Source organism: Archangium sp., from assembly GCF_057119385.1.
The window spans coordinates 1-57671 of record NZ_DBNGVP010000102.1; the positions used below are offsets into that span (position 1 = coordinate 1).

Below are 57671 nucleotides of genomic sequence, written 5' to 3' on the forward strand. Positions count from 1 at the left end.
GCGCCGACACGAGGGTGAGCGCCTCCATGGACTCCTTCAACAGCAGCGCCGCCTCGAGGACCTTCACCCCCTTGTTCATGGTCTCGAGGAGCTCGGCGAGCTCGCGCGTGAGGTGGCCCACCAGGGCAGGCATGTCCCGCGCCGCTGCCTCCACCTGCTCCGGCTCCAACGAGGAGAGCGCCGTCATGGCGGGCTCCAGCATCTTCTGCCAGCCATCCATCCTCATGAAGAGCACCTCCACGCTGTTGAGGCGCCGGGAGAGTGCCGCATCGGTGAGGGTGAGGAAGTCGACCCATACGGCCAGCAGCAGGGAGCCCATCATCGCGGCCTCCAGCCGTGGGCCCGCCATGCGCAGCAGGGCGAGCTGCATGTCCGGGTCCTCCACCTGCGACGCCTCGGCGGCGAGCTTCGTGGCGGCGGCGAGCTCGGCGTCAATCCACCGCAGCTGAGCTTCGCCATGGTCGACGTAGCGGACGAAGATGCCGTTGCCCACGCGGGCAATGCCCGAGTAGCTGGCCTCGAGTCTGGAGAGCTCGCCGGAGAGGCGGCGGGTGGAGCCGGATACCTCGCCCACGCCCTTGCGAAAGGCCAGGTGGGCAGCGAGGGCGCTCCGCCACCCAGTCGCGTCGGAGTTGCCAGGGCCCACCGCCGTCACGGCTTCCCGGGGGCCCCGGCGACGGTGCAGCCGCTCAGGTGTCTCGGAAGCAGGAGAGGGTGGCGCCCCTCCGGCCACTGCGGTCCCGGTGGCGCCGTGCGGGGTGTAGTGCAGGCTCCGCCCCCGCACTGGCGGTGACGTCAGCGACACACAGGCGTTGGACAGCAGGGCCAGGACGAGCAGCAGTCCCGTCCCCCTCGCCCCTGACGAGTCAGCGCGCATGATCCACCTCCAGCCCATGGAAGCCGAAGGAGGCGTGAAGTTCAACGCGGTTTAGAGGAGCGAGCCTACGCGGAGAGCGCTTCCTCGTCCCCGTGGATGAGCCAGCGCCGCGCCGACTGGTCGTCCGTGAAGCGGCGGAGGATCTTGTCCGTCCCGCTCTCGCGCGCCACCCGGGCGGATGCGCCCGTCCAGGACGAGCTCGATGATGGCGTGCTGTTGGTCGACGTCGATCCGATACACGGCCACTCTCCTCGAGCCTAACATTCGTCTCCCGGGAGGTGGGATCTCCCCCCATGCCGGGGAGTCAGCTTCTCTCCAGCAAGGAGAGCAACAGCTCCAACCCTCGCGCCGCCGCCGCCCGGCGGATCTCCTTCCGGTCCCCCGTGAAGACGTGGCGCTCACCCACGTGCGTCCCATCCCGCCGGGCCACCGCGAGGTGGACGAGCCCCACGGGCTTCGCCTCCGTGCCTCCCGAGGGACCGGCGATCCCCGTCTCCGCGAGCGCCAGCGTGGCATGCGAGCGGACCAGCGCCCCCTGTGCAAGCGCCAGGGCCACCTGCTCGCTGACCGCTCCGTGAGCCACCATCAGCTCCACCGGCACGCCGAGCAGCTCCGTCTTCGCCTCGTTCGAGTAGGGCACGAAGCCGCGCTCCACCACGGCCGATGCCCCGGCGATGTCCGTGAGGCTCGCGCACACGAGTCCTCCCGTACTCGCCTCGGCCAGCACCAGCCGCTCACCCGCGCGCCGGCAGGCCTCCAACACCCGCCGCGCCCGCTCCTCCAACGAGGACTCCTCCATGGCTCAGCAGCTCGCTTCCGTCGTGGCGCACAGGACCGTCACCAGCGTCTCCTCCTTGTAGCCCACGCCCACATACCTGTCCTCCCGGGTCTGTACGAGCCCCCGGGTTTCCCGCTTCTTGAAAGGGAATTGAATTCAAGGGATCCGAGCGGGATGGGGGGGCGGGCCGGGAGATGTGACGGAGGTGCGCTAGCGGCGCCGGCGCCCGCCGCCCCCACCGCCGAAGGCGATGAGCAGCACGCCACCCACCACGCCCGCGGCGCCCAGGACCAGGTCCCGCTGGGTGCGCTCGCTGTAGCGGCCGGTGAACGTCTCCACGGCGCGCTCCGACAGCGAGCCGGTGGCACGGTAGGCGGTCACCAGGAAGACGGTACCGGCGACGACGAGCATGAATCCCACGATTCGGGCGATCCCCACGGCGTTTCCCCTCGAAAGTGTTGAGTCACGCAGGTTAGTGCGGAACGGGCTCCCCGGGGGTAGCTTCCGCGCCCATGGCGACCTCCCTCCTCGAGCTCTTCCTCTCCCGCGCCCGTCAGGCTCCCGAGCGGCCCGTCCTGGACTTCGAGCAGCGGCGCTTCACCGCCGGCCCGCTCGCCGGCCAGGTCACCGCCTTCGCCAGCGCCCTCCAGCGCCGGGGGCTGAAGTCCGGCGAGCGCGTGGCCCTCTTCCTGGAGAACAGCCCCGCCTTCGTCATCGCCTACCTGGGCACCCAAGCCGCCGGGGGCGTCGTCGTCCTCGTCAACACGCAGTACCGGCAGGTGGAGCTGGGCCACATCCTCTCCGACTCCGGCGCGCGCGCCTGTGTCACCGGGGCCGCCGGGGCCGCCGAGCTCGCCCCACTCAAGGCGCAGCTGCCCGCGCTGGAGTGGCTCGTCACCGAGCAGCAACCCGACGGGCCGCCGGGCGCGCCCGGGCCCTGGCCCACGGTGGACTTCGACGCGCTGCTCGCCGAGGGAGATGCCCACGCCTCGCTGCCCCTGCCCCGGGGCGAGCAGCTCGCCGTGCTCGGCTACACCTCCGGCACCACCGGCCGCTCCAAGGGCGCCATGCTGCTGCACCGCAACCTGCTCGCCAACGTGCGCGCCGTCGCCGAGGCCTGGCGCTGGACGGAGCACGACAGGCTCCTGCTCACCCTCCCGCTCTTCCACACCCACGGCCTCATGGTGGGCCTGCACGGCACGCTCTACTCCGGTGGCAGCGTGGACCTGCGCCGCCGCTTCGCCGCCCCCGAGGTCCTCTCCGCCCTCCAGGAGGACAGCTCCCTCACGATGTTCTTCGGCGTGCCCACCATGTACGGCCGGCTCGTCGAGGAGGCCCGCCGCACCGGGCTGCGTCCCCGTCCCCTCCGGCTGCTCGTCTCCGGCTCCGCGCCGCTCAGCCCCCAGCTCTTCCACGACGTGGAGGAGACGTTCGGCCAGCGCATCCTCGAGCGCTACGGCATGACGGAGACCCTCATGAACACCACCAACCCCTACGAGGGCGAGCGCCGCCCCGGCACCGTGGGCATGCCCTACCCCGGCCAGGAGGCGCGCGTGGTGGACGTGCGTACCCGCCAGCCGCTCCCGGACGGCGAGACGGGCGAAATCGAGGTGCGCGGCCCCCACGTCTTCGCCGGCTACTGGCAGCGCCCGGACGCCACCGCCGAGTCCTTCGACGCCGAGGGCTGGTTCCGTACCGGCGACCTCGGCCTGCGGGACAGGGACGGCTACTTCCAGATTACGGGCCGCGCGCGCGAGCTCATCATCAGCGGCGGCTTCAACGTGTACCCGCGCGAGGTGGAGGAGGTGCTCGCCACGCACCCGGGCGTCGCCGAGGTGGCGGTGCTCGGCCTGCCGGACCCGGACTTCGGCGAGCAGGTGGTGGCCGTCGTCGTCCCGCGCTCGCCCGCGCCCACGGCCCAGGCGCTGGCCGACTACTGCAAGGACCGGCTCGCCAGCTTCAAGAAGCCCCGCCGCGTCGACTTCGTGGACGCCCTGCCCCGCAACGCGCTCGGCAAGGTGCAGAAGCACCTGCTGCGCGAGCGCCTCCAGACACACGCCGCGCCCTCGAGCGTTCAGAAGCCAACAGAGCCGTGAGCGTTCGGACACAGGCAGACACTCGCAGCGGAATTCTCCTCGGGACGTAAGCGGGGTCAGTAGTGTCCACTGGGCGAGAGGAGATGGGGAGCGTGAGCGAAGCCGAGCAGCCCGAGGAGTCCACGCGGCGGGTGTCCACCGGGTCCCCCGGTCTGGACGCCTTGCTCAGGGGTGGGTGGCTCCACGGGGGCACCTATATGGTCACCGGCGCGCCCGGCACGGGGAAGACCATCCTGGGCAACCAGCTCTGCTTCTCGCACGTGGCCAACGGCGGGCGGGCGGTGTTCGTCACCATGCTGTCCGAGTCCCACGGGCGGATGACGACGCACCTGCGCCGCATGCACTTCTTCCGGCGGGACGTCATCGGCCAGGCGCTGCACTACGTGAGCGGCTACGCCACGCTCAAGGCCGAGGGCCTGGAGGGACTGGCGAAGCTGCTGTACCGCGCGGTGCGCGAGCACGAGGCCACGGTGCTGGTGGTGGACGGGCTGCTGGCGGCGCAGGAGAGCGCCGGCTCGGTGCTGGCCTTCCGCGAGTTCCTCCACGGGCTGGGCGTGCACAACGCGCTGGCCGGCTGCACCACGCTGGTGCTCACCAACCGGCAGGAGAACGCGGCGGACCCGCAGTTCGCCATGGTGGATGGGGTGGTGGTGCTCGAGCTGCAGCAGCGGGGACTGCGGGCGGTGCGCACCGTGGAGGTGACGAAGCTGCGCGGCGAGTCCCAGCTGCTCGGCCGGCACACCTTCGACATCACCGAGCAGGGGCTGAGCGTCTACCCGCGCCTGGAGAGCCTGCACCGCGAGCCACCCCAGGAGGAGCTGGAGTTGGAGCGGCGGCAGGGCTTCGGTCTGCCTCACCTGGACGAGATGATGCAGGGCGGGGTGCGGCCCCACTCGTCCACGCTGTTGCTCGGCTCGCCGGGCAGCGGCAAGACGCTGCTGGGGCTGCACTTCCTGGAGAGCGGCGCGCGCCAGGGCGAGCCCGGCCTCTACTTCGGCTTCATGGAGACGCCCCCCCGGCTGCTGGCGAAGGCCGACGGCGTGGGCCTGCGGCTGCGGCCCTGGGTGGACTCGGGCCGGCTGGTGGTGGAGACACGGGCGGCGGTGGAGACGCTCCCGGACGCGCTGGCGCACGAGCTGCTGGACCTGGTGGAGCGCCACGGCATCCAGCGGCTGGTGCTCGACGGCCTGGAGCCCCTGATGCAGGAGCCGCTGGAGCCCAGCCGGGCCCCGGGCTTCCTCACCGCGCTGCTCAACGTGCTGCGCTCCCGGGGCGTCACCTCGGTGATGACCCAGCAGACCCAGGTGCTCTTCGGCCCCCGGCTGGAAGCAAGGCTGGAGGGCGTGGAAGCCATCGTCGACAACATCGTCTTCCTCCGGTATGTGGAGTTCCGCGCCCAGCTGTACCGGATGCTGTCCATCCTCAAGATGCGCGAGAGCGACTATCAGCCCTCGCTGCGTGAATTCTCCATCTCGACTCGGGGCATCGACGTGGCCGAGACCTTCGAGAGCGCCGAGGCCATCCTCACCGGACTGGCCCGGCCGCTGAATGTGAAGACGAAGCGCTCCCGTCTCAAGAAGGCGGTCCGGCGCCAGCCCTCCCGGAAGCGGAGCCGCGCATGAGCAAGCTCCTCATCGTGGATGACGAGGTGGCCATCCTGGAGGCCCTCACGGACATTCTCTCCGTGGAGGGGTACGAGGTGTCCACCGCCGCCAACGGGGCCGAGGGACTCGACCACGTGCGCAAGGACCGCCCGGACCTCATCCTGCTGGATTTGATGATGCCGGTGATGGACGGGCAGGAGATGCTGCGCCGGCTCAAGGAGGACCCGGAGCTGCGCACCACCCCCGTGGTGGTGATGAGCGCCGGGCGCGTCTCCAAGTCGGAGCTGCAGGGCAGCCGCTTCCTCGCCAAGCCCTTCGAGCTCGATGACCTGCTGGACACCGTGGCCGCCGAGCTGAACAAGGCGCACTGAGGCGCACTCCCTCTCCCCCCGGGCGGGGTGGGGGTCTACACCCCGGGCACCCTCAGGTCCCGCTCCCGCCCGTGGCCGCGCGGAACAGGTGCGTGCGGTAGTGCGTCAGCTCGGCGATGCTCGCGCGCAGGTCCGCCAGCGCCGTGTGCCCCGACGACGTCTTCTTGAGCGGCACCATGTCCGGGAACCACGCGTTGCCCAGCACCTTGATGCTCGTCACGTCCACCTGCCGGTAGTGCAGGTAGCGGTCCAGCATCGGCATGTACTTCGCCAGGAAGCGCCGGTCCGTGTGGATGGAGTTGCCACACAGGATGCCCTCGTTCATCCCACAGTGCTTCATCACCAGCTCGGTGATTTCCCGCTCGGCCACGCGCAGCGACGTCGAGGACTCGCGCACCTTCTTGAGCAGCCCGTTGCGCGTGTGCATCTCCTTCACCACCGGCTCCATCCGGCCCAGCGCCTCGTCCGGCTGCCAGATGACCCGCTCCATCTCCGCCTTCGGCACCAGGTCCGGCCCCGTGATGATGACCCCGATCTCGATGATGACCGATTCATCGGGGTCCAGTCCGGTCATCTCCAGATCGAGCCAGACGAAACACGGGGGCGAGGTCGGTGCGGGCATGGGACGCGCAGTCTACCCCGGGTTTCCAGAACGGGGACGGATACCCGCACCTTCAGGGTCTCGCCTCGACCTCCAGCGTCCCGCCCAGGAAGCGCGTGAACCAGCCCGCCGCCAGCTCCGCCACCCGCTCCAGCGCTCCTCGCTCCTCGAACAGGTGCGTCGCCCCCGGAATCACCTCCAGCGCCTTCGGCGCAATCATCTGCTCCAGCGCCCGCTCGTTCAGGTCCAGCACGATGTCATCCGCCCCTCCCACGATGAGCAGCGTCGGCGCCCTCACCCGCTGCAGCGCGCCCCCCGCCAGGTCCGCCCTCCCTCCCCGCGACACCACCGCGCCGATCGCCTCCGGCTTCTCCGCCGCCGCCACCAGCGCCGCCGCCGCCCCCGTGCTCGAGCCGAAGTAGCCCACCCTCAGCCGGCTCAACTCCGGATTCGCGAACACCCAGTCCGTCACCTGCCCCAACCGCCTCGCCAGGAAGTCGATGTCGAAGCGCAATTCCCCCGTCACCTCGTCCTCCGCTTCCTCGTCCTCCGTCAGCAGGTCGAACAGCAGCGTCCCCAACCCCGCCGTCCTCAGCGTGTACGCCACGTACCGGTTGCGCGGGCTGTGCCGGCTGCTCCCACTGCCGTGCGCGAAGATGACCAGCCCCCGCGCCCCATCCGGCACCGCGAGCGTCCCCCCGAGCCGCGCTCCTCCCGCCACCACCTCGACTTCCCGTTCCACCGCCATGTCGCTCCTCCTCTGAAGCTCACACCCACCACGCATCCCCGGCGTTCATCGCCGACTCGGGCCCCTGCTCCCTCCGCATCCGCGCCAGCACCGCCTGCACCTCCTCGTCCGTCGTCTGCCGGAAGTCGTCGTAGAACTCGCCCACCGAGCTCATGAACTCGGCCGGGTGCACGCACACCACCTCGTCCGCCTCCGCGCTCAGCGCGTCCAGCGACTCCACCGCTCCCACCGGTACCGCGAGGATGATTCTGCGCGGACGCCGCGTCCTCAGCGCCCGGAGGGCCGCTCGCACCGTGCCGCCCGTGGCCACGCCATCGTCCACCAGGATGACCGTGCGGCCCTCGAGCACGGGCGCCGGCCGCACGCCCCGGAACCGGGCAATACGGGCCGCCACCTCCCGCGCCTCCCGCTCGGCCGTCTGCATCACCTCCGTCTCGGAGAAGCCCAGCGAGCGCATCATCTCCCGGTCCAGGAAGAGCGCCCCGCCCTCGGCCACCGCCCCCAGGCCCAGCTCCGGCTGCCCCGGCGCCCCCACCTTGCGCACCACCCATACGTCCAGCGGCGCCCCGAGCGCCCGGGCCACCTCGTTCGCCACCGGAATCCCGCCGCGCGGCAGGCCGAGCACCAGGGGCGACTCGGCCGCGTATCCCGTCAACAGGGCCGCCAGCTGCCGGCCCGCGTCCGTCCTGTCTCGAAAGCGCATGGCTCCTCCCGGGGGCGAGGGTCTCCCCTCTAGGAGAAGCACGGCGCGCGCCATTGGCTCCCGGCACGCCTCCGAGGGCCGGGACGCCCTCTCGGCACGGGTGCGCGAATCCCGCGACCCGGGAGGCCCGGAATGAGGGATGATGCGCCCCACCCGCCCCGGCCAGTCCGGCCCCGCGGGATGCGGAGGGGACCATGGACCTGACCGTCTTCAGCGGCACCGCGAACCGCCCCCTGGGCGAGGCCCTCGCCTGGGCACTCGGCAGCCCCCTCGGCGGCTGCAAGCTCGAGCGCTTCCCGGATGGCGAGCAGCATGTGGAGCTCGGCGAGGACGTGCGCGGGCGCAACGTGTGCATCATCCAGCCCACCGCGCCGCCGGTGGGGGAGAACCTGCTGGAGCTGCTGCTGATGGCGGACGCGTGCTGGCGCGCGGGCGCGGCGCGCATCATGGCGGTACTGCCCTACTTCGGCTACGCGCGGCAGGACCGGCGCACCAACCCCGGCGAGGCGCTCGGCGGCAAGCTGGTGGCGGACCTGCTGGTGCGCGGGCACTTCGACCGGCTGATGGCGGTGAACCTGCACACGGCCTCGCTGGAGGGGTGCTTCACCGTGCCGCTGGAGCACCTCAACGCGGGCACGCTGCTGGCCGAGGCCGTGCGGCCCTACGCGGGCCCGGGCGCGGTGGTGGTGTCCCCGGACCTGGGCGCGGTGAAGCTGGCCGAGCGGTATGCGCGGCAGCTCGGACTGCCCATGGCCATCGTGCACAAGAGCCGGACGAGTGGCTCCGAGGTGAACGTCCGGGGACTGGTGGGCGAGGTGCGCGGACTGCGGCCCATCATCGTGGATGACCTCATCTCCACCGCGGGCACCATCGCGGCGACGGCGGAAGCGGTGCTCGAGGCGGGCAGCGCCGACGACATCACCGTGGTGGCCACACACGCGCTGCTGGTGGGCCCCGCGGTGGAGCGGCTGAGCAAGGTGCCCATCCGCCGCCTCCTCTCCACCGACAGCCTGGTGCCGCCCAAGGGGCTGCCCTTCCAGCACGAGGTGGTGAGCCTCGCCCCGCTGCTCGCCGACGCCATCTGCCGCGTCACGGCCCACGTGCGCCCGCGCTGAGAGAGACCTCCCGGGCGCGCGAGTCAGCAACTGGTCCGATGGTCGGACCAGTTGGCGCCGCTCGCCGCCGGAGGGTGCTCAGGCGCGCAGCACATCTCCCGGTAGAGCGGGTTGGAGAACTCCTGGCCCCCCGCTCGCGCCATGCGCACCAGCCCCAGGTCCTGGACGAAGCGCAGATCATCCTCGGGCACATTACCCAGGGCGAGACCCGCGAGAATCAGATCAAGGATGCAACGCACACGCGGCTTTCGCAGGTGCTGAGCGAGGTGATGAAGGTGGGTGCCCTGGCACTGGAGGAGAATGTTCTTGGCAGCGTCCACATCAGTGGCTGTGAGCGCTTGACTCCGGTCGGGTACCAACTGCTCCACCACAGGGCGTTGACCAGCCAGGGCTGGCCTTGCGTCCAATAGAACGCCCGGTCGATGGCCTCTGGGAGGAACATCTGCCCGGTGTCATCTGTGTGTTGCTGGTACAACTCGGCGACCTCGTCGCGCGTGAAGTTGCGCAGGGTGAGCGACTCCGCCGTGATGTTGAAGAAGCTGGCGGCGCTCATACGGTCTTGAGCCCCGGAGGTCACCTTGTAGTCACGCATCTCATGAAGGCCGCACAAGACAACAGAGGAGGGGAAGGCCACGGGGCGGTCAGGAAAGCCAGCGCGCAACTGGCGCAGCACGCTCAAGAGGCTCAGGCCGCTCAGGGCATCGATTTCGTCGAAGAAGAGCACCAGAGGCCGGGGGCAGGTACGCGCCCAGCTGGAAAGAGCCGAGTCCAGGAGCGTGCTCTCGGGTGCCTTGGGAAAGGGCGGCGGACACAATTCCGCAGGCAGATGGAGTCTGGCTCCGTGGTGTATGCGCGAGAGGATGGCCCGCTGGACCTCGGCGAAATCGTCCCCGGCCACCGCACCCTCATTGAAGGAGACGTAAAGCGCGGCGTAGCAGTTAGAGGCAGTAAGCTCTGCCGCCAACGCCCGCAGCACCGTCGTTTTGCCCACCAACCTCGGGGAATGGAGGACCCAGAAGCACTGCTGCTCGATGAGCCGGTGCACCTCGGGCAAACGCCGCAGTGGCGGCAGCAGGTAATGGGTGGCCGCATGGCACGGGCCATCGGTGTTGAAACAGCGAGGCATGCAGGCACGGTAGCAGGAGCAAGAACATGTTGGGCCATGCACGCCAGAGCAACTCGCTGGCTCCACAGGCCCATTGCCTACGAGCGTTCATCCCGTGGGCTTGACCTTGTTTTCCGAGCCCTACAACGATAGCAGAGTCTTGAACACGACGACGCAAAGACGAGGGACACAGTGGCGCCACCTTTTGAGGGGAACACCCGACAGTTACTGGACACGGTGACGCACCACTTTCTTGAGACCGGCGAACAGATCTCTGGGAAGCGGCTCCGCAAAGCACACCGCATGGAACGTGAACCGTTCAATGCAGCGATGGCGGCGCTTGTTCCGATTTATGTGGAGCAGGTTAATTCGCAGCACAATGACCTGTACTCGCCCACGCTCCGCGGCATGCTTGAGTCCAGCTCTGCGGTCCGCTCGATGCGGCTTGTTGAATCCGTGCTCAAGCGTCTGCGACACGAGTTTGAAGAGGACCCAGACGTACGTTGGTTTACGTGGGCAAAGATGCGGGAAAGTGACGCAACTCTCACAAACGCTGATTACCAAGCGGTCTTGTCACTCCTTAGCTGTGCTCGTCTGAGCAACGGAATTAATTCAGATGCCCCATCTAGGGCTTTCAGATGCCACGTACCCAACGACATCGAAGACCTTGTCAAACTCGACACCGCAAGGTTGCTCGCTTCTCGTATCCAAGAGTTAGAGCGCAAACATCTAAGCGATGTACCAAATCTGCCGCTCCCCACGGTGTTATTGCGCAATGACATCCCGGAAAAGGACAAGCCAGCAGCCCCGCACTCGGGCCTTCTCGAATCCGCTCCACAACCTCTCGACGATGACGACACCAGCACACTCGACCTCATCGAGCCCTTCGACCCAGCGAAGATCCGCATCGAAACGAAGGTGATGACCGTCGATCTACTGCTCAAGCGTTTGAAGGAGCAGGAAATCGACCTCATGCCCGACTTTCAGCGAGAGGGAGGTCTGTGGAAGGAACGAGAGCAGAGCCGCCTTATCGAGTCGCTACTCGTGCGCATTCCGATTCCAGCATTCTACATGGATGCCACCAATGAAGAGCGGTGGCTCGTCGTTGACGGCCTGCAACGGTTGACGGTTTTCAAGCGGTTCATCTTGGATGGCACGCTAGAGCTTTCCCAGCTCGAGTTCCTCCGCCAGTTTGAAGGCATGAAGTTCCAGCAGCTCCCCCGCCCAATGCAGCGGCGCATCGAGGAGACCCAGGTCACGGTGTCCCTCATCCAGCCTGGAACGCCGGAAGACGTGCGCTACTACCTCTTCAAGCGCATCAACACCGGCGGGCTCCCGCTCACCCCGCAGGAAATTCGGCATGCCTTGAACCAAGGGCCTGCCTCAAAGCTCCTCGCTGAACTCGCCCGCGAGGAGGTGTTCATCCAAGCCACCGGAGGCAGCCTGCGCGCACAACGGATGGCAGACCGCGAGTGCATACTCCGTTTCTTCGCCTTCCGCCTGACGAGCATTGAGCACTACCGCAGCCAGGATCTCGATGGCTTCCTGAACGATGCCATGCGGCAGATGAACAAGATGGAGTCCGCCAGCCTTGAGGAGCTCTCACGTTCCTTCCTGCGAGCAATGAAGGCTGCGCACGAAATCCTTGGTCGTTACGCCTTCAGGAAACGGACGCAGGCAAACGACCGGATGAACCCGATCAACAAGGCGCTTTTCGAAACCTGGTCGGTGAACCTCTCCCTCCACTCCGACGACGAACTCGCTCGCTTGACCGAAAGACGCGAGCAAGTGAACCAGGCTTCGATGAAGCTCCTCTCGGAGGATTCGGAGTTCGCCCTATCGGTGACACAGGCCACGGGCGACGCCAAGCGCGTGCGCATCCGGTTCGAGCGTGTTGCCGAGTTGCTGCGAGGTGTACTGAAATGATCACCGGAATTACCCTGACGAACCTGAAGTGCTTCGCGCAGCAGAACGTTCCACTGGGAGCGCTGACCTTGTTGACTGGAATCAACGGGACAGGGAAATCTACAGTCATCCAGTCGTTACTGCTGCTCCGGCAATCGTGGCTCCGCGAGCTCCTGCCAAAAGGTGCTCTGGCGCTCAACGGCGAACTTGTAGAGATGGGAACGGGGCGAGATGCCCTCTACGAGGGCGCCGCCAAGGACGAAATCGGCATCGGCCTGCAGTGGGATGACAGCAAGGCGAAGTGGTTTTTCAATGTGAGCCCGGAACTCGACGTGCTCACCATGAAATCCGACCCAATCCCAGAACAGGCGTACCAACAGAGCCCATTTCGGGATGGGTTCCAGTACCTCACCGCGGAGCGAATCGGTCCTCGAGTCGCCTTTCCAACCTCCACCCATGCGGTCCGCGAGCAGCGGCAGCTCGGGCGAAGCGGCGAGTACGCAGCCCACTATCTAGCCATCTTCGGCACGGAGAAAGTCCAGCTTCCCGCGCTCATTCGCGAGGACGCTGCCTCCTCGTCGCTCCTCAACCAGGTGGAGGCATGGCTGAGCGTGGTCAGTCCCGGCACCCAGCTCCGGATCCAGGAGTTTGCAAACCTCAATCTGGCCGAACTCCGCTATGCCTTCTCCGGTGGCGACGTCGCCAGCCGCAGCTATCGGTCAACGAATGTCGGCTTTGGTCTCACTTATGCACTGCCAATCCTCGTGGCGGTGCTCGGAGCCAGACCGGGGTCACTCGTCATCATCGAGAACCCCGAAGCGCATCTGCACCCGCGCGGACAGGAAGCACTGGGTGAGTTCCTCGTGCGTGCGGCGAAAGAGGGTGTGCAGGTTGTAGTGGAGACCCACAGCGACCACGTGCTGAATGGAGTACGACTCGCGATAGCGAAAAAGCTCATCCAGCCAGAGTTGGTACGAACCCACTTCTTCCATCGTCGTGCCGGAGAAGGCGCACGAGGAATGGTGTCGCCGCAGATAGACGCAGATGGACGGCTATCCGACTGGCCTCGCGACTTCTTCGACCAATGGGATCGGAGCCTGGAGGAACTGCTCAGTATCAATGAGGCTACTCGATGAGCAGGGAACTCTTCTTCAACGAGCTGTCCGCTACGCCCGTCGCCAATCGCCATGCTGCACGGGAGATGATGAAGGCGCTCGTCGACACGATACAGGCCTCGTGGCGCGCTGGCGGGAAGAACTTCCGTGCCGAACGGGAACTTGGACTGCTAGAGATCAGCGAAGGATATTCGGTGCGCGATTGGCGCAACGATGATGACGTCCCGCGTGAACTCCGGAGTGCATGGCGCAGCATACAGACCAAATCACCCTTGGTGCGACCAGACACGGCTCCAGAGGAACGGAGTCGACTGCTGGGCGGAGAATGCACGTTCGAGGGGACCTCCGCATACGGACTCGCAGCGGCAGTGCAACTCGGAGGACTGGCGATCAGCATGCCCAGCCACGAGAAATGGCAGCGTGCACTCCTGAAGGCCACACTGACAGAGCTGAGCGAAGACGATGTCACCCCAACTGAAGTGGAGATCCGGCACGCAGCAGTGGAAGCCCACGTCGCAGCGCACCGCGAGTGGCTGAAACCACCGCTGAATGAACCAACCGACGCGAGAGACCTGTGGAAGAGACGTGCTGAACTCTACCCAGCGCTTGAGTTCTGCGCACACGTGGAGAATGCACTCGAAGCGTTCGGCTCAGGAACGGATCTCTTCAAGCAGGTCAAAGCGCGGCTGCGCGACTTGCAAGACTTCTTTTCGGCGTGGGATGGCAAGGTATTCGACCCGGACAAAGTCCCGTTCAAAGTCACGCCGGACAGCCCGACGCAACTGAGGGAGTATCCAGGCGAGCGGACATTCCTGTGTCCAGACGGCGTCACGCGTCTTTTTCGGTGGAAAACGAAGCTGCCGGATGGACACCGGCTCTATTTCGACCCTCAGGAATCAACGTGCAAGGCAATCATCGGCGACGTGGGACCGCACAAGCACTGAAGTAGTCAGTGAGAAGCAACTCAATCCCGCCCCGAGCGCACTTCCACAACTCGCTGATTGGCCTCACTCCTGCGCCTCCGCCTGTTTCGCCTCGCGACGGCTTCTTTCAAATTTGGAGTCGGTCCAGGCGGTTTCTCCAAAATCTTCTGCACGTGCTCGAAGTCCGCATCCGACAGAACGATGCGTTCACGCTGAGCGAGCCATTCCACGTACTCTTCTGAATCAGTCGCTCCGGGCTGAATCATGCTCTTCTCCCAAGAGCCGAAAGTGGTCTCGATAGGACCCTCTCGGGTGCGCTCTCCTGAAACTCGTCCAACTGTTGAACAAGTTCAAGCACCGGCCCGCTCCGTCCGGCGCCGCTGCACCAGTGTCTCGAACACGAGATACGAGAGCAGCACCAGCCCCGCGAACACCCCCGTCGTCCCCACCAGCCACCGGTACTCCAGCGGCTCGCTCACGTGCCCCAGCACCGCCTCCAGCAACGAGCCGGGCCGGTTCAGCACGTTCCAGCTGTTCCACCGCTCGAAGCGCCCCAGGTAGATGCCGTAGCCGCACAACACCGACACCGCCAGCACCCCTCCCCACGCCGCCACCCGCCCCCACCGCTCCTCCAACAGCCGCTTCCACACCTCCAGCGACAACAACCCCAACAGCCACCCCGTCGCCGCGAAGCTCGCCAGCATCGCCGCGTCGAACCACAGCGGCACCCCAGGCCTCGGCTTCAGGTGGATGAAGTCCGTCAGCAGGTACGGCGCGTTCGGAAACGCCAGCAGCCACGCCCCTCCCAGGGGCAACAGGTTCCACGCCCTCGCCTCACCCCGCGCCTGCAGCAGCCTCGCCAGCAGCGCGATCCCGTACGGCACCCACGCCAGGAACAGGTTCCACACCAGGAAGATGAAGCTCCTCCTCCCACTCCACTCCAGCCGCAGGCAGAGCATCACCACCGCCACCGCGCTGCTCCACAGCACCGGCGGCAATCCGTGGTGACGCAGGAGGGACAGCACTCGGGCACGTGAGGTCATCATGATTCACCGGGGTGTGGCCCCGAGGCCACGGTCAGTTCCGCCCCTCCGCGTCCCCCGCTGACACGAAGGCACGGCAACCGTGGCCACTCGGAGACAGCGCGACACGTGGGCGGGGCGGGAAGGCATCCACCCGGGGGACAGAGCAAGCCCCGGGCCATTCCCCCGGCCTCCGGTTAATCTCCCCTCCCATGTCCGACACGCTGCTCACCCACCTCGAAGCCGGAGTCCTCTCCCTCACCTTCAACCGGCCCCAGAAGAAGAACGCCTTCACCGGCGAGATGTACGACGCGGCCGCCCGCGCCCTCGTCGAGGCCGACGCCAATGACGCCGTGCGCGTGGTGGTCCTCACCGGCTCGGGCGGCACCTTCACCGCGGGCAATGACTTGAAGGACTTCCTCGAGCACCCGCCCACCGGCGAGAGCAGCCCCGTCTTCCGCTTCCTGGCCGCCCTGGCCCACCTCTCGCGCCCCGTGGTGGCCGGCGTGGATGGCGTGGCCGTGGGCATCGGCACCACCCTGCTGCTGCACTGTGACTACGTCGCCGCCTCCGAGCGCGCCGTCTTCAGCATGCCCTTCGTCAACCTCGGCCTCAGCCCCGAGGGCGCCTCCAGCGTGCTGCTGCCCCGCGTGGCCGGCATGGCGCTCGCCTCCGAGCTGCTCATGTTCGGCGACCCCTTCGACGCGCCCACCGCCCTGCGCGCCGGCATCATCAACCAGGTGGTGCCCGAGGCCAGCCTCGCCGAGGTGGTCCAGAAGCGCGCCGCCGCGCTCGCCGCCAAGCCCCTCGAGTCCCTGCGCCTCACCAAACGCCTGCTGCGCGAGCCCCTGCGCGCCACCGTGGACGACGCCCTCTCGCGCGAGGGCGCACTCTTCATCCAACGGCTCGGCTCCGCCGAGGCCCGCGAGGCCTTCAACGCCTTCCTGTCCAAGAAGAAGTAGCGGACGCAGTCGCTCCGCAGGGGCCTACGCCGCCCCCTCCAGCAGCGGCGCCTCGCCCCGCAGCCGCTCGGCCGTCAGCTTCAGCCTCCGCACCACCCGCCCCATGTCCGCCGGCGACACCGGCGGCCACACCCGCGGTGGAGTCCTCGGCAGGCTGGGTCGCTGCGGACCCTCCCCGGACGTCGTCTCCTCCGAGGGCGACGACTGGGGAACCACCAGGGGAGACAGGCCGTCGTCCGTCGCGTGCGCCATCGTCGCCTCCAAGGGGGGGAGACCTCCACTCCGGGAACCGCCACTCCGGGTGAAGAGGCTAGGCACCCCCTCTGGGAGCGTCAAGGCAGCCGGGCTCTGGCGGGAGAATCTGTTTTCCAGCCAAAGCCCGGAAAGCCCTGAGTGTCCTGGGGACGACAGGACTCAGCGGCCGGGGCGCGTCGGCACCTTCTTCGGCGAGGCGAGGAAGGACTCGACGCTGGAGCCCTGCGCCGCCTTGAAGGCGATGCACAGGTCCATGCGCTCCAACGCCTGAGCCAGCGAGCGGGTTCCACCCGGGGCGCGCTCCATGCGCTCGGTGAAGAAGGCGGCGGCCTCCTGGCGGTGCACCGGGTCGCAGTAGGCGGCCACCGTCCACACCAGCGCCCCCAGCCGCTCCTCCGGCAGCCGCGCGGCGAGCGCGTCGTAGTTCTCCTTCACGAAGGCGTAGGCCACGTCCCGCGAGCGCAGGTCCTGGCCCGCGGCGAAGAGCAGCCGCGCCACCTCGCGCATGTCCACCGAGCTGTCCAGCAGCAGCTTCAGGTTCTCCTCCACCAGCGCCGGCTCGCGGAAGCCCGAGAGCGCGCTCACCAGGTGCTCGCGCTTGCGGCGATCCTTCTCCGAGCGCATGGCCGTCATCAGCCTGCCATGCAGCGCCGCGTCCCCGTGCGCCGAGGCGATGCCCAGCGCCGTGCGCAGCAGCTCCGGAGACACCGCCTTGCCGTCCGTCAGCCACTGCTGCGTCAGCTGCTTCGCCTCGGCCACCAGCTTCGGGTCCCCGCCCTGCTCGCCGGCAATCTCGAGCAGCAGGGGCCGCAGGAGCCGCGTGTCCTCGTCCTCGTTGGCGCGCGGGGTGAAGCCGAGCGCCCGGGCCCGCGCCCCATACGTGTCGCGCAGGAAGCGCTCCCGGTCCGCCTGGCGCGCGTCGGACAGCAGCGAGGGCCGGAGCATGCCCAGCAGCTCCAGCGACGCCTGGAACACCTGGCGGTCCCGCTCCCCGGCCAGCCCCGGCAGCAGGCCGAGCGCGTCCGCGGCCGGCATCGCCCCGGCGTTCACCAGCGCCTGCACGTCACCCAGGAGGGCCACGCGCTCGGCGCGCGAGAGGTGGCGGCTCTCGGTGGAGAGCAGCCGGCCCAGCATCTGCGTGTCCAGGGCGGAGCGGTAGTAGCCCGCGCCGTCCGCGTTGGGCATCACCCAGGTGGGGCACGTCTTCGCCTCGGGCAGGGGCAGCTCGGCGGACTCGCCCTGGAGCACCGTGCAGGCGCGGCCGGACCCCTTGCCCGAGCCGTAGCGCACGCACAGGGGCACCTTCCACTCCTGCTTCGCGTCCCCCGCGGAGCCCAGCGGCAGGAAGCGGCTCTGCGACAGCCGCACCACCGGCACCTTGCCCGAGCAGTCCAGCCGCGTGGTGACGAGCGGCGCGCCGCCCTGGTCCAGGAAGGAGCCGAGCACACCGGACACGTCCTGGCCCGCCTCGGCCGAGAGCGCGTCGAGGAAGTCCTTCGCGGTGGCGTTGCCGTGGGCATGGGCCCGCATGTGGCGCTGCACCCCGCGCTGGAAGACGTCCCGGCCCAGCCACCCCTCCACCATGGTCAGCACCGCCGCGCCCTTGCCGTAGGTGATGCCGTCGAAGGCGCCGAGGATGTCATCCGGCCGCTGGATGGGCTGGCGGATGCGGCGCGCCGTCACCAGGCTGTCCGTGCCCAACGCGTAGGAGCGGCCCCGCACCCGCTCGACGGGGGCGTCCCACGTGGGCTGGGCGGACTCGACCATGCGCGGCGTCGCCCAGGTGGCGAAGGACTCGTTGAGCCACAGGTCATCCCACCACGCCATCGTCACCAGGTCGCCGAACCACTGGTGCGCCAGCTCGTGCATCTGCGTGTTGTAGAAGCCGCGCTGCCGGCCCACCGAGTCCTCGCCCGGTCTGGCGAGCACGGACCCCGAGTTGAACGTCACCAGGCCCGGGTGCTCCATGGCCCCGCCGAACAGCGGCACCGCCAGCACGTCCAGCTTCTCGTACGGGAAGGGCATGCCGAAGTAGTCCTCCAGCCGGGCGAGAATCTCCGGCGTCACCTTCGCGGCATAGGTGCCCTCCACGCTGCGGCCCCTGGGCGTGACGATGCGGGTGCGCACCCCCTTCTGCCCCGAGGGCGCCGCCTCGAGGAAGTCGAACGGGCCCACGCCAAAGGCGATGAGGTAGCTGGGCAGCGGCTGCGTCCGCGCGAAGCGGAAGGTGGTGCCCCCCGAGGCGCGCGGCTCCTCGTTCACCAGCGGCGTGTTGGTGACGGCCACGTTGCCCGCGGGCACGTGGAAGGTGAGCTGCCAGGGCACCTTGAAGCCCGGCTCGTCGAAGCACGGGAAGACGCGCCGCGCCCCCACGGGCTCGAACTGGGTGTAGGCGTACCACGCGCCATCGTCCTTCGCGCGGAAGGCGCCCGTCGTCTCGCGCTCGGAGAGCTGGCCCTCGTAGGCGATGCGCAGGTGCGCGGCGCCGGGCTTCAGCGGGCGCGCCGGGACGAAGCCGAGGAAGTCCTCCTTGCCCTTCACCCGCGTGAGGACCTCGGAGACGCCGTCCACGGTGAGCGTGGCCTCGCGCACGGTGAGGTAGCGGCCGTGGAGCCAGAGGGCGTCCGTGGCCTCCTTCACCTCCAGGTCCATGTCCACCACGCCCTGGAAGACGGGGGCCGCGGGGTCCACGGTGAGCTCCACCGTGTAGCCGGTGGGGCGCACCTGGGTGGGCAGGCGCAGGGCGGGCGAGACCGGCTCGGGCCGGTTCGTGGCCACCACCTGCGCCGCGGGGCTCGACGAGGCGGGAGGGCTGGCCTCCGGCGTGGGAACGGGCTGACGGGCACCACAGGCCGTCAGGGCGGCCAGGAGGGCGAACGAAGCGCGTCGGGAGAGTCTGGGCATGGCGCACGGTCTAGCCCAGGACGGGCAGGCGGGGTAGCGACGGGCAGTGGGAGCCCCCTTGCCTGCCACCCCACTTCCAGGTGGAGTGCGCCGCCGTGTCCGCCCCCGCTCCGTCCCCCGACTCCCCCCGCCTCCCCCTCCCGCTCCCGCCCGCACGGCTCGTCCAGGTGCTCGGCGAGCGCCCGTCTCCCGTGGTGGGGTGGCTCGCCAACCGGGTGATGGACGCGGTGTGCGCGCTGCCCGCCTCCTGGAAGGATGGGCTCGCCCGCTTCGTCGGCTGGCTGGCGTTCACCCTCGGCATCCGCCTGCGCGTGGCCCTGGAGAACCTCACGCACGCCTACCCGGAGATGAGTGACGCGGAGCGGCGCCGGATTGCCCTCGGGGCCTACATCACCATGGCCCGCGTGGTGCTCGAGTCCATCGACGAGAAGGACCACGTGGACCCCCACTGGGAGATTCCCGAGGTGAAGGGCGAGGCCTGGGAGGCGCTCAAGGCCAACATCGCCAGGGGCCAGGGCGCGCTGCTGGTGACGGCGCACTTCGGCAACTGGGAGCGCGCGGGGAAGATGTTGCTGCGGCGCGGGATTCCGCTCAACGCCCTGGTGCGGCCCCTGAAGGGCGCGCTCAACATGCGCATCGTGGACAACCGCATCGCCGCGGGCGCGGGGCTCATCTACCCCAAGGGCGCCATCGCCGAGGCGTCGGAGGCGGTGAAGCTGGGCGAGACGGTGCTGATGCTGCTGGACCAGTCGCTGCCGGCGAAGGCGGCGGTGTTCGTGCCCTTCTTCGGCCGGCCCGCGTCCACCACGCCGGCCATGGCGGTGGTGGCCCGGCGCACGGGCGCGCCCGTGTTCGTGGTGATGGGGATTCGCGACGAGAGCGGGCAGAAGCTGCGGCTGGAAGTGGAGGGGCCGATTCCGGTCCCCGAGGGCCTGGGCGAGCAGGACGCCACCACGGCGCACACGGCGGCGGTGACGGCGGTGCTGGAGAAGTACGTGCGGCGCTACCCGGACCAGTGGCTGTGGCTGCACCGGCGCTGGAAGGTGCAGCCGCCGTCGCCGGAAGCCCCGGCCGCCCTCCCGGGTTGACTCCACGAGGACGATGGCGCGGACCCTCTTCATCGGAGACGTGCACGGCTGCGCGGAGGAGCTCGACGCGCTGCTGCACGCGTGCGGCCACCGGCGGGGAGACCGGGTGGTGCTGGTGGGGGACCTGGTGGCGAAGGGCCCGGACTCGGCGGGCGTGGTGCGCCGGGCGAGGGAGCGTGGGTTTCTCGCGGTACGGGGCAACCACGACGAGCACGTGCTGCGCTGGCGCGCGGGGAAGATGCCCGAGGGCAAGAAGCTCAAGCGTGAGCACAGGCAGGTGCTGGACACGCTGGAGGACGCGGACTGGGCGTACCTCGAGTCGCTGCCCGTGCACCGCCACTTCCCCGAGCTGAACGTGCGCGTGGTGCACGGGGGCCTGGTGCCCGGCGTGCCGCTGGAGGCGCAGAAGCCGGAGCTGATGCTCAACCTGCGCAGCATCACGCCGGAGGGAGAGCCCTCGAAGAAGATGGACGCCGGAGTTCCCTGGGCGAGCCTGTGGAAGGGGCCCGAGCTCGTCATCTTCGGCCACGACGCGCTGCGAGGCGTGCAGCGCCACCCGTATGCCATTGGCCTGGACTCGGGCTGCGTGTACGGCCACGAGCTCACCGCCTACGTGCTGCCCGAGGCCCGCTTCTACTCGGTGAAGGCGAAGCGGACGTACATGGACCTCGACGGGCCTGCGTGAACCATCAGCCCTCGGGCGGACGGACCACCAGCACGGGCCGGCCGGCGCGCGACATGACTTCCTTGGCCACCGAGCCCATCAGCGTCTTCTTCAGCCCCCCACGGCCGTGGGTGCCCACACAGATGACATCCGCGGACAGGCGCTCGGCGGCCTTGAGCAGCGCCGTCGCCACGTCCTGGCCCGACAGCACCTCCACCTGCACCTTGCGCCCCTGCGAATCCGCGTCCCGCGGCAGCAACTGATGCAGCCGCTGCCTCAAATCCCGCTCCTGCTCGATCGCCTGCTGCGGGTTGTCCGCCACCGTCACCACGTGCACCGTGCCCCCGTTGGGCAACAGCGAGAAGGCATACGGAATGGCCCGGTTCGCCGCGTCCGAGAAGTCCGTGGCCACCAGCACCGAGCCCAGCGCCGGAATGGGCACCGCCGAGCCCCTCGCCGACACCTCCACCGGCACGCTCGTCACCGACATCTTCGCCAGCCGCAGCGCGTGGTGCGACACGCTCCACAGCTTGCCCAGCGCGCGCCGCTGGTGCGTGCCCACCACCAGCAGGTCCACCTGCTCCTCCGCCGCCAACGCCACCAGGTGGTCCGCGATACGCCCCACCCCCGGCTCCAGCCGCAGCCGCGCCGGTGCCTGCCCCATCGCCTCCAGCGGCGACACCAACGAGCGCACCTCCTGCTCCAGCGCGCGCTTCAACTCGGGCGTCACGTCCTGAAAGGACTGCGGCTGCGCCAGCCCCATCCGCTGGTACTCCTCGTGCGGCCAGTAGATGCGCCCGGCCACCACCTCCACCGGGCCGTACTTCCGCAGCCCCTGCAGCCAGTCCCGCGCCGCCTCGAAGGGCAGCGAGCGGTCCACCCCCAACATCACCTTCAGCGGGCGCGACCCCTTCACCCATGCCTCGAAGGGCTCCGCCTCGCGCACCACCAGCAGCGGCACCGGCAGCGCCGTGGCCAGCCGGTCCACCGTGCCCCCCACCCCCAGGAAGGGCGAGGCGCTCGTCGGCCCCGCCGTCACCACCAGCCCCGCTCCCTTCTCCTGGGCGAAGCGCGCCAGCTCCTCGGCCGGCTCGCCCGTCAGCAACTGGTGGCTCACCCGCGCCCCCAGCTTCTCCAACCGCTTCACCTCGTCCAGCAGCGCCGACGTCGCCGTGTCCCGCAGCGTCTGCCCGAAGGCCCTCGCCAGGTCGCCCGGCAGCACGTGCACCAGGAAGAGGGGCTCGTCCATCTTCCGCGCGAGCTCCGCCGCGGCCGTGGCCGCTCGCTGCGCGGCGTCCGAGAAATGGGTGGCACAAAGGATGGTCATGGCTGCTCCCGCACAGGCCCGAGGGCCCGGGTCTCAATGAGTCGATTCACGTCCCGTGCCGGGCACTCTAGCCACCCGCGCCTCCCGGGAGCGGGACAATTCGCTCCCCCTGGCCCCTGTAAATGCTGCGCACCCGGTGGACCCCACCGCAAAGCCTGCGTGCCCGCCCTCGGAGCGCACGGGCGGACGGCGTTGGCACCCGGCTCGCACTACCTTCACCAGAGAGCCCTGGAGGTCCCCATGTTCCGCTGCGCGTCCTGTGGTGCCTTCAACCGAGTGCGAGAGCCCCGCCCCCCCGGCGAGCCCACGTGCGGCCGGTGTCAGCGTCCGCTCGACCTGTCGGGCCAGCCCCAGGAGGTGGATGGGGAGGCCCTGTGGCGCGCCGTGCGGGCCTCGCCCGTGCCCGTGCTGCTGGACTTGTGGGCCCCCTGGTGTGGACCGTGCCGCACCGCCGCCCCCATCCTCGACGCCGTGGGCCGCGCCCAGGCGGGCCGCCTGCTCGTCCTCAAGCTGAACACCGAGGAGCAACCCCAGGCCGCCAGTCAGCTCGGCGTGCGGGGCATTCCCACCTTCGTCGTCTTCTCCGGTGGCCGCGAGGTGGCCCGCCGCAGTGGCCTCATGCCTCGGCCCGAGCTGGAACGGTGGGCTTTGGCCTCGGCCCAGGGCGGAGGTCCGTGGGCCTCCGCGTGAGCAACCCGGGGCCCGTGGCACCCTCACCCCGGGGGGCTTGCCCCCCCTTTGAACGACGGGGGGCTCCTCTCCCGGAGGGCGAGGGGCAAGGGGCTCGGGCGGGAAGCCATGAGGCGGAGAGCTGAGGCGGAAAGCTGAGGAGGAGCGGCGATGAGGATGCGATTCCGGGACCGGGAAGAGGCGGGGCGGCAGCTGGCCGGGCGGTTGAGGGGCCTGCTCGATGAGACCCCGGTGGTGCTGGCGCTGCCGCGCGGCGGAGTGCCCGTGGGCTACGAGGTCGCCACGGCGCTGGGGGCCCCGCTGGAGGTGCTGGTGGTGCGCAAGCTGGGAGTGCCCTGGCGGCCGGAGCTGGGAATGGGGGCCATCGCCGAGGGCGGCGCGCTGTACGTGAACGCCGAGGTGCTGGCGTACGCGGACCTGACGAACGCGGACGTGCTCGAGGTGGCGAGGCAGGAGTCGCGCGAGCTGGCGCGGCGGGTGCGGCTGTACCGGGGCGAGCGGCCCCTGCCAGACGTGAGGGGACGCACGGTGCTGCTGGTGGACGACGGCCTGGCCACGGGAGGCACGGCGCGAGCGGCGGCGCGAGCGGTGCGCGCGCTGGGGCCCCGGCGGCTGGTGCTGGCGGTCCCGGTGGCGGTGGCGGAGACGGCGGAGGCGCTGCGCCACGAGGAGGTGGACGAGGTGGTGACGGTGCAGGAGCCACCCAGGCTGGGCGCGGTGGGCGTCTGGTACGAGGACTTCCACCAGGTGGACGACGAGGAGGTGCTCGTCCTCCTCAGACAGGCGCACCACGCTGGAGCCTCGCCGTCCCCCTGAGCCTCCGTTCCCTCAGCGTCCGGCGAAGGTGCCGCCGTCCACGTTGAGCGCGTGGCCCGTGACGAAGGACGCCGCGTCGGAGCACAGCCACACCACCGCCTCGGCCACCTCGTGCGGCTGGCCCACGCGGCCGATGGGATGCGTGGCGGCGAGCCTCTCACCCAGCTCGGGATGATCGCGGAAGATGTTCTCCACCAGCACGGTGCCGCGGATGACGGCCGGACACACGGCGTTCACGCGGATGTTCTGCTGCGCGTACTCGAGCGCCGCCGTCTTCGTGAGGCCGAGCACCCCGTGCTTGCTGGCCGTGTACGAGCCGAGTCCCTTGGTTCCAATCAGCCCGGCCATGGAGGACATGTTGACGATGGAGCCGCCGCCCTGCGCGAGCATCTGCCGCACCTGGTACTTCATGCACAGCCACACGGCCCGGAGGTTGGTGTCCAGGACGGCGTCCCACTCCTCCTCGTCATACTCGTGGAGGGCCTTGGGCGCGGTGGTGGTGCCCGCGTTGTTGAAGGCCACATCCAACCGGCCGTAGTGCTCGACGGTGCCGCGCACGAGCGACTCGACCTCCGAGGCCTTCGTCACGTCCGTGCGCAGCGCGATGGCCTCGCCGCCCTGCTGGCGGATGAGCTCCACCGTCTCCGCGTTGCCCTCCTGGCCCCGGCTCGCGATGACGAGCTTCGCACCGGCCCGCGCCATGGCGATGGCCGTGGCGCGGCCAATGCCCGAGCTCGCGCCCGTCACCAGCGCGACCTTTCCTTCCAGCTGCTTCATCTGTCACTCCTTGAAGATGGCGACCGCGGCGACCCCGTCCGGACCCATGTAGCCGCGGTACATGCCCGACGAGTTGAAGGGCATCGCCACGTTACCCTGCGCGTCCATGGCGATCACCCCGCCCTCCCCCCCGGCCTTCACCAGCACCTCCATCACCACCTGGTTGGCGGACTCGAGCAGCGGTAGGTCCAGGTACTCCATGCGGGAGCAGATGTCGCGAGCGACGGTGTAGCGGATGAAGTACTCGCCATGGCCGGTGGCCGAGACGGCGCAGCGCTCGTTGGCGTAGGTGCCGGCGCCGATGACGGGCACGTCTCCCACGCGCCCGAAGCGCTTGTTGGTCATACCGCCCGTGGAAGTGCCCGCGGCGAGGTTGCCCGCCTGATCCAACGCCACCGCGCCCACGGTGCCGAACTTGTGCTCCTTGCCCGCGGGGTGCTCCCAGAAGGTCCGCGGGCCCTGGGGCTGGCCCTGCTCGGGCGGCGTCTGCTGCTGCTGCTTCTCCGCCTCCAGCGCGCGCTGCAGCGACTGCCAGCGCTCCTCCGTGTAGAAGTAGCTCTCCGGGACGAGCTCCACGCCCTGCTGCTTCGCGAACTCCTCGGCGCCCGCGCCAATCATCATCACGTGCGGGGACTTCTCCATCACCGCCCGCGCGAGCGAGATGGGGTTCTTCACGTGGTGCAGGCCCGCCACGGAGCCGGCCTCGCGGGTGCGTCCGTTCATGATGGCGGCATCGAGCTCGTTCTTGCCGTCATGGGTGAAGACGGCGCCCTTGCCCGCGTTGAAGAGGGGCGAGTCCTCCATGACGCGCACGGCGGCGGTGACGGCGTCCAGGCTGGTGCCCCCCTTGGCGAGGATGGCGTGGCCGGCCTGGAGGGACTCGGCGAGCACGGCGCGCACGGCGGCCTCGCGCTCGGGGGAGAGGGACTCGCGCTTGATGACGCCCGCGCCGCCGTGGATGACGATGCCCCAGCGCGGGGCAGGCTTGGAGACGTCGTCGGAGGAGCTCATGCGTTTCTCATCTTCTCGTCGGGTGGTGAGGGACGTGGAGCAACCGAGGGGCAACAGCAGGGCCGCCAGCGCGGCGGCGGAGAGGGCACGGCGAAGCGGAGCGGGCATGGAACGAGGGTCTACTCCAAGTCGCTCGGGGGCTCACGGGAGCTGACGCGTCAATGCCCGTGGCAGCACGGTTCTTGACGCGTCAAAACCCCCTCGAAACCGGTCCCTCCTGACACAGTTTTCCCGCGCTCTCCTCTGAGGCACGCCTCGAGCGCCCTCCTGGCACGGCGGCTGCTCTGGGGTCCCCCGCGCACCCCGCGTCTTCAGGAGCCACCATGAATCCATCGTCCACACCCCTTCGTGCGGCGCTCGCGCTGCTCATCGCCATCGCCTCGGGCTGCACCCGCAGCGACTCCTCCGGAGAGTCCGCTCGGCCCGAGACCGCCGTGAGCGCCCAGCCCCTCTTCACCAACGGCAACTTCGAGGAGGGCACCCTCAACGGCTGGAGCGTCAGCACCTACCTCAATCGCGGCATCACCCTGCCGCCCAACAGCACCTCGGACCTCAACCTCCAGACGGGCGGTGTCGCTCGCACCGGCGCGAAACAGGCCACCGGCGGCCCCGAGACCGCCATCCCCGCCGGCCTCACCGCCGCCCAGTCGCTGCGCTGGCCCCGCTATGGCCAGTGGGCCGCGGTGGTGAACGAGCTGGGCAACAGCAACAACGTCAACCGCCTCGTGCAGTCCGCGACGCTCGCCTCCTCCGACGTGGACCCGGCCGATGGCAAGGTGCACGTGCGCTTCGCGCTCGCCCCCGTGCTCCAGAACCCGAGCCACTCCCAGGAGCAGCAGCCCTACATCTACATCACCCTGCGCAACGTGACGCGCGGCACCGTGCTGTGGAGCACCTTCAACTTCGCCAACCAGCCCGGCGTCCCCTGGAAGACCACCGCCGACAACATCCAGTACACCGACTGGCAGTCCGTCGACGTCGCCCCCGGTGACGCGCAGCTGTCCATCGGCGACACCGTGGAGCTCGATGTCATCGCCGCGGGCTGCTCGCAGGGCGGCCACTGGGGCCATGTCTACGTGGACGGCTTCGGCTCGTTCCTCCCCGGCCTCTCCATCGCCGCCACCGCCGTGAAGTCGGCCAACGCGGACTCGGACCTGACGTACACGTACCTGGTCAAGAACTCGGACACGAGCGCCGCCCGAGACACCACCGTCACCATCGTCCTCCCGGACCACACGACGTTCGTCTCGCTCGACACGCCGCCCGGCGTCACCTGCACCCACGACAGCGCCACCCGCACGGTGACGTGTGACCTGGGCACGATGAACCCCACCGCCAGCGCCTCCTTCGGCGTGAAGGTCCACATCGACCCCGGCGCCACCGGCAAGGTGGCCCACGGCAACTACTCCGTCGACGCCCAGGGCGTGTCCCCGCTCATCGGGCCCCTCGTCGAGACGGCCCTCACCGCGGGCGCCACCTACGCGGACCTCTCCGCCTCCCTCTCCGATGGCGTCGTCGGCGTCGGCTGGGACCGGCCCGTCCACTCCGTCCTCACCGTCACCAACCGCGGCCCCAACGCCGTCACCGGCGCCTCCATCGACCAGGACTTCCCCGCGGACCTCACCGGCATCTCCTGGACGTGCACCGCCACCGGTGGCGCCACCTGCCCCGCCGCCTCGGGCACCGGCAACATCCACACCACCGCGGACCTCCCCGTGGGCGGCACCGTCACCTATACCGTGGACGCGCGCGTCGTCCCCGGCTCCGGCTCCGGCTCGCTCACCCAGCGCGCCTCCGTCTCCGTCCCCGCTGGCATCCAGGACCCCGACGGCGGCAACAACACGGCCGTGGACGTCAACGGCATCGGCACCCTCCACACCGTCACGGTGCAGAAGGACCCCGAGGGCCAGGGCAGCGGCACCGTCGTCACCAGCCCCGCCGTCATCCACTGCGACCCGTCCTGCGCCTCGGCGAGCGCCGACTTCCTCGAGGGCTCCCTGGTGAGCCTCACCGCCACGGCGCAGCCGGGCAGCACCTTCGCGGGCTGGAGCGGCGGCTGCACGGGCACCACCAACCCCTGCACCCTCACCGCCAACGCGGCGGCCACCGTCACCGCGCTGTTCAACATCAACACGTACCCCATCACCACCAGCGCCAGCGAGGCGGGTGGCTCCATCACCTGCCCCTCGCCCATCACCCACGGCCAGCCCGTCACCTGCACCGTCACCGTGACGCCGGGCTACACGCTCGCCTCGCTCACGGACAACGGCACGGAGGTGACGTCCTCCGTCTCCGGCGGCACCTACGTGCTGACGAACGTCACCGGGCCGCACGACCTGCTCGCCCGCTTCACGAAGCGTCCGGGCACGGACTGGGGCGGCGCGTGCACCACCGACAGCGAGTGCTCCACCGGCTTCTGCGCCGATGGCGTGTGCTGCGACACCGCCTGCGATGGCCAGTGCGAGGCCTGCAACGCGGCCGGCAGCGTGGGCACCTGCGGCGCGGTGACGGGTGCGCCTCGGGGTGACCGTCCGGCGTGCGCTGCGGATGGCACCGAGTGCGGCGGCGTCTGCGACGGCACGAAGCGCGACACCTGCTCCTACCCCGGCGAGTCCGTGCAGTGCGGCACGCCGAGCTGCTCCGCGGGCGTGGCCACCACGTCGGGCACCTGCGACGGCGCGGGCGCCTGCGCCACCGAGACGCTGAGCTGCGGGGACTACGCCTGCGGCGAGGTGGCCTGCCTGGCCACCTGCACCACGGATGACCAGTGCGCGGACAACGCCTTCTGCCTCTCCGGCCAGTGCAAGCCGAAGGGCCAGCATGAGCAGTGGCTCGCGCAGGGCAGCGGCTGCTCCAGCACGGGGGGTGCCGGCTCCCTGCTGCCGCTGATGCTGGGCTCGCTCGCCGCCTTCCTGCGCCGCCGCCGGGGCCCGGGCGCGGTGATGGCCGCCGCCGCCGCGGTCTCCGCTCCCGCCGCCGCCCAGGCGCAGGACGACCTGAGCCGCTCCTTCCTCGTGGAGCGCTTCCAGCCCCAGCCCGGCCGCGATGACGTGCTCGGCGTGCAGTCCGCGCACGTCCCCGGCCACCTCACCTTCAGTGGCCGCCTCTTCGCCGACTACGCCCACCAGCCGCTGCGGCTCGTCTCCGTGGACAACCCGGGCTTCCAGCGCGTCCTCGTGGGCGGCCAGACGTACCTCACGCTCGCCGGCTCCGTGGCGCTGTTCGACCGCTTCGAGCTCGGCGCCGCCCTGCCCATGATGGTCTACCAGACCACCAGCGGCGCCGGCATGGTGGACCCCAAGCTCCAGGGCGCCCTCACCACCACGGCGTTCTCCGACCTGCGCGTCAACCTGAAGACGGCACTGCTGCGCTCCAAGGACTTCGGGCTCGCGGTGGCGCTGCCCGTCACCTTCCCCACCGCCCCGCCGGACTCGTACCTGGGCGGCGGCAGCGTCACCTTCAACCCCACCCTCGTGGGCGAGTGGCGCGGCCCCCGCGGCTCGGCCGTCATGGCCAACGCCGGCCTCTTCTTCGGCAAGCCCCAGCGGTTCCTCAACCTGAACCTCGGCACCTCGGTGACGTACGGCATCGGCGGCAAGGTGGACCTGGTGCCCCGCTGGAAGCTCGCCCTGATGTCCACCCTGGCCGGTGAGGTGGGGCTCAACGGCCCCTCCGTCCCCACCAGCCCCCTGGAGCTGCTGGTGGCGCTGCGCCTGGGCTACTTCAAGAACGTGGAGATGACGCTGGGCGGTGGCCCCGGCCTCACCAACGGCTTCGGCACGCCGCGCTTCCGCGTGCTCGCGGCCCTGAGCTACGCGCCCTCGGATGCGCTGAAGCGCCCGGTGCAGCCGGCTCCGGCTCCGCCCGCGCCCATCGTCACCGCTCCGCCTCCGCCGCCTCCGCCGCCCGCGCTCGTGGCGCATGACGACGAGGGCCGGGTGCTCGCGGGCCAGTCCATCACGCTGAACATCCTGCGGAACGACGAGGGCCAGCCCGGCGAGCAGCTGCGCGTGGCCGAGGTGGGGGTGACGTCCAGCGGTGGCCTCGTGGAGAGCACGCCCGAGGGCGCGCTGCGCTACACGGCGAAGGAGGGCTTCTCCGGCCGCGACACGTTCACCTACCGCGTCGCGGGTGGCCCCGAGCGCTCGGCCACGGCCAACGTGGTGGTGATGGTCGAGGCGCCTCCGCCGCCTCCGCCGCCGCCCGCTCCGGCGAAGGTGGTGGTGGAGAAGGGCAAGCTGCGCACGATGGACAAGGTGTTCTTCGCCACGGCCAAGGACAACGTGCTGCCCGAGTCCCAGAGCATCCTCGACCAGGTGGCCGCGGTGCTGGAGAGCAACCCGGACATCCAGAAGCTGCGCATCGAGGCGCACACGGACGGCGCGGGCAAGGCCACCTACAACAAGGACCTGTCGCAGCGCCGCGCGCGGTGGGTGCGCGAGTACCTGGTGCAGAAGGGGATTGCTCCGCAGCGGCTGACGTCGGAGGGCTTCGGCATGGAGAAGCCCATCGACACCAACGACACGCCCGAGGGCCGCGCCAACAACCGGCGCGTGGAGTTCGTGGTCATCGAGTAGGCCCGGCTGTGTTTCCGGCGGCACGGTGCGCGCGAAGAACGTGTGCACCGTGCCGCCCGGCATGAGAAGAAGCGCCCCACCAGAAACGGGAAGGGAGCCACTCATGAACGACTGGAAGCTGCCGTGGGAAGGAGGATGCCGCTGTGGACGGGTGAGGCTGAAGATCAGCGCACCGCCGCTGCTCACCATGGCCTGTCACTGCACGGGCTGCCAGCGGATGAGCGCCAGCGCCTTCTCCCTGAGCGCCGCCATCCCCACCCAGGGCTTCGAGGTGACTCGAGGCGAGCCCGTCATCGGTGGCCTCCACGGCGAGCACCGTCACTACTTCTGCCCGTACTGCATGAGCTGGATGTTCACCCGGCCCCACGGCATCGACACCTTCGTCAACATGCGCGCGACGATGCTCGATGACCCGAGCTGGTTCTCCCCGTTCATGGAGACGTGGACGAGCGAGAAGCTCCCCTGGGCCACCACGCCCGCGGTGCACAGCTTCGCGAAGCTGCCCGCGTTCGAGGACCTCGAGAGGATGACGGACGAGTACGCGGCGCAGGCAAAGAAACCGGGCGCGGCAAATCGAAAATAAGTGTGCTCCGGGGGCTACGCCAGGGTCTTGCCGTCGGGCAGGTTGAGGATGGAGAGGAAGAGCTCATAGAAGGCGTCCGCGTTGGCGCCCATCGCGACCGACATGCGGCTGCCCCGGGTGTCGTCCTGGAGCAGCTGTCCGGAGTGGTCCTCCTCCTCGTTCAGCTCCTGCACGACGCGGATGCCCATCTGCTGCGTGGTGACGAGGGAGGGCGCGACGAGCGCGGCGGCGGCGAGCGGATCCCAGAAATAGAAGTCGCCGCTGTTCACGAAGGGCATGTCCGCGGTGAGGGCCTGGAAGACGAAGGCCGCCGCGCGGGTGTCATGCCGGTCCTGGAGCCGGACGTAGAAGTTCATGTCGAGCGGCACGTGGTTGCTGGCGTCCAGCGGCACCAGGGTGATGGGCACACCCGAGCGGAAGACGATGTCCGCCCCGAGCGGGTCGAGGAAGATGTTCCACTCGGCCGTCTTGTTGGCGTAGTCGGGGTCCACCACGTTGACGTTGCCCGGCACGTTCACCGCCCCGCCCATCACCACGATGCGGGCGATACGCGGCGCCACCTCGGGGTGGTCGCGCAGCAGGATGCCCAGGTTGGTGAGGCCACCGATGGCGAGGATGGACACCGGCGTGGGCGAGCCGAGCAGGGTGGTCCGCAGGAAGCTGACGGCGTCCTGGGCGGAGGGCCCGTTGGGATTGGTGGGCAGCGGCAGGCCATAGACGCTGTCGATGACGGAGCGGATGGAGGTCGGAAAGACATTGCTGTAGCGCAGCGGGGCGTTGGCGCCGCGGGCCACCGGGAGGGTGGGCTGGTCCACCAGCATCAGGAGCTTGAGGGCGTTGAGCGTCCCCGGCGTGAGGTGGGCGGCGCCCGTGCCGGTGGTGGTGATGCCCAGCACGTCCACTTCGGGGTGCTTGAGCAGGAAGAGCATCGCCATCCAGTCATCGATGTCCACGTCGGTGTCGATGATGACAGGCAGGCGCGAGGCGGTCGTCTGTGGGGTGCTCATGGGGCTGGCTCTCTCTCCTTGCTGCTTGGGAGATCCACGCTAGCAGGAAGCCCCGGGCCCGCATGTAACGAAACCCACACGGGTACGGCCGAGTCCAATCCCATCTCATTATTTCCAAACACTCTCACATCATGAACAAGGTGGGCGGGGATGATGCAGAACCTGCTCATCACCCGCTGAGGGCGTCCCGGGCCACCCGCCCCGTGACGCGGCGCACGGAATTCCCGTGAGCCAATTCATGGCGTTGGTACGAACCCTCGGTGAAACTGCCGAAGCACTCCGGGTGCCAGCTCGCACCCGGGTGCACAGACGCCGTTTCCCCTCCGAGAGGACCCCATCTCCACCATGTTCCGTTCCGTCCGCTCCACCGTCGGCCTCACCCTCCTGGGACTGGGCACCGTCGCACACGCCCAGACGGCCGCTCCCGTCCGGCCTCCCAAGGTCCCCCCCATCCAGGGCCCCATGTCGCGTCCCACGGTCGCTCGCGCGGCCGAGAAGGCTGTCGCGGCCACGAAGGAGACAACCTCCGGGTTCGCCTACCGCAACGCCACCACGCCGCCGGCCCCGGGTTGGACGGGCCCGGTGTTCCAGCTCAGCCACGACTATCCCCAGAAGGACCCCGGCACCTGTCCGGCCAACGTCTGCACGTGGTTGTCCAACAAGAAGGTCACCTTCGACCAGACGCCGGGCGAGAAGACGCAGACGCAGTGGTCGCCCGAGTGGGCCCAGTACATGCAGCAGCTCCTGGACTACGTGCGCGAGGGCCAGGATCTCCAGCTCGACAACCAGGTGGGCTGGCAGGTGAAGGTGAACGGCAACACGCGCTGGTTCCACATGCCGTGGATGGCGTACGACACGAAGACGGGCCGCGAGTTCGTCCACGGGCTCACCAACGAGCGCACCGCGCAGATCTCCGACTTCCTCGGCGAGCAGCTGGTGGATGAGGGCCTGAACAAGCTGTCGCTGTCCGCCACGAAGGAGACGGCCCAGGGCTACGAGACGTGGGCGTTCGGCGTGTACAACGAGTGGGGTGGCTACGCCATCGGCCGCTCCTGGAACACGGACGGGACGCCGCGCATCGACAAGAACCACAACGGTGGACCGCAGCCGGCGGGCCTGCCCTTCCCGGAGGGCACCCTGGTGGCCAAGCTGCTCTTCACCACCGCCACGCCCAAGGACGTGCCCTACCTGGAGGGCTCGCCGGTGTGGCAGGCCGACCGGCACCAGACGAAGGGCACCCTGTTCCTGTGCGAGCGCCAGGTGCAGGAGGTGCGTCTCATCCAGCTCGACGTGGCCGTGGTGGACAAGAGTTCGCCCACGCGCTGGGTGTTCGGCACCTTCGCCTACAATGGCAAGCTGAAGGGCAAGACGGTGTGGGATCGCCTGGAGCCGGTGGGCGTGCAGTGGGGCAATGATCCCTGGTCCTCGCCCGCGGCCGCCAAGGCGGACAGCCTCCCCATCGTCCAGAGCGTGCTCAACACCAAGATTGGCACCTACCAGCACTTCGGCTGCAACAACCGCCTGGCGGGGCCGGTGGACAACAAGCTCTCGTCCTGCATGGCGTGCCACGCCAATGGGTACACGCCGCAGGCGGGCGTGGCCTCGCCCTCGGGCTCCAACACCATCCCGCCCATCTTCGGCTTCCCCGGCCAGTGCACGACGAACTCGGTGGACAACGCCAACTACTTCACCAACAACCAGTTCCCCATGGCCTACGCGGGCGGGCAGTACCCGAACCTGATGAACATGGACACGTCCCTGCAGATGTGGGTGGCCTTCCTGCAGTACGGCCAGTTCAACCAGTTCAATCAGCCCGAGGCCTGCGTGAACCCCAGCGGTACCTGAGCCGTCCCCCCCGCGCCCCCGTCCCGTTTGGAATGGGGGCGCGTCCACGAGGCCGCGCGCCGAGACCGTCTAGAACTGGCCGGCGCGGGCCTCGTCGAAGGACACCCGGTGCTTCATGTAGAGGGTGTCCAGCATGTGGTTGCTGATGGGGTTGAGGTTGCCGTCCGTGAAGCGGTGCACCACGGCGCCCTTGCCCGCGTCCTTCAGGAAGTCGAGCGGATCCACGCTGCCGCCCAGGCCCGTGAGCGTGGGCACCGGGTCCGCGTTGTTGACGTAGTGCACGTACTGGGGGCCGTCCGGGTACTTCGTCGAGGCCGCGCCGAACGTCTCCACCTTCAGGTGGCTCATCATCTGCGCCACCTGGGCCTTGGACAGCCCGTCCTCCAGGCGCAGCCGCTGCTCCACGTCGAAGAGGGCCCGCGCGGTGATGAGGCCTCCCTGGCTGTAGCCCATCAGGTGCACGTCCCGGCCCGCCTTCAGCTCCGAGTAGACGGTGTCCGCCAGGGTGTCCACGGCGGGGTTGCTGCCCTTGTCCAGCTTGTCCGTCACGCACTGGGCCAGGTCCGTCACCAGGCCCTGGGTGGCGTTGTGGATGCCCACCACCTTGGCGCCCGACGTGTCCGCGATGGACTGCATCTCCTTCAGCTGCCCGTCCAGCGGCGTCATGATGCCGTTGACGTAGAGGATGGTCTCCGAGGGGTTCGGGTTGTTCTTCGGGGTGACGCCCGGAATCTGGCCCAGCGCGGTGCCGGGCGGGAACGTCTGCCCCTGGGTCCCCACGAACTTCCCGTCGGACAGGCGGTCCGGCTTCGCGTCACCGCCGAAGAGCCGATTCAGCTCGGCCGCGTGCGAGGCCTCGAACACGTCCAGGCCCATCTTCACGAAGCGGGGCACATCCGCCAGCCCGCCCTTGGCCAGGTCCACCACCTTCTCCAGCGGATTCAAGGACTTGCGCTCGGTGGCGGTGCGGGCGGTGGCGGTGCCCGCCGGGCTGAACGCGCTGGCATTGCGATGGATGGACGTCATGGCCGGCTCCTGCTGACTCGAGAATCAATGCGTTGCCTCATTATCCGGCGCGCTGTGGGAAAAGTTGCGTGCCCGAGGCGGAACGAGAAAGACCGGGCTCCCTGAATGAGCGCCCGGCCTTCCCCTCGACTCCCGGCGGTCCTGTGGCCGCGGGCTCGCTCAGAGCGCCAGGCAGTCGAGGCGCACCGGCTTGTGCTCCAGCGCCTGCCGGATGCCGCTGTACACCACACCGTTCGACGCCAGCCCGATGTGGTCGACGAGGTTCGTCGGGCATTGCTCCGGTGCCTGCACGAGCACGTTGCACTTCAGCGCCTGACCGGCCGCGTTCGTGCGATCGCAATTGGCCATGACCCCGTACGAGGACGGATTCACGAAGAGGTCGTTCGTGGTCAGGAAGCTCGTGTAATAGATGGGGTCGCTCGCGGGCCGCTGGTTGATCTCTTGGATGAGGGCCGAGCCGTGGAGCAGCTGAGCGCAGACCGGAGGTGGAGTCGCCGCCTTGCAGCTGAACAGCACCGTCGCCACCAGCTCCAACAGGGAGCCACTCTCGATGTGGACGCCCTGGTGGGGCGAGCCCAGGGTGATGAGGCTCTCGACGGAGTGGGGGCCGTAGTCGTGGACATAGGTCCGTGACGTGATGCCGCCCTGGCTGTGGCCAATCAGGTTGACCTTCGGCGCCCCGGTCCGGAGCAGCACATCCGCCACCTTGTAGCTGAGCTGCTGCGCGCTCCTGTGGATGTCCATCAGGCCGAGCTCGGGGAGCTCGAAGAACTCGACGGTGTAACCGTCCGCCCGGAGACGCGCCTCGAGAATCCAATAGAGGATCTCTCCCGCCATGGTTCCGCCCACGATGATGACCGGATTCTTCTGGGCCACCGTCGGAGGAGGAGGAGGCGGCGGCGGGGCCGTGGTGATGTTGCAGGTCACCACACTGGCCAGCGCGGTGCCCGGGTTGGGGATGCCGGGAGGATCCGCCGCCAGGCAGGCCCAGGAGCCGTCCGCCTGGGGCCCGTGCTGCACCATGAACCCGGCGTGGGCCGAGCCATTGCCGGCATAGGAGAGCTCACACCCGCCGCCCAGCGTCTTGCCCGTCACCGGAGGGACGGCGATGGACTTGGGATAGCTCACCACCGGGGACTTCGTGCCCTGGGTCACCGAGCAGCTCAGCGCGGGCTTGCTGGGGAGCGTGGCCGCCTGCGTGGGCTCGATCGCCACCCTGCAGGCGACGAGCGAGGCCTCGACGGTGGCGTCCTGGAAATGATTCGGCGGGTCGACGGCCTGGCAGGACCAGCCCTGTCCATGGGCCGAGCGCTTGGAGATGACGACGTTCTCGGCGTGGACGGAGCCGTTGCCGAAGTGCGAGCTGTCACAGCCTCCGGAGACGACGACATAGCCGTCCGAGGCGAGGGCCGGGGGAAGTGTCACCTCCGCGGCCGGGTTGCGCGAGGGGCCCGTCTTCTTCGAGAGCGTGGTGCACTGCAGGCGCAGGCTGCTGATGCTCGGGTCACTGGCCTTGCAGTAGGTGACGGAGGCCTTGGCCCAGGCGGGGTTGGAGACGAACGCCGGATCCGCGGCCTTGCACCGCCAGCCGTGCTCTCCATCCGGGGCGTTCTGCACCATCACCCCGGCATGCACGGACTCGAAGCCGAAGCGCGACACCTCGCACCCACCGCCCACCCGGACGTAGCCCTGCTGCTGTTTGTCGAGGGGGACCGTCGCCACCGCCTTCGGGTTGGCGGCCAGTCCGGAGAGGGGGGCCCTCGCCTGTGTCGACGTCTGGCAGTCGAAGGTCACCTGCGCGGCGGCCGTCGAGCCCGCCAGCAGGAACGCGGCGGCCAGACCCAGATATGTGCTGTGTATGGATTTCATCTCGGGTCTCCCGCCTTTCACCGCAGCACTTCGCGCAGGGTGATCTCGTAGATGAGCGTGGCATTCGGCGGAACCTTGCCGGGAAGACCCTCGGCGCCGTATGCCAGCTGCGGGGGGATGACGAAGCGGTACTTGCCGCCCATGGGCATGAGCTGGAAGGCCTCGGCCAGGCCCTTGATGCCACCCGTGACACTCATGACGGCGGGCCGGCCCAGGGCCGCGGAGCTCTCGAACTCCTCACCGCCCGCGACGGAGGCCGTGTAGTCGAACACCACCCGGTTCTTGGGGCCGGGGCGCGCGTTCGGAGAGGCCGTGAGGACCACGTACTGGAGGCCACTCGGGGTGGTGACCACGCCCTTCTCCTTCTGGTTCTTCGCCAGGAAGTCCTGCCCCTCCTTGCCGTACTTCGCCCGGTCCGCCGTGAGCTTCTTCTTCTGGTTCTCGAGCGCCGCGGAACGGGCCCGGTCACGCGCCTTGAGGAGGTCCGCGGCGCTCAGCTGGGAGGGCTTTCCCTCCAGGTTGTCCCGGATGCCCTGGAGCAGGGATTTGATGTCCAGGTCCGCGCCCGTCTGCTTGAGGGAGCTCGCGATCTCCTGGCCGAGGGCGTAGCTGTTCTGCGCCTTCTCCGTTCCGATGGCCGCCGGTGTTTGCGCTGCCGCCGCGGTCGCAACGGTGCAGAGCAGAAGGAAACCAATCCGTGTCATGACGTCGAGCTCCTGGGTGGTACCGCGGTCCTCCACCACAGCAAGCCCTGAGCCAGCGTCCGCCGCGGCCGCAGGCCACCCAAGGGGGCGGAATCAGGTTCCTGGCACCCGGGAACTCGGCACCAAGGAAAGGCCTGACACGTCAGCGTGGGCGGCTGACACGCCAGAGCCAAGCCTGCTTGGAGTGCATACGGGTGCGCGGCCCTCGATGAAAGGAGCGGCAAGGACATCCGAGATTACGCCTGATACGCCTGCCGTGCGTCCTCCGGCCCTTCGGCAGCGCACCACGGCTCTCCATCAGGCGCAGGAACGGCTTGTCAGGGGTGCTTGACCGGGGCGCCTCCCACGCGCCCCCTGGCACGCCCATGCCCCACGCTGACGGTGGACGCGGGAGCACTGGAGCCCGCCCTCAGGAGTTCAGCAACGTGTCGACCGTCGAGCGCTCCATCTTCTGCCACAGCCGCAGGGTCAACCATTCCTTCGCGAGCCCCGTGACGCGCTCGTCGTTGGGCGCGAGGGTGAGCAGGTTCATGAGCTCTGCCCACTCCTGCTCGGAGAGCGGTGGTCCACCCTGGGCGCGGCGGTAGAGGGAGAGAAGGTGCGGAGTGGTGGCAGCGGCAAGTTCGGCGAGCGCCATCTCCAGCAGCCCAGGATCATCCACCTGCGAGAGCCTTGCCAATGAGCGCAGCCGGAGTGACAGGAATCTGGAGTCATCCAGCCCCCGCAGTTCTCCCGCGCCCGGGTGCCCGCTCTGGGATGCGAAGTCCGTCAGCCAGCGCTCCGCTGCCTCGCGCGCCTCCCAGCCGCCTCTCGCGATGATTCCCACCAGCAGCTTCGCGATAGCGGGAGCTGACAGCCTGGCCCGTTCAGCCAGAGCCAGCGTCGTCGCCAGCGACAGCTTCGCTCCGTATGTGGACAAGAACTCGCGGACAAGGGCGGAACGGCGCTCCAAGCCACACCCGAGACGTTCGAGGGCATCGAAAAGGTCAGGAGCCGAGAACCGCCAGCGGCTGTGGTCGGAACGGGGATGGGAATCGAGGCCGAGGCATGAGATCAACACGTCGATGCGCTCCTGCTCGGACGCTCCTGCCTTCGAGAGCGTGTCGAGCATCGTTTCGAGGCTGAGACGCTCCCAGGGGGCGAACGCGGCACGGCCGAGGGACTGCCGCAGCTTCGCGTCCGCTGGCTGGAGCATCAGCAGCGCATTCACGAGTGTGTAAGTGCGAGCGGCATGGAATTTCGCGGCCCTGTGAATGGCTTCCTCGAGGATGGGAGAGAGGTGCTCGTCCTGGTACTTCAACCCGATCAGCCGGAGCCCTACGTCCGCCTTCCGATCCAAGAGGGTCCACGAGTTGTCGTGCTCTTCATTCGCGCTCACGGTGGGGGCGAGGGCCAGCGCGGGGCGCAGGAGCTCGATGCGGCGCTCCGCGGGCAGTCTTCCCAGCGTCGCGAGGCTGTCGAACATGAGGATGGTGTCGATATCTGTGGGGGGCGCCTGCCCGTCGAGTGCTTCCCGGATCCACCCGCGCACCACCTCCGAAGAATCCGTGGGCAGTTCCTCCTCCGAAGAATCCGTGGGCAGTTCCTCCTCCAAGGAGTCCAAGAAGTCCATGGACAGTTCCTCGGGGTCTTGCTCGCGCTCCGGGCTCTGATTCGAGGGCGGCTGGCACCACTCCGTGAGCCTCTTCAACATGCGATCGCTGTCCTCATAGTGGGCAGACGCGATCGCGAAATCGACGGCGAAGAGGACGGAGTCGCGACTCACGGGCGTCCGGTTGACCAGGTGTGCGAGCCTGGCACGCCGGTCCAGAGGCTGCTGCCGGAGGACGGACCACAGCTCGGGACAAGCCCCCAGCCACCAGATGAGACAAGGCTCGACGTCATAAACTGACGGACTTGCCGGGTCGTATCGTTCAAGAACCCGCTCCTCCATTCCAGGTGAATAGAGGCCGTACTTGCTCACGAGCCTCGTGATGGCTTCGAGCTGCTTGTCAGGCGCCGAGGCCAGGCGGGCCAGGAGGGCCGCACGCACGGCTTCCCGGCAGTCGTCCCGCGCCGCAAGGACCCTCACTCCACAAGTGAAGCGCTCCCATTCTTCCGCGTGGAGCCATGCCGCCAATGGCTGTACACAGGCGTCGGGCCGGTACATGCAGAGCACACGCATCGCCTCGAAATCGACACGGTCCAGGAAGTCAGTCCTCTCGAACCGCGCTTCGCCAGCCAGACCGGAAGCGAGGGCACGCCGATCGATGGCGAGCAACAGCCAGCGGGTGTTCTCTCCTTGTTCGTATTCCTCGGACAGCTCGATACAGCCAAGCAGAGCCTCGCGGGCTTTCTCTTCGAGGATGCCGCATCCCAATGCAAGGTGTCCCGCGCCCAACCGCAGCGAGTCCTCCGGTGAATCGAGCACACGGACGAGGGGGTCCTGGATCCACGCACGGGCTTGCTCGGGATGGTGCCAGGAGAGCTGGCCAGCGGCTTGGAGCACCCGCCGCGGGTCATCCCCCTCGAGCACCCGTTGCCAGAGGCGGGTGGCCTCCTCCGCTGCTCGTGCGTCCTGTAGCCAGTCGGCGAGCGATGCAAGCTGTGCCTGCGAGAGCTGATGCGGCTCGAGCGCCCGGCTCGCCTCAAGGGCGGACCTCCGCGTGCTGTCGTGCCGAAATCCCATCGTGACGAGGCGGAACAAGATGAAGGGGTTCGTGCTACTCGCCCCACGTTCGAGGCGCTCACGAAGCGCGTCACCCACAGCGGGAGTCTCATCGGCCAGGAGGAGTTGAAGGAGCGTGTACTCGGCCACGGTGCTGGCGTAGTCCGTGCACTCCAGCGCGTGCATCAGGTAGGGGATGCTCGACAGGTCCTCTTTCACGAGCCGTGAGAGGAGGAGGGGCCACTCCAGGCTGATCCCTTCCCTGGGATTCGCGGGAGGCTTTTCCTGGGGGAGCCCCTTCAGCACGGCCCGGACGGCTTCAGCGGCGAAGGGTGTCAACCGGCCGAGCACCCGCCAGAAAGCCTCTCTCTCATTCGCCCGCGCTGCTTCCTCCGCTGCGATGGTCGCGGCGCGTACAGGGGGCTCGTCACACCAGAGCAGGTGGTCCGCTGCCCCTAGCCGCACCGCAACGTCGTTCGCGTCGAGAAGCTCGTGCAGGATCGGCAACACCTGCTCCGTGCCCTCCTGCGAGGAGGCCACGAGCTCGGCGGCCTGGAGCCGTGCCGCGGCCGGCACGCTGGGGTCCGAGGCGCAGGCCAGCCATCCATCGATCGGCTCATGCTTCAACCACCTGGTCAGTGTGGGCTTCCCCTCGTACACGGCCGCTCGTACCTCCTGCGCCGGGGAGCGCGCACACTGTTGCAGCGTCGCCAGGGCCGTGCGGGAGAGCGCGGGGTCATGGCCGAGCGCCAGGTACGCCCAGCGCACGCGCGCCAGGGCGTCGGAGGAGCGCATGCCACGCCGTAGCGCATCGTGGAGCTGTTCATTGTTCTGCTGGAGCCGGAGCAGGAGGCGTGCGGCGCACATCCTCCGCCCCTCCTGTTCAGCGGTGAGCCAGCTCCGAAGGAGTGCGGTGAGGCTCCGCTGCTGTTCCGCGATCGACCCCAGCAGTGACTCCAGCTCCGTGAGCAGCCTGCCACTGGCCTTGGCGGTCTGTTCCAGCACCGCCTCGGACAGTCCTTCGACCACGGGCGCCACGTCCTTGACGAGCTCGCGGGCGTGGTGACCCAGTGTCGAGTCGGCGCTGATCCACTCGACGAGGGCCTTCCGCACGGACGCATCGTCCGCCAGGAGCCGGAGGACCGTCTTGGCCTCCTGATCACGGGAGTAACCCTGCTGCCCCGAGAGCGCCATCTTCAGCACCTTGGCGACGTCGTCGTCCCAGGCTCCGGCGATCGCGAGCAGGCATGCCGCGGAGAGCCGCAGCTCGCTCCGCCTGTTCTCGTCGTGTCGTTCCGTGGCGGAGTCCTGCTCTGACTGGCGCTGTCCTCCCGGTGCGAAGGAAACCTCCGAGCGAAGACGCATGCGCACCAGCTCGTGCAACCGGGCCTGCAACGGAGGCCCGCCACGTTTCACCCGCTCAGCGATGTCACCCGGGGCGAGCGCCGAGGTCCTGCCAAACCGGCCCAGGGCGTCTATCACCTCGTTGCTCCAGTCACCCGCGGAGGCAAGGCCGAAGGCGCCGTGGAGCCGCAGGGTGTCGTCGCTGCGTTGCTCCAACCAACGGGCGCAGGCCTTCCGCACCTCCAGGATTTCCGCGGCGGCTGGCGCCAACAGCCGGGCAAGCCAATCCTGCACTTCGGGCACTCCCCGGCCATCGAGGCCGGCGAAGCGCTCCAGGAGCACGGGTGGAAGGGGGTGGCTCGGGAGGGCGTGCTGGGTGAGCTGGTCGAAGTCACCCCAGAGCGGCGAGGGCGGCGTGGTCTCGAGCAGCTCGGCCCAGCTCGTCCACACGCGCTCGACGATGGCCTGGCCGAAGCGCACCTTGTCACCGAGGCAGGCCGAGACGGCACGCAGGCCGGGGCGGAGCAACCGGCCCACTCCTGTCTCATCGCGTGCGAGCAATCCCTCGGCGAGTGCATCGAGCTCGGTGTAGTCGGTGGGAGGCACCAGGCAGAGCCGTGCCGCGGCGAGTTGCAGCACCAGGGGAGGAAGGTGGCGGTTCTTCAGGAGCCTCTTCGCGGCACCTCGCCTCTTGCGGGTGAGGGCATACGCGGCGAGGAACTCGGCGAACGTCCGGTGCCAGAACAGGATCGTCTTTTCTTCCCGGCGGATGAGGCCTGTCTCGAAGGCGAGCCGGAGCGCCTCCCGTGCCTCGCGGGAGGATGAGCCCCGCTCCCCTCCGGCCGCGGCGCCGAGGAGTTCGAGGAGCCGGTCCTCCTCGAGGCTGTGATGTTCCTGCTTCAGCACCAGCCTGGACGCGACGGAGGCCCAGGTGTCCAGGAGCCGGCCTGCCTCGGTCTCGGAGAGGGTGAAGCGCCACTTCCCGAGGAGTGTCTGCAGGAAGTTCTCGAAGACGAAGACCCGGTGCAGGGGAGCGCCATCCCCGTCGGTCGGGGTGAGCGCGGACAGCGTGAGCAGGAGGGGATTGCTGCTCAGCTTGAACCACTCGCTTTCGAGCGTGATGGCGCGCAGCAGGGCGCTCGTGCGGCGGCGGGCGCGCTCCACGTCCCGCGCGTTCGCGTGCCGCGAGGTCTCGATCAGGTGGTGCAGGGTCGCCACGAGGTAGCGCTGTTGCCGGTAGTGGAGTGGCGCGAGCAGGGTGTGCGGGATGTCGTGCACTCGCGGCCAGTAGCCATTGGGGCGCGAGGTCAACAGGAAGCGCACCCGCTTGTAGCGTGTGACGAGGCTCTCCACTGCATCGACCACGTGCTTGCGCTGCGCCTCCGGAACCTCGTCGAGGCCATCACACAGGAGGAAGACGTGCCCGCCGGCCAGCATCGTGTCGAGGCTCTCTCGGAGCACCGCGCGTGCTCCCAGCTCGCGGAGCTGGCGGCGGATGAATGCCTTGAGGCTCAAGGCTCCATTCTTCTCGAGGGCCTTGCCGAAATTCCCGAGCGCGAGGCGCACGGGGAGCAGCTCTCGCAGCTTCGCGATGGCCTCGCGTGCGTCCGCGTCGTACGTATCACCGCTCAGCAGTGCGCGCGCCTGGTCTCCGTCCCGTCCTTCCATGCAGGCCAGGAAGGCGAGGCGCGTGAGCACGCTCTTTCCCGCGCCCGGATCTCCGATGACGACGAACCGCCGTTGACGGAGCGCCACGGCGAACGGGATCGGCGACTTGCTCCAGCCGTGGCGCTCTCCATGGTAGCTCCATCGCTCATCCGCGAGCTGAGAGAGCTGCTCCTGGTGGGTGCGCCATTCCTCGGGCTCAAGGTCCCGCACGCCCGCTTCGCGATGGAGCCTCGCCTCGCGGCTGCCCGTCGCGTGGACTTCCTGGTACAGCGAGGGAGCCACCGCCACGGCGAGCAGCTCGAGATCCGTCTCGTGGGGGCCCTGGGGAATGCCCACGAGGCCTCGGAGGTCGAGGCGGCGGATGTCCGGCTCCCGCGCGCGGGAGCGCTTGTACTCGGCCACCGCCTTCGCCACCTCCTGGGGAGGGGGGGCGTCCACCTCTGCCTCCGTCTCCGTTGGCAGGTGCTCCCTCAGGAAGGCCAGGAGACACTCCGCGGAGGCCCGTGCGGCGAAGTGCTTGAAGTTGTCGTTCTTCGCGGGGTCGGCGAAGTCCATGACCCCCTTCATCACGATGCTGTGGCCGACCCGTCTCAGGTGTGCGAGGGCCCCGATCGCGGAGGCCTCCATCTCCAGGCCGAGCACCGTGCGCATCGTGGTGGAGAGCTTCTCGAAGATGTCCGGATCCCTCACCACCTTGCTGCCCGTGCCGATGGGCCCCACATGAACCTGGAAGGACTTGGGTTCGGGCAGGCGATTCCGGTGTTGGAGGAGCTCCCGTTGGATGTGCGTGCGCCCCTGGGGCGTGAGCTTCAGTGTTTCGCCCTGAAGCCACTCCTTCTCCCAGAGCAGCTTCAGGACCTTCTTCCAATCGACGCATCGCACCACACGGTCTGGATGCTCGATTGGGTCTTCTTCCTTCAAGCATCGCTCGAGCACCCAGTTCATCTGGTCATCGAGCGAGCGGGGACGCAGGGCCAGCCAGGAGTCGATCCCGGGCGGATGGAACGACTCCGCCTTCTGTTGCCATCTCGGGTCGAGGTTGTAGGTGATGGTGTCCCCCCGCACCCGCTCGACCCGCTGGCCCGACTCGTCCTGTTCAGGCGTGAGGCTGCCGGTGTCGTAGGTCCACAGCCGATTGGCGATGATGACGTCGCCGAGCTCCACCTTGTCCTTCCGCCCGGCACAGACGCCGCACATGGCCAGGCACCGGGGCGCATACGCGTCCACGAGCGGCGAGAGCGCACCCACGGACGCGACGCCGCCCATCTCCAGGGCGCGGGTCACCGCCACGTGAAGCCGCCCGCCCTTCGCGCCTTGGAAGGTCCGGAAGGCGACCTCCAGACCGATGGGGCCCTCCTTCCGCTGCCAGGAGCTTCCGGGCTCGGCCCCGGTCTCGACCTCCAGGACGGCGTCGTATTCTTCCTTGACTGCGGTGATGATGACGACGTCGACGGGCTCTCCCGAGCCCGCTTTGGCATGCCTTGTCGATGCTCTCGGTTTTCGAGGCATGGTGCCAAGCAGTGTAGCAACTCCGTTCCTCAGCCGGTGGCCGGTACCCACCAGGAAAAGCCCTGCTCGGACCACACGGCGGCGAGGGTCTCCTCCCCCTGGGCCGTGCCGCTGATCCACCGGAGTGCCAGCGCGTCGTCTGGCCTCTTCCGGAGTGCTTCCACCAGGAGATCCACGTTGCGCTCCTCCACATGGTCCAGGAGGTCCGCGGCGCAGAACCGGAAGGGGTGCTCGAAGCGTGAGATCCCGGGCAGCTCCCAGAAGGCGGCCTCGATGAGGACCCGGCGGGCCGCTTCTTCATCGACCCGGCCGAGGGCTTCCCTCAGGTGCTTCGGAGCGTCCCTGGCCGTGTTCGGGTCCGTGGACTTCGGAGGCGTCTGGCCGGCCGCCAGGAAGAGCAGGTGCTCGGGAAGGTGCAGGGACCGCTCGGCGAGCCGCTGGAGCGAGGCCTCGCGGCTGAGCTGCTTCGCGACCCGCTTCGCCTGCCCGCCGTCTCCGCATCGCAGGACGGCTTCGGCGATCGCCTCGCGCCAGGGAGCCGTGGCGGCGTCCGCGTCCGCGAGGCTCGGGGGCGGGGTCTCCAACAACCGGACGAGCTCTTCGACGCGGTTCCCGTTCGCGGCCTTCGCGAGCGCCTGGGCGGCCTCGCTTCCCACCTGAGACGAGTGAGACAGGAGGTTCCGGAACAGGTCGAGGTCGCTCCCGGCCGGGAATCGGCTGACGATCCGGATGGCCGCGGTGAGGCTTTGCTCCGGCAGGCCCTCCTGGGACAGGAGGGGGCGCCACCGGGCCGCATCCTCGGGAGCTCCAGCGAGGGACAACACCTCCAGGGCGATGGTCCGGACAGGCGTCTCTTCCACGAAAGCGTGGTCACGCGCCCACTGGAGGACTTCCGGCTGCATGCGTGCCGAGGTCTCGAGTTGTTCCCGGTTCGAGTGGATGAGGTGGAGGGCCTCGCTCCTCAGCCACTCCGCTGTTCCCGGCTCCAGGATGGGGAGGACGCCCCTCAGGCCATCGAGCAGCATCAACCGGCTCGTGGGGGCTTGATGAATCCGGCCCGGAGCCACGCGCAGCGCCCGGCGCTGTACCGTGCCCTCGAACAGCGCGTCGAGCCGTCCCGACAGGAGCTCCGCGCGGAGCTGGCGGGCGACCTCTTCCCCCTGTGGAGTCTCCGCCAGGATGTAGGTCGCGAAATCCGAGGCAGCCCCTTCACACCAATCCAAGGCGAGCGGGACGAGCCCGGGAACGGGAAGGTGCTCGCGGAGCAGGGGCGCGGCGAAGTCCCGTAAGTCCGTCCGTAGCCCAGCGAGCAGCAGGGATTGATGCCTTGGCTCGTAGAGCTGGAACAGCCGCTGGGTGACGGGGTGATACCAATAGTGCGTGAGGCGATTGAGATCCGATTCGCGCTCGGACTCGGAGAAGCGCCGCGGAGGCCGTCCCCCTTTGATGCGGTGGAAGGGCAGCTCGTGGTCAGGGAGCGCGTTCCAGAGCTGCTCGAACGAGGTGAACCCGATGAGGCGCTCGGAGTCGAGGACGGGCCGGGCTTTGCGTGCCTGGCGCTCCAACTCCGCCTGACGTGCCACCTCGTCCTGGGCCGTCTTGCGCGCCCGCTGCTCCTCGTCATATCGGAGCCAGCCGGCGGCGTTCCGTGCCCAGGTGGCGATCTCTGGATCCGGGTCATCGGCGTAGGGCACCAGCAAGCGGGGACTCCTCCGGAGCGCCTGGGCGGCGACCCGCCGTTGGCTCGGGCTCCCATCCTTCAGCATGGCCTGGATGAACTTCGTGGCGTCGATGCCGTTGGAGTGCAGCACGCCGCGCAGTGGGCCGTCTGACGTCCCGGCGTGTGGGAAGAGGGCGGGCCACGCACCTTCGTTGTCCTGTGCGGCCTTGAAGACGTGGAAGAACAACTCGGCCTGTCCCCGAGCCTCATGTTCCCGCATGGCATCGACCCACACGGGCCCCAGGCCATGGCGCACGCGCCGGCGTGGAGTGGGGAGCGGAGCCCGCTCCGGGAGCGCGGCCAACAGCTCCTCGAGCGGGACCTGCCGGTGAGAGGCGAGGATGCTGTAGGCCATCCAACGCTCTCGGTCATCTTGCGAGCGCAGCGGCGCGGTGAGATGTGCCGCATCGAGCCCGTGCGCGAAGGCCAGCAGCAATTTCAATCGTTCCAGTGCCTCGACACGGACAGCCGGAAAACCGTCGCGAAGCCGGGCCTCGTATTCCGCATACGAGGCCTGATCGAAAAAGGACAGGGCGGTGAGCGCCCGCCAGCGTGCGGGTCCATACTCATCGTCGAGGAAGGTCGCATACAGGCGCGAGAGTCCCTGGGCACGAGAGAACCCCCTCTGCCCCAGCAGGCCGAGGTCCCAGAGCAGCTTCCAGCGCCGCAGCAGCTTCACGCGGCTCATGCGCGTGTAACGGCGGAGCATGCGTCCATCCACGCCCTCGCGCTGGCCGGTGTCCGCGTCGTGCTCCAGATCCTTCAGGGCCGCGCGGATGAGCGCCTCGCGCCGCTGGTGCTGGGTTCCGCGTTCGCTCACTGTGTCGACGACGGGCTGTACCGCGTCCAGCGGGAACACGGAGAGGACGTCGAGCCGCTTCAGTCTCCGCTCGGGAGTGGCCCGGTGGGCCCAGACCGTCGCCGCCGTCACGGCGGGGGCCGTGCGCCCCACGTCCTCCGGCATGTCGAAGAGCTCCTCGAGCTGCTCGATCCACGGGCCTGGCGTACGGGCCTCGAGCAGCTCGCGGCCCTGGCGGAAGCGGACCAGCACGCGAGGGGACAGGCCGCGCTCCATCCCAAGCGCGAGCGCCAGCCGCTCCGCGAAGTCACAGGCCGCATGCGGATTCTCCTCCTGGACGGAAGGCCCTGGGGGAGGAGGGGCGGACAAGGGGGGGTGCTGTCCTTCCAGGAACCGGGCCACCGCGGGTGGGCACGCGGCGATCAGCCGCGCGGCATGGGGACGGAGCGCCTCCGCCCAGAGCTCGAGCGCACGCCACAGCTCGGTGTTCTCGTGGAGCCCGCCAGGAAGGCGGGAGATGTCGCCAGGTCCCATGGCCAGCCGGCTGGCCAGGCGCAACCGGCGGACCAGGATCTCCATCGCGGCATCGATGCCGGCTCGCTCCAGGCCGTTCGCCAACAGCAGCCGGGTGGCGAGCGCGAGGGAGGACATCGGGCGGCACTCGTTGTTCGCGAGCGCGTGGAGCAAGGGTCCGAGCCGCCTGGGTTCGACGAGGGCTCCGAAATGGAAGGCCACGGCCTCCACGCCTGGATCTCCCAGGGAGACCAGCAGTTCGCGCTCGGACTCGCGTTGGGACTTCAGGTGCAGGGCCGCGCACAGCTCCGCGAAGCTCTTGTGCGAGAACTGGTACGTCAGGGGCGCGACGCGCTGGACCAGATCGCAGTTGTCGAGGACCTCGTGCACCGCGTCCACGAGTTCGAGGTCTCCCCGCATGCACTCCAGGTCGGCCGGTTCGAGCGCCGAACCTCCGCGCTGGATCATCGCCCAGGCCGCCGCGCCGAGGACTGGCAGCCCCTGCCGGCTGACGTACCGCAGGACCTTCTCGGAGAAGCGTCCCGCCTTCTGCGCGCGCTCGAGAAGGCTGTACAGGCCGTTCTGGAGGACCCTCTGGACGTTCAGCGAGGGGCCCAGCTCCTCTTCGGGAAGCATGGCGAGCAGGGAGAGCCCCAGCGGGGTGGCGCACAGGTCGGCCAGCATCTCCTTGCGCCGGTCAGGGATGCCTCGGACCTCCTGGCGCCCCTCGGTGAGCACCTGCCAATGGCCAGGCCTTCCCAGCAGTTGAAAGAGGCTCTCGCGTTGTTCGGGCTCCAGGGGGAGCAGGCGGAGGTGATGCGGGCCCGGCTCCTCGTTCGGGAGCGGCCGGGCGCCGATGATCGCGGGGCCGGGCCACTCATCCACGAGTCTCCGCAGGCGGGTGCGCTCGTCCGGGTTGACCTCATCGAGCCCATCGAGCAGAAGCCAGACACCGCCGGACAGGAGACGGGAGCGCGCCAGCGTCACGAGTTCCTGGCATTCCTGGTGGTTCAGGGACCGCCGGGAGTATGCCAGGGCCCTGGCAATATCCAGGTCGTAACGGACGAGCGTGCGCGCGCTCACGCCGATCGCGGGCCCGAGTGGAAGGTAGAAGGCGGGCAGCATGGCCGCGAGACGTTGGAGGGCAATGGACTTCCCGCTGCCCGGTCCCCCCTCGATGAAGGCCAGCCGGGAGTGTCCCAGCAGCGAAGCCTCGTGGAAGTCCTCGAGTAGTTCCTCATCCCTCATGGGCTCCGTCCGTGACTCGTCCGGGGGCCCGGCCCGGACGTAGCGCGGGGCCACGGTCTTCCGGGCATCTAACGACATGCCGTTCCAGAACGTCACGCGCTGGGAGGACTCGTGGAGCTTCTCGAAGAGCCGTGTCTCGGGACTTGAATCGGTCGAGATGCCGAGGCGCAGCAGCAGGTCGAGTGCGCTTCGCAGGGGCTGCAGGCGCCATCTGCGCTTGCGGCGCGTCCACCACGGGTCGGGGTCATGCCGCGCGTCCAGGGCGTCCGCAGCCTCACGGGCCTCGCGCCATTGGGCCGCGGGGACAAAGAGCCTCCCCTCGGGGAACCGCTGGAAGAATCCACGAACCTTTTCCTGGATTCCGTCGACTGGCAGCACGAGCCCCTGCTCATCGAGCTCTCCGGTCACCCCGAAGCAGGTGCGTTCCATCCACGGTCCGGAGCCCGAGCCCGCGCCGAGGTTCTTGATCTTCTCGGGCCACTGCTCCAGGACGGCGCGCAGGAAGAGGGCCGCCATCTTCGACCGTCCTGGAGCCCTCCGCTCCAGGGCCCAGCGGGGGCTCCCGACGTCGAGCAGCCGCTGGACGAGGCCGCGTGTGTCGCGGATGGCATCATCCTCGGGGAGGAGTGCCATGGATGACCCGCATACATGGAAGACGCGCGCGGGCTCCTCGTTCAGGAGCGGTGCATGCACGAGGGGCCGTAGCAGGAACGGCCACTCCGTGTAGAGGCGGGTGGTGGACAGGGGGTTCTCTTCCGTTCCCCTGGCGGATGGGAGCTGGACCCCAAGCAGGGAGGCGGCCTCCCAGCAGCCCAGCGCGAGGTGCTGCGTCCCGAAGAAGGGGGACGCGAGCTCGTCTGGCTCCAGGCTCTTCCACAACGCCTCCAGCCCTCGCGCCGCGACCGCACGGTCCTCCGTGTCCGCCGAGCACTGGAACTCCTCGATGAGCCGTGGCAGCTCCCGGGCGAGCGCGATGCGGCCGGGCTTGAACGCGGGAGGAGGCCGCTCTCCGCGAAGCACGGCGAGCGCGAGGGTCCTGACGTCAGTGCCCATCCCCGGTCTCCTTCAGCGGGAGCGCGGCCTGGATCCGGGCGCCCTCCAGGGATGCGGGGAGCCCCTGTTCGCGCAGGCGCCGGCCTGTCTCTTCCAGGGAGTCGAGCCGGGCGATGGCGGCGCGTTTGGAGTGTTGCCAGATGGGCAGCTTCAGCACCGCGGTCTTCTCGCCGGCGCTCACGTACAGCTCCAGCTCTCCTGCGGGCTCGCGGCCTGGAGGCAGCTCGACCTGGATGAACACCTTGCCCTCTTCCTCGTAGAGGCCCACCCTGTCCCCCTCGATGGGCTCCAGGGGTCCCTGGACATCCCTGGCCGCCGGGGCGAGCAGCCTTTCCAGGAGGGGGGCCCCGGACAGGTCCCCGACGACGGCGGTGCCGAGGCGGGCCTCGATGCGCCGGGCCAGCCTCCGCCGGGTGAGGGCCTCCCGGGCGCTCACGGCGGGGGGCAGCGCCTCCAGGGTGGCCTCCACGACCGAGCGGGCGACGCTCTCCCAGAGCACGCGGATGACGGCGGACGCGGGCAGCGTGCCCAGGCGGCGTTCCGCCAAGTCACCCAGGGGCCCTACCCGCTCTGGCGCGAGCGCCACGTGGGCGGTGGCCAAGCGGACCCAATCGGCCGCTCCGGCATGGCCGAGCGTCTCTCCCACGGAGACCGCGTCGTCCACCTGGAGCAGTACATCCAGCAGCTCTCCGAAGGGGTCCTCGTCCGCCGCGAGCGTCTCCTCCAGCCTCGCGAGCAGCTGCGCCGGCGAGGGCTCCTGGGCGCCCGGCCTGACTCGGGCATCCAGCTGGCGGAGCGGCTCCGGCACCTCCACCTCGAGACCCGCGGAGCGCGCTTGCGCCAGCCGCGTCAGCAGCACGAGCACCCGGTATGCGCCGGCCGCGTCCAGCCCAGGCCCCGCATGACGCCGCTCGAGTCTTCCGAGCTCCTCCAGCGCGGAGACCACCCAGGGGTTGTGTGTGCTCATGGCTCCTCCGTGTCCTCGGGCAGGGGGGCTCCGGCCAGGGCCGTCTTGTCGCTCCACAGCTGGAAGGCGGCTTCCCGGATCTCCTCGGCGGTCCGTGTCTCGGGGTGGCCCAGGATGGGCCGGTAGGCACTAAGGACCCGGTCGGGGCGGCCGTCAGAACCATCACTGGCGATGACCAGGACCCCATTGTCTCCAACGAGGGCACGCCGGCCGTTGCCGAGCACCCCATCACGCTGCCCGGCGAGCGAGGTCTCGGCCGCGTGCATGTACGCGGGCGCGTAGTACGCCTCGTGGTCGGCCTGAACGAGCCGTGCGCAGGGGGAGGACAGGCGCTCGGGACGATCCGAGCCATTCTGGATGCGTTGGAGGCAGGAGCAGCCCGCGGCGAGCGCGCGCTCGCGCAGTCCGGTGGGAAGCCCGGGGACGAGGAGGTCCCAGCGCTCGCCCGGGCGGTACAGGTGCTTGATGACATGCTTCGCACGCGGCCACCCCCCGCGCATTCGCAGGAGAAGCGGAGCGGAGCGGACGCGAGGGGCGCTCATGGCTGCTCCTCTCCGAGGGACTCTCGGGCGCGGGCGAGGGCCTCCCGGAGCTTGCGCTCCGTTCTCTGGATGAGCTTGGTGACGCGCTCGCGCGCCGTTTCCGGGGGCTCACCTGGGAAGAGCAGGTGCGCGATGGCGCTCCGATCGAGCGTCTCCGCGGGACGTGAAGGCGGTGGAGGGGGGTGGCGCTGTCCCACGGTGTTCCAGTCCTCGGGAGTCACCCGGTCCGGGGCGTACAGCAGGAGCAGGGCGACGCGCTCCTCCAGCCGGAGCGCCTCCAGGACATGGAGCAGGACCATCATCCGCTGCTCCCGCTCCAGCAGGGTTGTGGCATCCGGCTCCGCTTGGGAGTGCAAGGCAGTGGCGGCTTCCGCGGCGCGCCCTGTATGGGCCCAGAGCGCCTGGCGCGATTTCGCGCGGAGCTCATCCCGATACTTGTTCGCCAACACGGCCCGGGCATAGCCGCGTGGACTGCTGGCCTGGGAGAGCCGCGCCGGGTCCTTCAGGAGCAGCGTCTCGACCACCTGCATCCGCATGTCCTCGGCCACTGCCTGCCCGAGCGCGTGGACGAGGGGTGGGCGGATGGGAAGCCAGCAGAGGAGGGTGTCCAGCAGTCCGCCGAGCACCTGGGAATCCTTGGTTGCCCGCCAGGCTTCGAGCTGCCGGATGAAGGTGATTTCGTCCATTTCCAATCGCTTCCTGGTTCTTCAGCTCCAGAGGCGGTGGTGCGTTCACCCGGGGGACGAATGGGCCCGATTTCGGCGGACAACCGGGGTTCGTTTTCTCCGGTTCCAGGGCGCCGGCCCACGTGCAGTTGGTGCGCATGGAGAGGCGAGGTATCTCGGAAGGAGGGTATCCGAGTGAGCGAGCAGGAGACAGGGGAGACCCCTCGCCGCTCCACGTCAGAAGCGAGCGCGGGAACTTGCCACACGGCATCCACGCCCCCCGCGGGAGTTACCGGAAGGCGCGGGTCTACCGGTATGCTGCTCCGCGTGAGTTCCCCCGGGGCAAAGCGTGAGGCGTACGAGGAGGAGTTGCTCCTCGCGTTGGACGAAGGACTGCTCTCCCACGAGGAGGCAGGGGCCCTGCGCGAGGAGGCACTCCGCCTGGAGCGCGGCCCATTCGAGCTGCTGAGGGAACGGGGCCTGCTGTCCGAGGACACGCTGCTCATGCTCCGCGAGGAGCTCTCCGGCGAGGACACGGGCCGGCACGACTCCCAACCCGAGCAGGCCGCCACCCTCGCGCCCGTCTCCCCCTCCCCCGCGCCCTCGGGCCCACCCTCTCCCTCCGGCAGTGGCTCCGCCTCCAGCGAGCCCCGCGCGCCCGCCTTCCCCGTCCCGGGTTGGGACCGCTACCAGCCCGTGCGCTTCCTCGGCCAGGGCGGCATGGGGCTCGTCTTCCTCGCGTATGATCCGCTGCTGCGCCGCAACGTGGCGCTCAAGTTCGTGCGCGGCGAGGACCCCGAGCTCGCCCGCCGCTTCCTCGCCGAGGCTCGCGCCCAGGCCCGCGTCCGCCACGAGCGCGTGTGCGAAGTCTACGAGGTAGGCGAGGTGCAGGGCCGCGGCTTCATCGCCATGCGGTACGTGGACGGGCAACCGCTGGGCCAGCTCGCGGACACGCTCACGCTGGAGCAGAAGGTGCTGCTGCTGCGCCAGGCCGCCGAGGGCGTTCACGCCGCCCACCGCGCCGGGCTCGTCCACCGCGACATCAAGCCCGCCAACATCGTCGTCGAGCGCACGCAGGACGGGAGCCTCTCCCCCTTCGTCATGGACTTCGGCCTGGCGCGCGACTGGAAGGAGGAGGGCACCGCCTCGGGCGAGGTGCTCGGCACGCCGCACTACATGGCCCCCGAGCAGGCCCGCGGCGAGGCCTCCCAGCTCGACCGGCGCGTGGATGTCTACGCCCTCGGCGCCTCGCTCTACGCGCTGCTCACCGGCGAGCCCCCCTTCACCGGCGCCAATGCCCTCGAGGTCATCAACCGCCTCCAGTCCGAGGAGCCCCGGCCCCCGCGCGCGCTGGACAAGGACATCCCCGCGGACCTCGAGGCCATCGTCCTCAAGTGCCTCGAGAAGGAGCGCCCGGCCCGCTACGACTCGGCGCGCGCCCTCGCCGAGGATCTGGACCGCTTCCTCTCCGGCGAGCCCGTGCTCGCACGCCAGGGCCTGGGCTACCGGCTGCGCAAGAAGGCGCGCAAGCACCGGGTGCTGCTCTCCCTCTCCTCCGCCGCGCTGCTGGTGGTGATGCTGGCGCTCGGACAGGCCGTGCTCGCCCGCCGCGAGGTGGCCGAGCGCGAGCGCCTCTCCCGCCGCTTCACCGAGCGCGTGGAGCGCATGGAGGCCGCGGCGCGCTACTCCGCCCTCTCCCGGCTGCACGACACGCGCGAGGACCGTGAGGCCCTGCGCGCGGAGATGGCCGCGCTGGAGGCCGAGGTGCGTCAGGCCGGCGAGCACGCCGTGGGCCCAGGAGAGTACGCCCTGGGCCGCGCGCTGCTCGCCCTCGAGGACATGGAGGGCGCGCGCGAGCGGCTCGAGTCCGCCTGGGCGCACGGCTACCGCGAGCCGCGCGTGGCCTGGGCGCTCGCGCTGGTGCTCGGCCACCTCTACCAGGAGCAGCTGGTGGAGGTGGAGCGCCGCGGCCCCGAGCAGCGCGAGGCCCGCCGCCGTGAGATACAGCAGCGCTACCGGGACCCGGCCCTCGCGTACCTCCGCCAGGCCGAGGGCCCCGACATCCCCGCCCCTCCTTTGTATGTGAAGGCACTCCTCGCCTTCTTCGAGGAGCACCACGAGGAGGCGCTGGCCCACCTGGACGGCATGGGCCACACGCAACCCTGGTTCCACGAGGGGCCGCTGCTCCGGGGCAACATCCTCCTGGCCCGGGCCAACCAACGCTGGAGCCAGGGAGAGCGCGACGGCGCCCAGGCGGACCTCGACGCCGCCCGCCGGGCCTATGCCTCCGCCATCGCCACCGCCGAGAGCGCTCCCGCCGTGCACTTCTCCCTGGGCCGGCTGGAGCTCGCCGCGCTCATCATGGAGCTGTATGGCCAGGGCAACGTCCTGCCCCACTACGAGCGCGCCCTGGAGTCCTTCTCCCGCGCGCTCACCGCCGCGCCCGGCCACGCCCCCACCCACCTGTCCCTGGGGCGCCTGCACCGCCGGCTCGCCGAGCATCGCGGCCAGAAGGGCGGCGACGGCGTGGAGCCCCTGTTGGAGAAGTCCCTCGCCTCCACCCGCGCCGCTCAACAGGGCGAGCCTCCGGACGTCATCCACCGGGAGCTGGCCTTCACCTGGCGGCAGTGGGCCCGCTACCTGCAACAGCAGGGGAAGGATCCGCGCGAGCAGCTCCGCCTGGCCCTCGAGTCCTTCGAGCGCGTCCGCCCCGAGGCCCGCGACTACCCCTTCTTCATCCACCTCGGCGTCACCTGGCGGGTGTGGGCCGATGACGAGAGCGAGCACGGGGGCGAGCCGCTCGCCCCACAGGGCAAGGCCATCGACGCGTACCTCGCGGCCATCCGCCTGGACGCGCGGCAGGCGGAGGCGTGGATCAACCTGGGCGGCGTGTACCGCAAGCGGGCCACCACCCAGGGCGCCCTGGACAAGGCAGGGGACCTGGAGCGGGCCCGGGACGCGCTGGAGCGGGCGCTGACGCTCAACCCCGCCAATGCCGTGGCCTGCTTCCAGGGGGCCTATGCCTCCGAGCTGCTCGCCCGCCATCACCGCGAGCGCGGCGAGGAGTACGGGCCCCACCTGGAGAAGGCCCTGGCGCTCTACCGGCGGGGGTTGGGCATCAACCCCAAGCTGCTGCAGCTCCACAACGGCGTGGGCGCGGCGCTCCTGTGGCAGGCCGAGCAGGTCTGGGACGACGGGGGAGACCCGGAGCCCCTGCTCGCCGGGGCGTGGAAGGCCTTCGAGCAGGCCCGGGACGTGGCGCCCCAGCAGGCCTACGCGTACCACAACCTCGGCGAGGTGCGGGTGACGCGGGCCCTCTTCCAGCTCGCCCAACGGGAGGACCCGGGCCCGGGCCTGCGCGCGGCCCTGGAGTCCTATGGCCAGGCGCTCGCGCTGCTGCCCGGGGATGCGGACCTCTGGGCCAACCAGGCCCGGGCGCACGTGCTGCGGGCCACCTGGGCGCTGGAGCAGGGGGGAGATCCGAGGCCGGAGCTCGGCGAGGCCGAGAAGGCGCTGGCGAAGGCGCGCGAGCTCAACCCCCGGCTGGGCAACGCGTGGCGCTACCTCGGGGAGTCGCTCGGGGTGCGGGCCCGTTGGCTGGCCCGTCAGGACAAGGCCCGGGACGAGGACTTCGAGCAGGCGGCGAAGGCCTGGCGACAGGCGCTGGAGCTGGAGCCCCAACACCAGGAGTACCGGCTCGCCGCGGGCGAGTTCCTCCGCGACCGGGGCGAGTGGAAGGAGCGCCGGGGCCTGGACAGCGCCCCGGAGCTGAAGCGGGCCCTGGAGCTGGTGGAGCAACCCCTGGCCAGCCGGCCCCGGTGGGCCCGTGCCCGGGTGCTGCGCGCCAGCGTGCTGCTGGCCATGGCCGGGCACGCCACCGCCGAGCGGCAACAGGCCTGGCGCCACGAGGCCCGGGAGGAGCTGGAGCAGGCGTTGGCCCACAATCCCCACCTCGGGCCAGCGTGGCGCCAGCGGCTCACCGCGTCGCACGAGCCGGTGGCCGGGTCCTCCGTGCCCTAACGCGGCTTCCTGGCGTCCTCCTCGGGTTCATCCGTCGTCACATCCAGGTCGCCCCGCTTGGCCTCCCAGTTGGGGAACTTCTTGCGGGCCGCGTCGGGGATGTCCGCCGTGAAGTGGTAATTGCCCGCGCTGGCGGAGGAGGACACCGTCTCCACCTGAAGGGCCGACGACGCGAGGGTGAGCCCGGTGAACAGGAGGGGGTCGGGCGAGGTGAAGCAGCAGGGCGTGTCGAACGTCACCGTGACATCACCGGCGATGCCCATCACACGGAAGTTCACCGTGTCGCCCCGGTGGACCCTGTTGCCATCGGGGTAGAGGATCTCACGCTCGGTGATATCGACGTTGATGGTGGCCATGGACTCGGACTCCTTGTGTCCCGCGTGGGGACGTCGAATGAACGTTGCCAGCGGGAGATTGCAGGCCCCGTACCAGCGGGCCTGACATGTCCAATTCCCTCGGGAGCCCGCGCACCCGGCCTCGAGAGAGCCCCTGCCCCCGCCTCCCGGACACGTCACGGACGCGTCAGGCCGGGAGCTGACGTGTCAGTCCGCGCCGAGGCCCAGCTCGCGCACGCGGCGCTGGAGGGCGCGCTTGGAGACCTCGAGCTTGCGCACCATCTGGTCCAGGTCGCCCTGGCACTCCTGGAAGCAGCGGGAGATCTCCTCCGGGCTCAAGTCGCGGGCGGTGCGGATGAGGGAGCTCTTGTCGATGAGCACGTAGACGGAGGAGCGGGGAATGCCCAGCCGGTCCGCGGTGGCCTTGAGGTCCCACGAGCTGGCGCGCAGTGCCTCCAGCAGCTCCTGCTCGCCCACGTCCGAGGGCCTGCGCCGGGCGGCCTTGTCCTCGCCGGACTCCGGCTCCTCTGCGTGGGTGGAGGCGGCGGACGGGGCCCGGGTGGACACCGTCTGTCCGGGGACGGCGGCGGCGGCGGAGTCCAGCTCCTGCTCCAGCCGCGCATCCACGCGCAGGGAGGGCAGGCCGCGGCTGCCGATGACGAGCTGGCGGGCCACGTTGCGCAGGTGGCGGATGTTGCCGGGCCACGCGTAGCGCACCAGGAGCACGGCCAGCGGCGCGGGCAGCCAAGGCTCGGCGCGCGGATCCTCGGACGACAGCCGCTGCGCCTCGCCCGTGCTCTCCAGCTCCTGGCGGACGAAGTGCATGAAGAGCGGGCCGATGTCCTCGCGGCGCTCGCGCAGCGGCGGCACCTGAATCTCGAAGCCCGCCAGCCGGTGCAGCAGGGGCGCCTTGAAGATGCCCTGGCGGATGCGCTCCTCCAGGTTGGCGTCCGTGGCGGTGACGAGCCGCACGTCCACGCGCACCGGGGCACTGCTGCCCACGGGGAACACCTCGCCCGTCTCCAGCACGCGCAGCAGCGCCACCTGCACCTCGGGCGGGGCCTCGCCCACCTCGTCCAGGAAGAGCGTGCCCCCGTGGGCGGTGCGGAAGAAGCCCTCGCGGTCCCCGGCGGCCCCCGTGTACGCGCCCTTGCGCGAGCCGAAGAGCTCGGCGGACACCAGCTCCTTGGAGAGCGCCCCCAGGTTGACGCTGATGAAGGGCCCGTCGCGGCGCTTGCTGTGCTGGTGGATGGCGCGCGCCACCAGCTCCTTGCCCGAGCCCGTCTCGCCGCGGATGAGCACCGGCACGTCCAGGTCCGCCACGCGCACCACGTCCTCGCGCACCCGGCGCACGCCCTCGCCCTGGCCCACCATGCCCAGGTCCCCCGGGCCCGTCTCCGGCGCGGAGGACGCATGGTGCAGCAGCAGCACCACCCGCTCGGCGAGCTCCAGCGGCACGCCCACCGACAGCTCCTCGGGAGAGAACTCGCGGCAGCCCACCAGCGGCTGGCCCGCCACCTTCACCTCCGTCCCATCCTCCGGCACCCGCACCCGCACCCCGCCGCGCGCCCCG

General features: G+C 69.6%; 41 protein-coding genes and 1 pseudogene (1 of these 42 running past the window's edge). 16 read left to right on the forward strand and 26 right to left on the reverse strand.

The window, feature by feature from the left end:
- The 3 genes and pseudogenes from AC16DP_RS24720 to AC16DP_RS24730 form a co-directional block, all read right to left on the reverse strand.
- A pseudogene (locus AC16DP_RS24720) lies at positions 1–877 on the reverse strand (DUF2380 domain-containing protein); the annotation flags it as partial.
- Between the two features lie 304 nt (positions 878–1181).
- Complete coding sequence (locus AC16DP_RS24725) at positions 1182–1676, reverse strand: CinA family protein (RefSeq protein WP_414640739.1); 495 nt, start codon at positions 1674–1676, stop codon at positions 1182–1184.
- A gap of 189 nt (positions 1677–1865) precedes the next feature.
- Entirely contained in the window at positions 1866–2093 is a 228-nt protein-coding gene (locus tag AC16DP_RS24730) for a DUF3185 family protein (RefSeq protein ID WP_329730110.1), read from the reverse strand.
- A 74-nt stretch (positions 2094–2167) separates the two neighbouring features.
- Between AC16DP_RS24730 and AC16DP_RS24735 the strand changes: the two genes are divergently transcribed.
- The 3 genes from AC16DP_RS24735 (at position 2168) to AC16DP_RS24745 (ending at position 5726) form a co-directional block, all read left to right on the forward strand.
- Positions 2168–3751 carry a class I adenylate-forming enzyme family protein gene (locus AC16DP_RS24735; protein ID WP_329730111.1) on the forward strand — a complete coding sequence of 528 codons (1584 nt, stop codon included), beginning with the start codon at positions 2168–2170 and terminating at the stop codon, positions 3749–3751.
- 92 nt (positions 3752–3843) lie between these two features.
- Positions 3844–5373: an ATPase domain-containing protein gene (locus AC16DP_RS24740; RefSeq protein WP_414640740.1), complete on the forward strand. Its 1530-nt coding sequence runs from the start codon at positions 3844–3846 to the stop codon at positions 5371–5373.
- Positions 5370–5726, forward strand: a complete 357-nt coding sequence (locus tag AC16DP_RS24745) for a response regulator (RefSeq protein WP_329730113.1) — start codon at positions 5370–5372, stop codon at positions 5724–5726. The genes AC16DP_RS24740 and AC16DP_RS24745 overlap by 4 nt, the downstream gene beginning before the upstream one ends.
- A gap of 52 nt (positions 5727–5778) precedes the next feature.
- Here AC16DP_RS24745 and orn read toward each other — a convergent pair whose 3' ends face one another.
- The 3 genes from orn to AC16DP_RS24760 are packed head-to-tail and all read right to left on the reverse strand — an operon-like array spanning position 5779 to position 7778.
- Positions 5779–6348, reverse strand: a complete 570-nt coding sequence (gene orn / locus AC16DP_RS24750; protein WP_329730114.1) for an oligoribonuclease — start codon at positions 6346–6348, stop codon at positions 5779–5781.
- A gap of 52 nt (positions 6349–6400) precedes the next feature.
- Positions 6401–7075, reverse strand: coding sequence for a dienelactone hydrolase family protein (locus AC16DP_RS24755; protein ID WP_329730115.1), 675 nt, complete (start codon positions 7073–7075; stop codon positions 6401–6403).
- Positions 7076–7094: 19 nt separating this feature from the next.
- The gene (locus AC16DP_RS24760; protein ID WP_329730116.1) at positions 7095–7778 is read right to left on the reverse strand and encodes a phosphoribosyltransferase; all 684 of its coding nucleotides are present in this window, start codon (positions 7776–7778) and stop codon (positions 7095–7097) included.
- 194 nt (positions 7779–7972) lie between these two features.
- On the opposite strand from AC16DP_RS24760, the gene AC16DP_RS24765 reads away from it, so the two are divergent.
- Positions 7973–8893: a ribose-phosphate diphosphokinase gene (locus AC16DP_RS24765; RefSeq protein ID WP_329730117.1), complete on the forward strand. Its 921-nt coding sequence runs from the start codon at positions 7973–7975 to the stop codon at positions 8891–8893.
- Positions 8894–8916: 23 nt separating this feature from the next.
- Here the strand turns inward: AC16DP_RS24765 and AC16DP_RS24770 are convergent, their stop codons facing one another.
- Together AC16DP_RS24770 and AC16DP_RS24775 are read right to left on the reverse strand one after the other, a co-directional pair.
- Positions 8917–9132: a hypothetical protein gene (locus AC16DP_RS24770; RefSeq protein ID WP_329730118.1), complete on the reverse strand. Its 216-nt coding sequence runs from the start codon at positions 9130–9132 to the stop codon at positions 8917–8919.
- Complete coding sequence (locus tag AC16DP_RS24775) at positions 9111–10019, reverse strand: ATP-binding protein (protein WP_329730119.1); 909 nt, start codon at positions 10017–10019, stop codon at positions 9111–9113. The genes AC16DP_RS24770 and AC16DP_RS24775 overlap by 22 nt, the downstream gene beginning before the upstream one ends.
- A gap of 171 nt (positions 10020–10190) precedes the next feature.
- On the opposite strand from AC16DP_RS24775, the gene AC16DP_RS24780 reads away from it, so the two are divergent.
- Genes AC16DP_RS24780 through AC16DP_RS24790 form a run of 3 tightly spaced genes read left to right on the forward strand, consistent with a single transcriptional unit; the run spans position 10191 to position 13962 of the window.
- Positions 10191–11924, forward strand: a complete 1734-nt coding sequence (locus AC16DP_RS24780; protein ID WP_329730120.1) for a DUF262 domain-containing protein — start codon at positions 10191–10193, stop codon at positions 11922–11924.
- Complete coding sequence (locus tag AC16DP_RS24785; protein WP_329730121.1) at positions 11921–13039, forward strand: AAA family ATPase; 1119 nt, start codon at positions 11921–11923, stop codon at positions 13037–13039. The genes AC16DP_RS24780 and AC16DP_RS24785 overlap by 4 nt, the downstream gene beginning before the upstream one ends.
- Positions 13036–13962 carry a hypothetical protein gene (locus tag AC16DP_RS24790; RefSeq protein ID WP_329730122.1) on the forward strand — a complete coding sequence of 309 codons (927 nt, stop codon included), beginning with the start codon at positions 13036–13038 and terminating at the stop codon, positions 13960–13962. Before AC16DP_RS24785 ends, AC16DP_RS24790 begins: the two co-directional genes overlap by 4 nt.
- Before the next feature lie 20 nt (positions 13963–13982).
- Here the strand turns inward: AC16DP_RS24790 and AC16DP_RS24795 are convergent, their stop codons facing one another.
- Both AC16DP_RS24795 and AC16DP_RS24800 read right to left on the reverse strand, forming a co-directional pair.
- Positions 13983–14207: a type II toxin -antitoxin system TacA 1-like antitoxin gene (locus AC16DP_RS24795; RefSeq protein ID WP_414640741.1), complete on the reverse strand. Its 225-nt coding sequence runs from the start codon at positions 14205–14207 to the stop codon at positions 13983–13985.
- Positions 14208–14291: 84 nt separating this feature from the next.
- On the reverse strand, positions 14292–14987 hold the full coding sequence (locus tag AC16DP_RS24800; protein WP_329730123.1) for a DUF1361 domain-containing protein: 696 nt from the start codon (positions 14985–14987) through the stop codon (positions 14292–14294).
- 188 nt (positions 14988–15175) lie between these two features.
- Here AC16DP_RS24800 and AC16DP_RS24805 point away from each other — a divergent pair, with 188 nt between their 5' ends.
- Entirely contained in the window at positions 15176–15925 is a 750-nt protein-coding gene (locus AC16DP_RS24805) for an enoyl-CoA hydratase (protein ID WP_329730124.1), read from the forward strand.
- Positions 15926–15949: 24 nt separating this feature from the next.
- Here the strand turns inward: AC16DP_RS24805 and AC16DP_RS24810 are convergent, their stop codons facing one another.
- Complete coding sequence (locus AC16DP_RS24810; RefSeq protein ID WP_329730125.1) at positions 15950–16177, reverse strand: hypothetical protein; 228 nt, start codon at positions 16175–16177, stop codon at positions 15950–15952.
- A gap of 162 nt (positions 16178–16339) precedes the next feature.
- On the reverse strand, positions 16340–19084 hold the full coding sequence (locus AC16DP_RS24815; RefSeq protein WP_329730126.1) for a M1 family metallopeptidase: 2745 nt from the start codon (positions 19082–19084) through the stop codon (positions 16340–16342).
- Positions 19085–19179: 95 nt separating this feature from the next.
- On the opposite strand from AC16DP_RS24815, the gene AC16DP_RS24820 reads away from it, so the two are divergent.
- The gene (locus tag AC16DP_RS24820; RefSeq protein ID WP_329730127.1) at positions 19180–20172 is read left to right on the forward strand and encodes a lysophospholipid acyltransferase family protein; all 993 of its coding nucleotides are present in this window, start codon (positions 19180–19182) and stop codon (positions 20170–20172) included.
- 13 nt (positions 20173–20185) lie between these two features.
- The gene (locus tag AC16DP_RS24825; RefSeq protein ID WP_329730128.1) at positions 20186–20857 is read left to right on the forward strand and encodes a metallophosphoesterase; all 672 of its coding nucleotides are present in this window, start codon (positions 20186–20188) and stop codon (positions 20855–20857) included.
- 4 nt (positions 20858–20861) lie between these two features.
- On the opposite strand, the gene AC16DP_RS24830 is transcribed toward AC16DP_RS24825, so the two are convergent.
- Positions 20862–22163, reverse strand: coding sequence for a universal stress protein (locus AC16DP_RS24830; protein WP_329730129.1), 1302 nt, complete (start codon positions 22161–22163; stop codon positions 20862–20864).
- A gap of 240 nt (positions 22164–22403) precedes the next feature.
- Between AC16DP_RS24830 and AC16DP_RS24835 the strand changes: the two genes are divergently transcribed.
- Together AC16DP_RS24835 and AC16DP_RS24840 are read left to right on the forward strand one after the other, a co-directional pair.
- Positions 22404–22853, forward strand: a complete 450-nt coding sequence (locus AC16DP_RS24835; protein WP_329730130.1) for a thioredoxin family protein — start codon at positions 22404–22406, stop codon at positions 22851–22853.
- 150 nt (positions 22854–23003) lie between these two features.
- The gene (locus AC16DP_RS24840; protein ID WP_329730131.1) at positions 23004–23669 is read left to right on the forward strand and encodes a phosphoribosyltransferase; all 666 of its coding nucleotides are present in this window, start codon (positions 23004–23006) and stop codon (positions 23667–23669) included.
- 12 nt (positions 23670–23681) lie between these two features.
- Here AC16DP_RS24840 and AC16DP_RS24845 read toward each other — a convergent pair whose 3' ends face one another.
- On the reverse strand, positions 23682–24446 hold the full coding sequence (locus AC16DP_RS24845; protein WP_329730132.1) for an SDR family oxidoreductase: 765 nt from the start codon (positions 24444–24446) through the stop codon (positions 23682–23684).
- 3 nt (positions 24447–24449) lie between these two features.
- Entirely contained in the window at positions 24450–25457 is a 1008-nt protein-coding gene (locus tag AC16DP_RS24850; RefSeq protein WP_414640742.1) for an isoaspartyl peptidase/L-asparaginase family protein, read from the reverse strand.
- A gap of 323 nt (positions 25458–25780) precedes the next feature.
- Here AC16DP_RS24850 and AC16DP_RS24855 point away from each other — a divergent pair, with 323 nt between their 5' ends.
- Positions 25781–30034, forward strand: a complete 4254-nt coding sequence (locus AC16DP_RS24855; RefSeq protein WP_329730134.1) for an OmpA family protein — start codon at positions 25781–25783, stop codon at positions 30032–30034.
- A gap of 103 nt (positions 30035–30137) precedes the next feature.
- The gene (locus AC16DP_RS24860) at positions 30138–30617 is read left to right on the forward strand and encodes a GFA family protein (protein WP_329730135.1); all 480 of its coding nucleotides are present in this window, start codon (positions 30138–30140) and stop codon (positions 30615–30617) included.
- A gap of 14 nt (positions 30618–30631) precedes the next feature.
- On the opposite strand, the gene AC16DP_RS24865 is transcribed toward AC16DP_RS24860, so the two are convergent.
- Complete coding sequence (locus tag AC16DP_RS24865; protein WP_329730136.1) at positions 30632–31624, reverse strand: nucleoside hydrolase; 993 nt, start codon at positions 31622–31624, stop codon at positions 30632–30634.
- 345 nt (positions 31625–31969) lie between these two features.
- Between AC16DP_RS24865 and AC16DP_RS24870 the strand changes: the two genes are divergently transcribed.
- Positions 31970–33469, forward strand: a complete 1500-nt coding sequence (locus AC16DP_RS24870) for a hypothetical protein (protein ID WP_329730137.1) — start codon at positions 31970–31972, stop codon at positions 33467–33469.
- A gap of 69 nt (positions 33470–33538) precedes the next feature.
- Here AC16DP_RS24870 and AC16DP_RS24875 read toward each other — a convergent pair whose 3' ends face one another.
- From AC16DP_RS24875 to AC16DP_RS24910, 8 genes are all read right to left on the reverse strand, one after another.
- On the reverse strand, positions 33539–34495 hold the full coding sequence (locus tag AC16DP_RS24875; protein WP_329730138.1) for a hypothetical protein: 957 nt from the start codon (positions 34493–34495) through the stop codon (positions 33539–33541).
- 159 nt (positions 34496–34654) lie between these two features.
- Positions 34655–36364 (reverse strand): esterase/lipase family protein, encoded by a 1710-nt coding sequence (locus AC16DP_RS24880; protein ID WP_329730139.1) that lies wholly within the window; start codon positions 36362–36364, stop codon positions 34655–34657.
- A gap of 17 nt (positions 36365–36381) precedes the next feature.
- A complete protein-coding gene (locus AC16DP_RS24885; RefSeq protein ID WP_329730140.1) occupies positions 36382–37068 on the reverse strand; it encodes an FKBP-type peptidyl-prolyl cis-trans isomerase in 687 nt (228 codons plus the stop codon).
- Positions 37069–37477: 409 nt separating this feature from the next.
- Positions 37478–44236, reverse strand: coding sequence for a P-loop domain-containing protein (locus AC16DP_RS24890; RefSeq protein ID WP_329730141.1), 6759 nt, complete (start codon positions 44234–44236; stop codon positions 37478–37480).
- 29 nt (positions 44237–44265) lie between these two features.
- Entirely contained in the window at positions 44266–49569 is a 5304-nt protein-coding gene (locus AC16DP_RS24895; protein ID WP_329730142.1) for an NACHT domain-containing protein, read from the reverse strand.
- Positions 49559–50536 carry a hypothetical protein gene (locus tag AC16DP_RS24900; RefSeq protein ID WP_329730143.1) on the reverse strand — a complete coding sequence of 326 codons (978 nt, stop codon included), beginning with the start codon at positions 50534–50536 and terminating at the stop codon, positions 49559–49561. Before AC16DP_RS24900 ends, AC16DP_RS24895 begins: the two co-directional genes overlap by 11 nt.
- On the reverse strand, positions 50533–51078 hold the full coding sequence (locus tag AC16DP_RS24905; protein ID WP_329730144.1) for a hypothetical protein: 546 nt from the start codon (positions 51076–51078) through the stop codon (positions 50533–50535). The genes AC16DP_RS24900 and AC16DP_RS24905 overlap by 4 nt, the downstream gene beginning before the upstream one ends.
- On the reverse strand, positions 51075–51764 hold the full coding sequence (locus AC16DP_RS24910) for a hypothetical protein (RefSeq protein ID WP_329730145.1): 690 nt from the start codon (positions 51762–51764) through the stop codon (positions 51075–51077). The genes AC16DP_RS24905 and AC16DP_RS24910 overlap by 4 nt, the downstream gene beginning before the upstream one ends.
- Before the next feature lie 294 nt (positions 51765–52058).
- Here AC16DP_RS24910 and AC16DP_RS24915 point away from each other — a divergent pair, with 294 nt between their 5' ends.
- A complete protein-coding gene (locus AC16DP_RS24915; RefSeq protein ID WP_329730146.1) occupies positions 52059–55763 on the forward strand; it encodes a protein kinase domain-containing protein in 3705 nt (1234 codons plus the stop codon).
- On the opposite strand, the gene AC16DP_RS24920 is transcribed toward AC16DP_RS24915, so the two are convergent.
- Positions 55760–56119, reverse strand: coding sequence for a hypothetical protein (locus AC16DP_RS24920; RefSeq protein WP_329730147.1), 360 nt, complete (start codon positions 56117–56119; stop codon positions 55760–55762). The two genes, AC16DP_RS24915 and AC16DP_RS24920, sit on opposite strands and share 4 nt — an antisense overlap.
- A gap of 186 nt (positions 56120–56305) precedes the next feature.
- Positions 56306–57671, reverse strand: the 3' portion of a protein-coding gene (locus AC16DP_RS24925) for a sigma 54-interacting transcriptional regulator (RefSeq protein WP_329730148.1). Its footprint extends 275 nt past the window's final position; only the last 1366 of its 1641 coding nucleotides appear in the window; its start codon lies off the right edge, out of view — the gene reads right to left on this strand; its stop codon occupies positions 56306–56308.

What these genes read in the sequence shown, in the direction of transcription:
- AC16DP_RS24895 (WP_329730142.1), bottom strand. Translation starts at nt 49,569, where the DNA reads ATGGGCACTGACGTCAGGACCCTCGCGCTCGCCGTGCTTCGCGGAGAG.
- AC16DP_RS24800 (WP_329730123.1), bottom strand. Translation starts at nt 14,987, where the DNA reads ATGATGACCTCACGTGCCCGAGTGCTGTCCCTCCTGCGTCACCACGGA.
- AC16DP_RS24845 (WP_329730132.1), bottom strand. Translation starts at nt 24,446, where the DNA reads ATGAAGCAGCTGGAAGGAAAGGTCGCGCTGGTGACGGGCGCGAGCTCG.
- AC16DP_RS24795 (WP_414640741.1), bottom strand. Translation starts at nt 14,207, where the DNA reads ATGATTCAGCCCGGAGCGACTGATTCAGAAGAGTACGTGGAATGGCTC.
- AC16DP_RS24920 (WP_329730147.1), bottom strand. Translation starts at nt 56,119, where the DNA reads ATGGCCACCATCAACGTCGATATCACCGAGCGTGAGATCCTCTACCCC.
- AC16DP_RS24885 (WP_329730140.1), bottom strand. Translation starts at nt 37,068, where the DNA reads ATGACACGGATTGGTTTCCTTCTGCTCTGCACCGTTGCGACCGCGGCG.
- AC16DP_RS24790 (WP_329730122.1), top strand. Translation starts at nt 13,036, where the DNA reads ATGAGCAGGGAACTCTTCTTCAACGAGCTGTCCGCTACGCCCGTCGCC.
- AC16DP_RS24765 (WP_329730117.1), top strand. Translation starts at nt 7,973, where the DNA reads ATGGACCTGACCGTCTTCAGCGGCACCGCGAACCGCCCCCTGGGCGAG.
- AC16DP_RS24805 (WP_329730124.1), top strand. Translation starts at nt 15,176, where the DNA reads ATGTCCGACACGCTGCTCACCCACCTCGAAGCCGGAGTCCTCTCCCTC.
- AC16DP_RS24880 (WP_329730139.1), bottom strand. Translation starts at nt 36,364, where the DNA reads ATGAAATCCATACACAGCACATATCTGGGTCTGGCCGCCGCGTTCCTG.
- AC16DP_RS24830 (WP_329730129.1), bottom strand. Translation starts at nt 22,163, where the DNA reads ATGACCATCCTTTGTGCCACCCATTTCTCGGACGCCGCGCAGCGAGCG.
- AC16DP_RS24915 (WP_329730146.1), top strand. Translation starts at nt 52,059, where the DNA reads ATGCTGCTCCGCGTGAGTTCCCCCGGGGCAAAGCGTGAGGCGTACGAG.
- AC16DP_RS24870 (WP_329730137.1), top strand. Translation starts at nt 31,970, where the DNA reads ATGTTCCGTTCCGTCCGCTCCACCGTCGGCCTCACCCTCCTGGGACTG.
- AC16DP_RS24785 (WP_329730121.1), top strand. Translation starts at nt 11,921, where the DNA reads ATGATCACCGGAATTACCCTGACGAACCTGAAGTGCTTCGCGCAGCAG.
- AC16DP_RS24910 (WP_329730145.1), bottom strand. Translation starts at nt 51,764, where the DNA reads ATGGACGAAATCACCTTCATCCGGCAGCTCGAAGCCTGGCGGGCAACC.
- AC16DP_RS24850 (WP_414640742.1), bottom strand. Translation starts at nt 25,457, where the DNA reads ATGAGCTCCTCCGACGACGTCTCCAAGCCTGCCCCGCGCTGGGGCATC.
- AC16DP_RS24760 (WP_329730116.1), bottom strand. Translation starts at nt 7,778, where the DNA reads ATGCGCTTTCGAGACAGGACGGACGCGGGCCGGCAGCTGGCGGCCCTG.
- AC16DP_RS24865 (WP_329730136.1), bottom strand. Translation starts at nt 31,624, where the DNA reads ATGAGCACCCCACAGACGACCGCCTCGCGCCTGCCTGTCATCATCGAC.
- AC16DP_RS24860 (WP_329730135.1), top strand. Translation starts at nt 30,138, where the DNA reads ATGAACGACTGGAAGCTGCCGTGGGAAGGAGGATGCCGCTGTGGACGG.
- AC16DP_RS24775 (WP_329730119.1), bottom strand. Translation starts at nt 10,019, where the DNA reads ATGCCTCGCTGTTTCAACACCGATGGCCCGTGCCATGCGGCCACCCAT.
- AC16DP_RS24855 (WP_329730134.1), top strand. Translation starts at nt 25,781, where the DNA reads ATGAATCCATCGTCCACACCCCTTCGTGCGGCGCTCGCGCTGCTCATC.
- AC16DP_RS24725 (WP_414640739.1), bottom strand. Translation starts at nt 1,676, where the DNA reads ATGGAGGAGTCCTCGTTGGAGGAGCGGGCGCGGCGGGTGTTGGAGGCC.
- AC16DP_RS24825 (WP_329730128.1), top strand. Translation starts at nt 20,186, where the DNA reads ATGGCGCGGACCCTCTTCATCGGAGACGTGCACGGCTGCGCGGAGGAG.
- AC16DP_RS24735 (WP_329730111.1), top strand. Translation starts at nt 2,168, where the DNA reads ATGGCGACCTCCCTCCTCGAGCTCTTCCTCTCCCGCGCCCGTCAGGCT.
- AC16DP_RS24755 (WP_329730115.1), bottom strand. Translation starts at nt 7,075, where the DNA reads ATGGCGGTGGAACGGGAAGTCGAGGTGGTGGCGGGAGGAGCGCGGCTC.
- AC16DP_RS24835 (WP_329730130.1), top strand. Translation starts at nt 22,404, where the DNA reads ATGTTCCGCTGCGCGTCCTGTGGTGCCTTCAACCGAGTGCGAGAGCCC.
- orn (WP_329730114.1), bottom strand. Translation starts at nt 6,348, where the DNA reads ATGCCCGCACCGACCTCGCCCCCGTGTTTCGTCTGGCTCGATCTGGAG.
- AC16DP_RS24810 (WP_329730125.1), bottom strand. Translation starts at nt 16,177, where the DNA reads ATGGCGCACGCGACGGACGACGGCCTGTCTCCCCTGGTGGTTCCCCAG.
- AC16DP_RS24875 (WP_329730138.1), bottom strand. Translation starts at nt 34,495, where the DNA reads ATGACGTCCATCCATCGCAATGCCAGCGCGTTCAGCCCGGCGGGCACC.
- AC16DP_RS24840 (WP_329730131.1), top strand. Translation starts at nt 23,004, where the DNA reads ATGAGGATGCGATTCCGGGACCGGGAAGAGGCGGGGCGGCAGCTGGCC.
- AC16DP_RS24905 (WP_329730144.1), bottom strand. Translation starts at nt 51,078, where the DNA reads ATGAGCGCCCCTCGCGTCCGCTCCGCTCCGCTTCTCCTGCGAATGCGC.
- AC16DP_RS24815 (WP_329730126.1), bottom strand. Translation starts at nt 19,084, where the DNA reads ATGCCCAGACTCTCCCGACGCGCTTCGTTCGCCCTCCTGGCCGCCCTG.
- AC16DP_RS24900 (WP_329730143.1), bottom strand. Translation starts at nt 50,536, where the DNA reads ATGAGCACACACAACCCCTGGGTGGTCTCCGCGCTGGAGGAGCTCGGA.
- AC16DP_RS24745 (WP_329730113.1), top strand. Translation starts at nt 5,370, where the DNA reads ATGAGCAAGCTCCTCATCGTGGATGACGAGGTGGCCATCCTGGAGGCC.
- AC16DP_RS24890 (WP_329730141.1), bottom strand. Translation starts at nt 44,236, where the DNA reads ATGCCTCGAAAACCGAGAGCATCGACAAGGCATGCCAAAGCGGGCTCG.